The sequence below is a fragment of the Brevundimonas halotolerans genome (genome assembly GCF_003730275.1).
Lineage (GTDB): Bacteria > Pseudomonadota > Alphaproteobacteria > Caulobacterales > Caulobacteraceae > Brevundimonas > Brevundimonas halotolerans.
The window spans coordinates 1-55,580 of sequence record NZ_QTTA01000019.1 but is presented as its reverse complement, the minus strand read 5'-3'; the positions used below and the strand labels follow the sequence as shown (position 1 = coordinate 55,580).

Genomic DNA, 55,580 nt, shown 5'->3' with positions numbered 1-55,580 from the left:
TTTCGAACCGCGCCCGGGCCCGCTCGCGCAGGGCCACAAGATGGTCCTTCAGCCCCACCAGATCGCCCTGCCCGCCCACCTCGGCCAGCCGCGCCTGCAGGCCGGCGGGCTCATCCTCGGGCACAGGTTTTTCATTGAAGGAACAGGCAAATATCTGGGCGATCCCCTGTTGCGTGCGCCAGGCCTCGGCCAGTTCGGGATCATCGGTCAGGGCCTCCAGCGTCGAGACCGTCAGGGCCTCCCCCGCCCCGGCGCGCAGCAGCTGCCGGTACTGGGCCACGAACTCGGCATCGACCAGCCCGCCTGCGACCCGCTTCAGGTCCCAGAAGCCGCCAGACGGCAGATCGCGCATCATCCGGTCGCGCATCGCCCGCACATGATGGGCCAGTGTCTCGGGCGTGCGCCCATGGGCCCGAACTACGTCCTCAAGCACGCCAGCGACCCGCGCGCCAAAGGCCGGATCGCTGGCCCACACCACCCGCGCCCGGGTCAGCACCATGAACTCCCAGGTGTCGGCCTCGCCGGCATAATAGTCGGACAGCCGCGCCAGCTTGACCGACAGCGGCCCCTTGGAGCCCGACGGCCGCAGCCGCATGTCGACCTCATACAGCCCTCCCTGACTGGTATGGGCCGACAGCGCCGCGATCAGTCGCTGGGTAAACCGCCCGTACCAGGTCTCGGGCGGCAGGCCGCGTCCTTCCGACAGGGCGTCGGCGGGGGCCTCATGCACGGTGATCAGGTCGAGGTCCGAGGCACCCGTCATCTCGCGCGAGCCCGCCTTGCCCAGCGCCACGACGGCTACCGATCCGTCGATAAGTCCCGACTGGCGGGTCACCTCGACGAGCGCCGCCTGCGCCAGCGCCTGGATCGAGGCATCGGCCAGCACCGTATAAGCCCTTCCCGCCGCCTCGACATCGGCTCGCCCGGTCAGGGTCTGCAGGCCGATGCGGAACCGCTGGTCCCGGTGCAGACGCCGCACCGCATCCATGGCGGCTTCGAAATCCTCGGCCGCCGCCGCCTCGGCCCGCATCTGGTCGGCGACCCCGGTGTCGGCATCCAACGGGGTCTGGAAACGGGTGTCCAGCATACTGTCCAGCGCCGCCGGATCCCGGCCCAGCGCCCGCGCCAGCCGCGGCGCCCAGGCCATGACCCGCACGACCAGATCGAACAGGGTCGGCTGGTTCAGGAACAGGGCCTGGATCTGTACCCCCGCCGACAGGCCGGAAAAGAACACGGCGAACCGGCGAAAGGCCTGATCCGGTGCCCCGGTCGCGGCCAATGCCTCCAGCAGGCGCGGCGCCAGCCGGGTGAACAGCTCACGCCCGCGCGCGCTGCGGGTCGCGGGGATGCGCCCGTGGTGCCAGCTGCGGATCATGTCCGACACCGGGCCCGGTTCGGCAAAGCCCATCCGCTCCAGCGTCGCCAGCGTCTCGGGATCGTTCTCGACACCGGTGAAGACCAGACTGCCATAGTCTGACGACAGCGACTCCTCGCCCTCGAACAGGTCGCCGTACAGGCGGTTGACCTCGGCCAGCAGGGCCTCGACCGAAGCATCGAACGCCGCCAGATCGGCCTCGCCCGAAAGGGCCGCGACCGCCCGCCGCCGGACGTCATCGACCGGCAGGGCGTGGGTCTGCTCGTCGGCCAGCATCTGCACCCGGTGCTCCAGCCCGCGCAGCCGCACATAGGCCTGGCTGAGCGCCGCACGCGTCGCCTCCGGCACATGGCCCGCGCGGGTCAAGGCCTCCAGCGCCGGCAGGGTCGCCGACAGCCGCAGCGCCGGGTTACGCCCGCCCAGGATCAGCTGCTGGGTCTGGGCATAGAATTCGATCTCGCGGATACCGCCCCGGCCCAGTTTCAGATTGGCCCCGGCCGCCTCCAGCCCCTCACCCGTCTTGTGCACATGGATCTGCCGCTTGATCGACTGCACATCCAGAATGGCCTGATAATCGAGGCTGCGGCGCCAGACGAACGGCACCAGGGCCTCAAGGAATTCGTACCCGGCCTCGCGGTCGCCCAGCATGGCGCGTGCCTTGATAAAGGCCGCCCGCTCCCAGTTCTGGCCGACGCCCTCATAGTAATCCAGCGCCATGGGCACGGCGACGACCGGCGGGGTCGAGGACGGGTCGGGCCGCAGCCGAAGGTCCACCCGGAACACATAGCCGTCGCCCGTCCGCTCGGTCAGCAGGGCGGCAAAGGCCTGGGCCGCCCGGTCGACCGTGCGCTGCATCTCGACGCCCTTAGCCAGCGCCCCGGCCAGCCGCTCCGGATCGCAGAAGAGCGAGATGTCGATATCGCTGGAATAGTTCAGCTCCAGCGCGCCGTGCTTGCCCATGGCCAGACCGAACAGGCCGGGGATCGGATTGTCCGGGTCGGGGTCTGAAACCAGCCGGCCCCGCTCGCGCAGATCATGGGCGACGGCCCGGAGCGCCGCCTGTGACGTCGCATCGGCAAAGCGCGACAGGGCCCCGGTGACCGCGCCCAGGTCCCAGACTCCGCCCAGATCGGCCAGCGCCGTCAGCAGGTGCAGGTCGGCCTTGGCCAGCCGCAGTGGACGCTTCATCTCATCCGTGCCGCCGGTCAGGGCCCCGGTCCGCATCAGGATATCGGCAAGGCTCGCCTCGGGGCTGACCTTCAGCATCTCGCCCAACGCCTCCGGCCGCCGCCGGGCCAGCGAGGCCAGATAGGGCGAGGCGGCAAACACCGGGGCCAGCGCCGGCCAGGCGGTGTCCAGCACAGGCCCGAGACCGGCCTCGACCAGCTGCGCCTTCAGCGTTGCCAGCCCCGGCGCCTCCAGCGTCGGCCCGCATGGGCGGATCCGGTCGGCCAGGGCCTCACCAACGGGTGACGTCATGGCGCGGCGGCCAGCACCAGCGCCACCCTCAGGCCCGGCCCGTGGCCGTTATAGACCCCCGGCCCCTCATCCAGCTGGATGCGGCCGTTGTGGGCCTCCATCACCGCCCCGACCAGCGCCAGCCCGAGGCCCGAGCCCGGCTCGGTACGGCTGTTGTCCAGACGCACAAAGCGCTCGATCACCCGCTCCCGGTCTTCCTCGGGCACACCCGGCCCGGTGTCGGTGACCGAGAACTCGATCTCACCCGAGGACCGCCTCCGCGCGCGCAGCTTCACCGCTCCGCCCTCCGGCGTGTATTTGATGGCATTGTCGATGATGTTGGCCAGCGCCTGGGTCAGGAAGGGTCGGTTGGCCATGATCTCCAGCCCGCGCTCGATCTCGGCCGAAAACTCCAGCCCCTTGTCCTCGCCGGCGGGCTCGTAAAGCTCGGCCAGATCGGCGGCCAGGTCTGCGGCGTCAAAGCGTTTGGCGTCCGGGATCCGGCCCGAACCCGCCGCCGCCTGCAGCCGCGCGATGGCCAGCACGGTGTTGAAGGTCTTCAGCAGATCGTCGGCTTCCGACAGGGCCAGCTCCAGCGCCTCGGGGCCACTGACCTTGCCCGCCTCGGCGTCGATCAGCGCCACCTCCAGCTTGGCGCGCATACGCGTCAGGGGTGAGCGCAGGTCGTGAGCAATCGCGTCCCCCGCATGACGGATCGAGGCCATGGACGCCTCCAGCCGGTCCAGCATGCCGTTCAGCCCCTGACCCAGCTCGTCCAGTTCGTCGCCCGAGCCGCGCACCGCCACCCGGGCCTTCAGGTCGCCGTCCTGCACCGCCAGCACGGTCCGGTTCAGCCGTCCCATGGCCCGCTCCAGATTGCGGCTGACCAGCAAGCCGCCTATCAGGCCCAGCAACACAACGATCCCCATCGCCCCCCACAGGGCCTGGGTCAGCCGCCCCAGATAGGCTTCGGTGTCACCCAGCGACTGGCCGACGAACAGCTGCTCGCCGCCGCGCAGGGTCATCTGCACCCCGCGCGACTGGGGCCTCACCACCCGCCCGTCCGGCAGGGTGTCGGTCATCGGAAAGGTGTGCCAGACCGTGCCGCCCTCATAGTCCTGAATGGGCGAGACATTGAGGCTGCCGGTCACCCGGTTCCCCTCGGCGTCGATGAGCAGATACAGGAAGTTGTCGCGGGTCAGGGTTCGGTCGATGACCGCCATGTTCAGAGCGTCAAAACCCCGCGCATCATAGATGCCGGTCAGGGTGGTGACCTCGGTGCGCACGGCCTCCTCGGCCCTCAGCCGCGCCTCATTGGCCGAGGCCACATAGACCCACGCCAGCACCGCCGCCGCCGCCGTCGCGAACAGCGCCAGAAACAGCAGCGTCAGCCGGAACGGCGTCCGCCGGAAGAGCGAGGGGAGACGCATCCTAGGCTCCTCCCCCGTTCTTCACGGGGGAGGGGGACCACGAAGTGGTGGAGGGGGCGGCTACAGCGTCGGTGCTTGGGGTCGCCCCCTCCACCGCCGTGCCGGCGGTCCCCCTCCCCCGCCTTGCGGGGGAGGAGCTCACGTCACGCCTCCAGCCGGTATCCCGCGCCGCGCACGGTCTGCAGCATGGCCTTGTCGAAGCCCTTGTCGATCTTGGAGCGCAGGCGGCTGATGTGGACGTCGATGACATTGGTCTGGGGGTCGAAATGGTATTCCCAGACCTTCTCCAAAAGCATGGTGCGGGTCACCGACTGGCCGGCGTGGCGCATCATGAACTCCAGCAGCTGGAACTCGCGCGGCTGCAGATCGATCTCCTGGCCGGCGCGGGTCACATCGCGGCTGATCAGGTTCATTTCCAGATCACCGACCTTTAGCACGGTCGCCACCGACCCGGTCTCGCGCCGTCGCGACAGGGCCTCGACCCGCGCGATCAGCTCGGCAAAGGCATAGGGTTTGACCAGATAGTCATCGGCCCCGGCCTGCAGGCCGGTCACCCGATCCTCGACCTCGCCCAGCGCCGACAGGAACAGCACCGGCGTCTGGTCGCCGTTCTTGCGAACCGTCTCGACCATGCCGACCCCATCGAGGCGCGGCATCATCCGGTCAACGACATAGACGTCATAGCCGCCCTTCTGCGCCTCCAGCAGGCCAAAGGCCCCGTCCACGGCATGGACCACATCGTGCCCCGCCTCGGTCAGGCCCCGAACCATCGCCGTCGCCGCTTCGGCGTCGTCCTCGACCACCAGAATGCGCATCGCCCTCTCCCTTCCTTCCCGCCTCTGCGGAATTCGTCCCGAATAATAGCCGATCCCGGCCCTTTTGCCTTACTGCGTTGTCGCCGGGGCCCGGGACCGTGTCGCTGACTGTCGGGGGACATCCAGCAGCACAGGACCGTTTCCGTCCGGCGACCACGCCAGAATGAAGAACTCCTCGCGACCCGCCGCCCGCGCCCGGGCGATCTCGGCCTGAATGTCGGCAATGCTGCGCACCGGGGTCACCCCGGCCTGCAGAATGACGATGCCCGGCACGAAACGGCTCTGCCCGATCCGCGCCTCGGCCACCACGACCACGCCATTGACGCCGGCAGGGATGTCGTATTTCGCGCGCAGTTCGGGGGTCATCGGAGCCACGGTCAGCCCGGCCAGGGCCTGGCCCGGACTGGCTTCGGGCACCGGACGGCGCGACGGTGCCTGCTGCGCATCCAGCTCAGACTGTGGCGGACGCTTCGCCGCCTGTACGCGGGCGACCAGCCGCCGGTCGCCGCGCAGGACGATGACTTCCAGCGTGTCATTGACCGCTGCGGCGCCGACCTTGCGGGTCAGATCGGTCGAATCCACGACCGGCTGCTCGTTCAGCTCCACCACGATGTCGCCCGGCCTCACCCCGCCGCGGGCGGCGGGACCGCCCGGCGTGACGTCGATGATCAGGGCCCCGTTCTGCTGCCGGTCCACGCCCATGGCTTCGCGATAGGGCTCGAGATCACCGATGGTCACCCCAAGGTATCCGCGCTCGATCTGTTCGCCGCGCATCAGCCGGTCGGTGATGGTCTTGGCGGTATTGGCCGGAATGGCAAAGCCGATACCGATCGAGCCGCCGGTCGGCGAGAAGATGGCGGTGTTGACGCCGATGACCCGGCCATAGATGTCAAAGGTCGGCCCGCCGGAATTGCCCCGGTTGATGGCCGCGTCGATCTGGATGTAGTCGACATAGTTGCTGGACACGTCCTGCAGGTCGCGCGACTTGGCCGAGACGATGCCCGCCGTCGCCGTGCCGCCCAGGCCGAACGGATTGCCGACCGCGATCACCCAGTCGCCGACGCGCGGCTCGGCCGACTCCTCGAAGCTGACATAGGGGAAACGCCCGCCATCGACCTTGATGACCGCCAGGTCCGTGCTCTCGTCACGCCCCACCAGACGCGCGGGCAGTTCGCGATTGTCGGCCAGCCGGACGGTGATCTCCTCGGCATTGGCGATCACATGGTTGTTGGTGACTATGTATCCGTCTTCCGAGATGAAGAAGCCCGAGCCCGCACCCAGAGTCGTCTCGCCTTCGGGAGCCTCACCCTCGGGTCCCTCGAACTCGAACGGCAGGCCGGGAATCTGGAAGGTCTGCGCCTCGCCACGCGGCACGCGCGTCCGCACGTCGATCTGCACGACCGCCGGGGCCACCTGGGTAAAGATGTCGGCAAAGCTGACCGGCGCACCGGGCGGTGGACCAAAGGCAGCCCCCGGCGCACCCGCCGACGGCGTGATCGGGCCGCTGACCGACAGCAGGCTGCCGTCCATCCCCGGCCAGCGAATCAGACCGCCTGCCGTGGCGACGACCGCCACCAGCAGCCCTGCGGCCGCGCCTATGATGAACTCCTTGCGCTTCAACATCCGGTTCCTGTTCGATCGACCGCACCGTCCGAAATCGGACCGGCGCTTCCGTGACGATATAGGCCCTTATCCCCGATCACCAATCGCCGCGATACGGCAAGACCGGCGACAGCGGGCATCAGGACGTCCCGTCGCGTGTTTTTGGCGGCAAAGTTGCGTCATCTTCAGGGCCGGTTCTTGCCGCCTTGAGAAGATTGTCGACCCGCGTTCGTTCCGCCGTTGTCAGATCGGCGTCCGGCTCGATCTGCCCCGACCGCCTGCGCGCGAACCAGACCAGCACCCCTGCGCCGCCCAGCACCAGCACCAGCGGCAGGCCCCACAGCAGCAGGGTGCCGAGCCGCACCGGCGGAGTGAACAGCACATAGTCGCCATAGCGTGCCACCAGACCGTCGCGGACCTCGGTATCGGTCTGGCCCTCGGCGATCCGGTCGCGCACCCAGCGCCGCATGTCCGATGCCACCCCCGCCGGCGAATCGGCGATCGACTCATGCTGGCAGACGACGCAGCGGATATCCTCGAACAGGGCCTGGGCCCGCGCTTCCTGTTCCGCATTGGCCAGCGGACGATCGGGCGTGGCCGGCGGCTCCTGCGCCAGCGCCGGGCCGGCCAGTCCCAGCATCATCGCAAGGATCAGCAGCCGCCTCATGCCGGAGACCTTTTACGCCGGGTCGTGTCCACGGTCCGCAGGCGGCGGTCCAGCAGCGACAGCAGACCACCCAGCGCCATCAGCGCCGGCCCCAGAAAGATCAGCCGCGCCCACGGGTTCCAGTTCATCCGCACCGTCCAGGCCCGCTCGCCGCTGTCGCTCAGCCGCCGCTCGCCCAGCACCAGATAGACATCATCCAGCCCGTGAAAGCTCAGGCCCACCTCGGTAGTCGTCTGACCGCCTGCGGGGAAGAAGCGCTTTTCGGCCCGCACGGTCTCGGGCCGCCCGCCCCCCAGAGGCTCGACCTCCAGCGTGGCACTTTCAGCCAGATAGTTGGGCCCCTCGATGATCTCGACCGCGCGCAGCGTCGCCTGATACGGACCGGCGGCGACGGTCTGGCCGATTTCCAGCGGGCGGGCCGTCTCGACCTTCAGCCCCGTCTCGACCACCGCACCCAGCACGAACAGCCCCAACCCCGCATGGGCGGCCGTCATGCCCCAGGCCGCCAGCGGCAGGGCACGCGTGCGCCGTCCCAGCTCGCCCGGCGTGCGCTTGCCGAACAGGCGGATGCGCTCGGTCAGCTCGGCCAGTGCCCCGAGCACCAGCCAGGCGCCCAGCGCCAGACCCGCCCCGGTCAGGGCCTCGCGCGGCCGGAACAGGCCCCAGACGATCAGGGCGAACAGCAGCGACAGCCCCGCCGCCCAGGCCAGCCGCTGCAGGGCCCCGATCAGGTCGCCGCGCTTCCAGCCCAGCAGCGGCCCCATCGGCAGGATGATCAGCGCCATGGCCATCAGCGGCGTAAAGGTCACGGCGAAATAGGGCGGCCCGACCGAGATCGTCGCCCCGCCGGCCGCCTCGAGGACCAGCGGATACAGCGTTCCGACCAGCACCGTCGCCGCCGCCACCGACAGGAACAGATTGTTGACCACCAGCGCGCCCTCGCGGCTGATGGGGGCGAACAGGGTCCTGCCGGTCAGCTGCCCGGCCCGAAGCGCGAACAGGGTGAAGGCCGCCCCCGCCGTCAGCCCCAGTATGCCCAGCAGCATCAGCCCCCGCTCGGGGTCGACGGCAAAGGCGTGGACACTGGTCAGCACGCCCGACCGCACCAGAAACGCCCCCAGCATCGACAGCGAAAACGCCACCAGTGCCAGAAACACCGTCCAGCCGATCAGCGCCCCGCGCCGCTCGGTGACGACTGCGCTGTGCAACAGGGCCGCCGCCGCCAGCCATGGCATGAAGCTGGCGTTCTCGACAGGGTCCCAGAACCACCAGCCGCCCCAGCCCAGTTCGTAATAGGCCCAGAAGCTGCCCAGCGCGATGCCGGCGGTCAGCAGCGCCCAGCTGGCCAGGGCCCAGGGCCGGATCCAACGCCCCCAAGCCGGCCAGAAGCCCGCCCCCGGTCGCCCCTCGATCAGGGCCGCCACCGCCAGCGAGAAACACACCGACAGGCCGACATAGCCGCCGTAGAGCAGGGGCGGGTGCAGGGCCAAGGCCGGGTCCTGCAGCAGCGGGTTCAGCGACGCCCCCTCAACCGGCACCGGGCTCAACCGCACAAACGGGTTCGAGGTGAACAGCACAAAGGCCAGGAACAGCGCGCCCAGTCCGCCCTGCGCCGCCACCGCTACGGCCTTCAGACCGAACGGCAGACCGGCCTCCCCCGTCCGCGCCCGCGCCAGAAGGGCACCAAAGCCGGTCAGGACCAGACACCACAGGACCAGCGACCCCTCGTGGCTGCCCCAGGCCCCGGCCACCTTGTAGAGCATCGGCTTGTCGGTATGGCTGTTCAGCGCCACGTTCGAGACCGAAAAGTCCGAAACAACAAAGGCGTAAATCAGCACGCCAAAGGCCAGTCCCACGGCCAGAAAGGCGGCCAGACCGGCGCCCTCACCAGCTCCGGCCAGCACCGGGCTGGACCGCAGGCGTCCCGCGACCGAGGCCACCACCTGCAACCCGCTCAGCGCCAGGGCCAGACACAGGGCAAAGGCCCCCAGTTCGACGATCACGGCTGAACCTCGTCCACTTCAGGACGCCACTCGCCGCGTTCCTTCAGCCGTTCGGCCACCTCGCGCGGCATATAGGTCTCGTCGTGCTTGGCCAGCACCTGACGCGCGACAAAGGTGCGGTCGGGGCGGAATTCGCCCTCGACCACCACGCCCTGCTCTTCCTTGAACAGGTCGGGCAGGTCGCCCTCATAGATGACCAGCGTCGAGGCCGCATTGTCGGTCACCCGGAACCGCACCTGACCACCCGGGTCGTGTTCGACACTGCCCGCCTCGACCAGACCGCCCAGCCGCATGGCCCGACCGACCGGAGCCGCTTCCTCGGTGGCCTCGGACGGCGAGACGAAAAAGGTCACCGTATCCTGCATGGCCCACAGGCTCAGCCCCACGGCCACGGCCAGCACAGGCGCAGCGGCCATCAGCACCCACACCCGCCTGCGGGCCTTCGGCGATTTCGGCATCCAGCCCATCAGCCCTCACTTCCCGACAGCGACGGCAGGCGCGATTCCAGATCGACGCGCCGGGGATCCGTGGGGGCGAGCGCCGCGATCAGCGGGCTCCACATCTCATGCACCCGGGCCGCCTCGCCGCGCTGAAGCGCCAGTTCACCGAGGAAATAGCGCGCACCCAGCTGGCCGGGGTCCAGCGCCAGCGCCCGCAGGAAAGCCATCTCGGCGTCGGTTCCAACCTCACCCTCCTGGGTCTGCACCAGCGCCTCACCCAGCCGTGCCCAGGTCTGCGCATCGTCGGGCCGCAACATCGCGGCCCGACGCAGGGCCGAGGCGGCGCCAATCGGGTCGCCGGCCTCGAACCGGGCCGCCCCCAGCAGGGCCTGGGCCTCGAAATTCTCAGGCTGGTTCGCGGCTTCCCGCTCCATCACCGCGGCCAGCTTCGGGGCATCCAGCATGCCGGGCGTCTCGGCCCATTCCGCAACCCGCCGGGCATAGGGCTGGTCTGCAACACCCGGACTGCCCACGCCGATGTAGAGGGCCAGCGCCGCCAGCGCCGTCACCCCCGTCCCGGCCAGCACCCAGCGCGCCTGACGCAGGCGGCCTGCCGTGTCGACCACAGGCGCAGCGACGGCCACGTCCGCTTCAAGATGCCGGCGCGCCACCTCGGCCCGGGCGGCCTCCAGCTCGGCCCCGACCAGCACGCCGCGCGCCGCCATCCGGTCCAGTTCCTCAAGGTCTCGGGCCAGCGCCCGGCCCCGCGCCGCCTCGTCCTCTTCCGGACCGGACGCAGCTGCGCCCCCGGCCGCACCGGCGGCGCTCAGGATCAGCAGCCCGGCAAGCGCGCAGGCCAGTCCCGTCAGGGTCCAGAAGATCAGCATGCCCGGCGTTTAGCCGATCAGGCGGCCTCGGGCGAGGCCCCGCGTACCTCGGTGCCGTGAATCGTCGCAGCGGCGCGGCGTCGCACCGTGCGGGCGGCCTCGTGCGCCTCCAGATGGGTCAGCAGGCGCGCCACCGCCTCCATCAGCGCCAGTGCCCGGTCCGGATCCTCGACCTCGCCGCCATGGATCAGGTCGAAGGCCTCGTCGGCATAGCGACTGAGCGTCTCGGTCAGGGCATCGGCCTGTTGCTTGCGGTCCGATTCACAGCCGAACACCGCCGCTGCAGGCCGCAGCGCGCCCAGCAGCCGCAGTTGCACACCGGCCGTCGCCAGCGCCGCAGAGGCCGGATCGCAGTTCAGGTCCGGCACCTTGCGGGTCATCCGCCCGGCCAGCGCTGCACGCGTCATCGGCAGGGCCGCCTCGACAGTCTTGGGCGCGCTCCGAATCGTTTCGGTCAGCCGCCGGGCGACCTTCAGGCGCGCCTCGCGCACGTCCTGGCCCCAGGCGCTGCCGGGCTGCATTTTCAGGGTGACATCCAGTTCACCGAGCGTGGCCGTGCACCAGTGAATGTCCTCCAGCGCCGCTTCGGCCTCGGGACCAGCCTCTGGTCCAGGGCGGAAGGCGGCAACGCGGGCGGCCCTCACCTCGACCCCGGCGATCAGTCGTTCGACGAAGACCGCCATCTCGGACCCGCTCAGAAAGTCATCGCGTCCCGCCGATCCGCTGGTCTGGGTCACCAGCCTCAGCACCAGCGCCGCATCCTTGAGATGGGCGAACAGGATGTCGATCAGACGCGGCGCGCCATCCTCGTGAATGGCCGAGGCATCCCGGATCAACAGGCGCAGTTCCGCAAGACTGTCGCCGTCCGGACGACCCAGCCAGGATTCCAGATGGTTCAGCGCCTTGCGGGCCAGATGGGCCAGGTCCAGACAGCCGGCCAATGCTTCCAGTCCCGCCTCGCGCGTCTCTGACGAAAGGCTTGTCGGCCACACGGCCTCGGGACGATCGCGGACCGCCGCCGCTGCGGCCAGGCACAGCCGGTCGCCGACGAGAGACGCCTCGGGTCCCTCCTTGTCGAGGCGCTCCAGAAGATCGAGCTCGCCCTCGCGGGCCACGGCCCACAGGCGGGGCAGGATCTGCGCCGGAAACGTCAGGGCCTCGATGCCGTCCATCCGCTCCCGGAACATCGGGGTCAGCGGGCCCAGCGCGCGCTCGCGACGGCGGCGCTCGACGTCGACGTCGTTCAGCATACCGCCCAGCTCCCGGGCCTTGTCGCCCGGCCAGCCGCCGACAGCCCGCCGCAGCCCGTCGAGCAATTCAGGGGGACACAGGGTGATCAGATGCGCCAGGGCGGCGCGGTGCGCGACCGTCAGACCGGCCATTCAGAACTCCACGTGAAACCCACGTCCCACGCAGCCTGGGCGGGCAGGGTTAATATTCCGTCCACCGCGTTACAGGGTTACAGGGTTACAGAGCCGCTCAACCCTCGGCGGCGGGAAGATCCAGCACGGCCTTCAACCCGCCCATCTCGCTCTGCGACAGGGCCACGCGGCCGTTGTAGGCCCTGGTCAGGTCGTCAACGATCGACAGGCCCAGACCCGAGCCCGGCGCGTCTTCGTCCATGCGGGTGCCGCGCTTAAGGGCGGCCTCCCACTGATCCTCGGCCAGACCCGGACCATCGTCCTCGACCACCACCACCATCTGGCCCAGACCGGTCGCCCCGGCGCTGACCCGCACGCGGCGCTTCGCCCATTTGCAGGCGTTTTCGATCAGATTGCCCAGAATTTCCTGCAAGTCCTGCCGTTCGCCCCGGAACATCAGGTCGTCGGGCGCGCGCCAGTCGATCTCGACATCCTTGGACGCAAACACGCGCTCCAGCATAACCGCCATTTCGTCCAGCACCTCGGCCACGGGCGTGCGCTCACCCAGCCCTTGCGCGCGGGCGGCGGCGCGGGCCCGGCGCAGATGGTGATCGACCTGGTCCTTCATCACCCCGCTCTGGCGGGTGACCACCTCGGCCAGCGGATCGGCCCGGCCCTCGGCCTCGGCCAGCATCACCGACAGGGGCGTCTTCAGCGCATGGGCCAGATTGCCGACGTGGGTGCGCTGGCGCTCTACCACTTCGGTGTTATGGTCCAGCAGGCGGTTGACCTGTTCGGCCAGCGGCTGGATCTCCAGCGGATAGGTGCGCTCGATCCGGCCCGAGCGGCCCTTTCTCACATCGGCGATCTCATTCCTCAGCAGGAACAGCGGGCGCAGGCCGATCCGCACCTGCATGAACACCGCCGCCACCAGCCCCAGCCCCAGGATCAACAGGGCGATCCAGGTGAAGGTGGCAAAAGCCCGCGTGTCGGCATCAATGTCGGAACGGTCCATCCCGGCCATGAACACCAGCGGTCGCTCGCGCCCCGGCAAGACCTTGACGCTGGCGGCAATCCGCAAGGGCCGATCCACCGGTCCGATAGCCGTGTAGCTGAGCGTCCGTCCCCTCTCCAGACGGCCGGGCATGTCGGTGGGGATCAACAGGTCCTCACCCGCCAGCGACGGCGATCGCTCCAGAATGCGTATCCCGCCGCGACCGTCGAACTCGCCGACCACCCAGTACTTCCCCGACAGGGGTCTGAGCGTGCGCGAATCCTGGATTTCGGCGACCGAGACCCGACCCCCGACCACGGTCGTGGCCAGCACCACCTCGTCTATGGTTTCGGCCAGGGCATAGCCCATGCGGCGCAGGGCGGAGTCCTGATACTGGCTGGTCAGCATCCAGCCCGTCAGCACCAGCGCCACCGCCATCCAGGCCGAGGCCAGCCAGATCAGCCGCCGGGTCAGCGAACGACCGGGGCGCCCCAGGGCTTGCCCGAACGCCTGTCCGGCCCAGGCCTGCCAGGTCACGCGGCCTCGGACTCGCCCGGCAGGGCCGTCAGCCGATAGCCCAGACCCCGCACCGTCTCGATCCGGTCGGCGCCGATCTTCTTCCTCAGCCGCCCGACGAACACCTCGATGGTGTTGGAATCGCGGTCAAAGTCCTGATCGTACAGATGCTCAACCAGTTCGGTGCGGCTGATCACCCGGCCCTGATGCATCATCAGATAGTGCAGCAGACGGTATTCCAGACTGGTCAGGCGCAGCGGTTCGCCGTTCACATTGGCCCGCGCCGCGCGCGGATCCAGCCGCAGCCCCCCGCACGACAGGGTCGCCGAAGCGATCCCCGCCGAACGCCGCAGCAGGGCCCGCAGGCGCGCCAGCAGTTCTTCGGTGTGGAACGGCTTGGTCAGATAGTCGTCGGCGCCCGCGTCGAACCCGGCCACCTTGTCGGACCAGGCCCCGCGCGCCGTCAGGATCAGCACCGGCGTGGTCTTGCCCTCGCGGCGCCAGCGCTCCAGCACCGACACGCCGTCGATCTTGGGCAGACCCAGGTCCAGCACGATCACATCATAGGGTTCGGTATCGCCCAGAAAATGCGCCTCCTCACCGTCGGGCGCGTGGTCAACCGCATAACCGGCATCGCCCAACGCCGCCTTCAGCTGGCGCGACAGATCGGCGTCATCCTCGACAAGCAGTACACGCATGAAAGCCCCTTATCTCTCGGCGTCGACGCCGATATCGATGACCCGGCCGTCGCGTTGTTCGAACCGGAACACATGCTGGCCGCCGCGCATACCCATATAGCCGACATAGCGCGCCCCGCCTGCACGGGCCTGGGCGATGCGCTGGGCCTCGGCTTCGCTGACGCGGCGCGAGGATTGTTCACGCGGATCGTCCCGGCGGTCGCGACCGCGCGGGTCCTGACGGCCTCGCGGATCCTGATCCTGAAGCATCCAGGCCGGATCGTCCGCCGGGGTGGTGACGGGCGCGGCCAAGGCCGAACCGCCGAACGCCATCACCCCCAGCATGAGGCCGGTGGCGGCGCAGGTCGTCAGGTGATGTTTCAGGGTGCGGGTCATGACAGCGGCTTTAGGCGCCTGGCTCTGAACGGAGGCTGAACGATCAGTCTAGACTTATTTCACCGTCGCGACAGCCGCCTCGCGCGAAACCTGTCCCATATCCCCCCGCGCGCGAGACGCGACGGTCATGGAGACGAATTCATGCCGATGAACCGAACCTGAAGCGGCCTGTTCAGTTTAGGCTCAGCCGCGACCTGCTTTTCTGCGGTCAACGTCGCCTCCCCGGACGACGACCGTTGAAAGGATACGACCATGATCAAGAAGCTGCTCATCCCCGCCCTCGCCCTGGCCGCCACCTCGGTCGCCCTGCCGGCCGCGGCCCAGAGCTTCAGCATCAGCATCGGCACCACGCGGGCCCCGGCCTACGCCCCCGGCTACGGCTATGACCGCTATGACCGCTATGACCGCTATGACCGCAACTGGGTGTCGATCAACCAGCGCCAGCGTCAGCTGGACCGCCGCATCGACCAGGGCGTCCGTAACGGCCAGTTGACCCGCCGCGAGGCCCGGGGCCTGCGCTACGAGTTCAACCAGCTGGCCCGGCTTGAGGCGCACTATCGCCGCAACGGCCTCAGCCGCTGGGAACGCCAGGACCTGGATCGTCGTTTCGATATCCTCGAAGCCCGCATCCGCTACGAGCGTCGCGACCGCGACGATCGCCGGGGCCGTGGCTACCGCTAGGCCATAAGGCGGCGCCCCAAAGGCCCGCCTCCGCAGGCCCCCACCCCTCCCCTCGCAGGGGCCTGCCCCCGAGGCGCGATCCGCAAGGATCGCGCCTCTTCTTTTGACGAGATAGGGGGCGCGATCTGAGAAGGTCGCGCCCCTTCTTCTTGGGTAAATGGGCGCGCGACCCGAAGGGCCTCAGTCGGCGCGCTCGACTCGGACGGCGACCTCGTTGCGGCGCAGTCCCGGGAGCGTCCAGGGCGGGTCATAGAACCAGACCACCGGCTCGCCGCGCGGGCTCCAGCCACTGCCGGCCAGAACGGTCAGCAGCTCGGCCTTGCGGGCCTCGACGGCGCTCACGGAACCGACCCCGCTGAACTTCAGAACGGCATAGGTTTCGGCCGGAACGACCACCAGCTCGACGGCGGGGTCGCGGGGAATGGGCAGCTCGTCCATCGTATAGGCCGCCGGCATGAAGAACTGCACCGTCCAGCGGTCCGTGCCCGAGGGCGCCTGGGCCACGGGCGCCGTCATCGCGATGGTCTGCGACTCCCCGCCCCGGGCGTCCGACTGGGCGACGGGCGCGGTCATGGAAATGGACATCCGCTCCGAATTGCCGCCGAAAATATAACCGGCCAGCTTCTGGAACCCCGCATTGCGAGCCTCGCCACTGTCGCCCGAGACAACGGTCTGGGCGGCGATACGGTCGTCATAGCGACGGATTTCCAGATCGCCGACCCGGGCAATCTGCTCAAAGGCGGGCTCTTCTGTTCCGGACCGTATGCCGACGGTGGAGCAGGCGGCCGTCGACAGGGCGGCGGCAAATCCGACAAGGGCTTTCATCATGGCGGGAGTTCCTTTTGATCGCGGACACACCGCGACCGCTTGAAAGCGCACGAAAGCGGCCCACGGGCCACAGAAATATCCGTGGCCCGGGAGTCGACGGACCTATTGCGGCACGGACACCGCGTCGGTGACGTGGATGACGCCGTTCGACTGGATAATGTCGGCCTGGGTCACGGTGGCGACGCCGCCGTTCTCATCGGTCAGGATGACCGAGCCGTCGCGCAGCGATGCGGTCAGGGTGTCGCCCGACAGGGTTTCGATGGCCGCCGAACCGCCGCCGGCCTCGATCAGGCCGATGACATCCGCAGCCGTCACCCGGCCGGCCACCACATGATAGGTCAGAACCTTGGTCAGGACGGCCTTGTTCTCGGGCTGGACCAGAGCCTCGACCACACCGTCGGACAGAGCGGCGAAGGCGGCATCGGTCGGCGCGAACACGGTGAAGGGGCCTTCACCCGACAGGGTCTCGACCAGACCGGCAGCGGTCACGGCCGCGACCAGGATGGTGTGGTCGGGCGAGGCCACGGCGGCCTCGACGATCGTCCCGCTCGGGTCCACGGCGACGGCGATCGCCGGAGACGTCACGCCGGGCTGGTGATCGGCAAGGGCGGCCGGCGCGGCGGCGAGCAGGGCGGCAGCGGAAACGGCGCCGGCAAGAGCGGAGAGCTTCATGAGGAGTATCCTGTTGCAATCGCCTCGATGCGATCGCCATCAGGGACGCCTCCCGGCGAGGGCCGGATGCGAAAAAGGCCTGTCGTGCGGCAACCGGCCGCGCCCGGTCCCTCCTACAGACGCAGCTCGACCCCTGTGGGGATGGTCGCGGTCCAGTGCAGGCCGTCCTCGGCGAATTGGAGGTCGACCTCGCCCCCGGTCGCCCCCTCGAACACCCGCGTCAGCAGCATCGACCCAAAGCCCCCGCCCCGCGCCTTGCCCCCGGTCGGACACGGCTTAACCACCGGCCCACCCTGTTCCTGCCAGGACAGGCGCACGTGATCCGGGTCGGACTGGATCCAGCGGACCGCGACCCGGCCCTCCGGCACACTCAGGCTGCCGTATTTGAGGGCATTGGTGCCCAGCTCGTGCACGGCCAGCGACAGATAGGGGGCAATCTTGCCGGGCAGCAGCACCTCGGGGCCCTCCATCTCCACCCGCTCCAGATGCGACAGCTGCCGCGCCAGCAGGTCGCGCAGCGAGAACCGGTCGTCCGACATGCTCATCAAGGCATCCTGGGCTGCCGAAAGCGCGACCAGCCGGGCCTCCACCGCCGCGACGAAGGCCGCGGGCACGTCCGTCGCGCTTGCGGACTGGCGAACGATGGCCTGTACGACGGCGAACACGTTCTTGACGCGATGGCTCAGTTCCTGCGCCAGCACCTCCAGCTTGGTCTCGTTCAGCTTTCGGGTGGTGACATCGAGCGCACTGGCGACCACACCGCGCCGCCCGTCCGGCAGGGTCGATGGCGACGCCTGTACGTCGTACCAGAGTCTCTGCTCGCCGGTCAGGAACGAGATTTCCTCGCTCTGGGTCTGCCCGGTCTCCAGCGTCCGGCGGAGGATCTTTTCAAGCGGCTCCCCGACCTCGGGCCCGATGAATTCCGCCGGGGTCTGGCCCAGACAGGCCTCCGGCACATTGTGCCCCCAGACGTATTTCAGCGCCTCGTCATGCTCGGACATGGCCAGACCCGAGATATTGGTGGCCAGGGCGAACCGGTCGGCCGTCGATCGCAGCCGCGCCAGACTGTCCCTCAGCTCCCGATTGCGGTTCGACAGCTCGTCATCGGCCGCCCTAAGTTCCGTGATGTCCTCATTGACCCCGATCATGCCGGCAAAGCTGCCATCCGGGGCGTGGTAGGGCCGGGCCCGCGTCTGCAGCACCCGCACCTCGCCGTCCGCCCGCCGATAGCGCCCCTCGCAGACAAAGGCGTGCTGGCCGGACATGCCCTCACTGAACGGTCCAAAGACCGCACCCTGATCCTCGGCCAGCAGGCTGGAGGACCAGTCGAACCGCCCGCAGTCGTCTGGCCCCAGCCCCCAGAACTCCCGCATGGCCCGGCTCAGGAACACACACCGTCCGGTCGTGTCCCCACGCCACAGCATGGCCGGCGATTCCTCGGCCAGCAGCGCCAGACTCGCATCATCGGGCCCGGGCGCGGTCAAGCGGCGACGCCCACATCTGTGATTGCTATTTCCACCCCGGTTCGCTCCACGATGCCCCCACGGTCAAGTTACACGCCGAGGTCAAACGCCGCTCGCCGAAAAAGGGTTTCAGGGTGCTCGTCCCTACACCCTCAACCGGCTCTCCACCGTCGTCACGGCCTGCCCGGTCAGGATCACGCGATCCCCCCGCATCTCGGTGGTGATATCTCCTCCCCGCGTCGGGAAGGCCTGGAAGAAGTCCACGCGTGCGCGGCCCAGCCGGTCGGTCCAGAGGGGGGCCAGGATGCAGTGGGCCGAGCCGGTGGCCGGGTCTTCGGGCACGCCACAGCCGGGGGCGAAGAACCGGTCGACCACGTCGTAAGGGTCGCCGTCATCGGCGGGGGCGCAGACGATCACCTCGCCGGGTTCCCCGGCCGGGCTGACCAGGGTATTCAGCGCCGCAATGTCGGGGGTCAGGTTTCGCACCGTCGCCGCGTCCTTCAGCATCACGACCAGATAGCGGGCGGCCCAGACCTCGATCGGCTCGACCCCCAGCGCCTCGGCCAGACCCGCGACCGGCCCCGCGCGGCGCGGCGGATCGGCGGGAAAGTCCATCTCATAGGCGTCCTTGCCCGGCCCGCGCTTTACGATCAGCGGGCCCGAGGCCGTATCGAACGTCACCGCCTCGACATCCAGCGCCAGCTCGCCCAGCAGCACATGGGCCGAGGCCAGGGTGGCGTGGCCGCACAGATCGACCTCGCGCCCCGGGGTGAACCAGCGCAGACCGAACCGGTCGGGCCGGTCGCTGCGGATCAGGAAGGCCGTCTCCGACAGATTGTTCTCGCGCGCCAGCGCCTGCATCCAGTCGTCGTCGCGCCACGCCAGCTGCGGCTCGACCACGCAGGCGCCGTTGCCCATGAAGGGGCGCGCGGCAAAGGCATCCACCGTCCACTGTCTCATCCGCCCTGCTCCACTTTCAGTTCCGGCCAGCGGGCCACAAGCTTCTCGATCACCCGGTCCCAGTCGGCGGCGATCGGCCGGGTCGGGTTGGGGCGGATGACCATGGCGAACACATCGTCGAGGCCGAAGGGCGCCGCCACCGTCAGCCGGTCGTCGGCCTCCAGCCGCACACCGACGGCAAAGGCCGGGGCGACGAACCGCGTGAGCGCCTCGGCGGTCTCGGCCACCGGTGGCCAATCCTGACCGAACTTCTGCGGAAACCACTCCGAGACGCGGCGCTGGTTCCTCACCTCGACGCGGCTTTTCAGCGGTTCCTCGAACCGGGCGGCGACCCGGCGGATGACCGCATCCTCGGCGTCCCAGCCGTAGTCGTCATCGAAATAGCCGACGTCGAAATCCTTGACCCCATGGCCCGGCGGCCGCCCCGTCAGGTGGTTCCAGACGCTCTGGTAAACGGCGCCGGAAAAGATCAGCCAGTCGTTCACCCCCTCGGCCCGCACCCCCTCCAGCACCGTCATCAGATCGGGGTCGGCCCGGACGATGGCCTCCAGCCGTGCCTCAAGGTCGGTCATCGATCCCGCACCGGCCAGGCGTGGTCCAGCGGGCCGTGCCCCTGCCCCAGCCCGGGCGCCCGGCGGATCGCCTCGGCCACATAGGCCCAGGCGCTGGCCACCGCCGCCTCCATCGTCTGGCCTTGCGCCAGCCCCGCCGCGCAGGCGCTGGCGAGCGTGCAGCCCGTGCCGTGGGTGTGGCGCGTCTCGACCCGCTCGCCCTCCAGCACCGTCTCGCCGTGTCCGGTCAGCAGCAGGTCCAGCACCCGCTCGCCCGGCACATGGCCGCCCTTCATCAACACGGCCCCCGCCCCCATTTTCAGCAGGGCCTCACCCGCCCGGCGCTGGCCGTCCAGATCGGTGACGGGGATGCCGGTCAGGGCCTCGGCCTCGGGCGCATTGGGGGTCAGCAGGGCCGCGCGCGGCACCATCCGGGTGCGCACCGCGTCGATCGCCGCATCGGCCAGCAGGCTCGCCCCGCCCTTGGCCACCATCACCGGATCGACCACGACGGGCACGCCCGCGCCGTCCAGAATGTCAGCGACGGCCTCGACCACCTCGACGCTGCCCAGCATGCCGGTCTTGATCACATCGGTGCCGATGTCGTTCAGCACCGCCCGGGCCTGTTCGCGGATCAGGCTGACCGGCAGGGGATGCACGCCATGAACCCCCAGGGTGTTTTGCACCGTGATGGCCGTCACCGCCGTCGCGGCAAAGCCACCCAGCATGGTCACCGCCTTGATGTCGGCTTGCAGCCCGGCGCCCCCGCCCGAGTCAGACCCGGCGATTATGAGCACCCTGCCGCGGGTCATACGGTGGCTCCCGAAAACAGCTTCAGCCCGACGATGCCCGCCACGATCAGGACGATGCACACCAGCCGGATCGCCGTCGCCGGCTCGCCATAGGCCAGAATGCCGACGGTCGCCGCGCCCACCGCCCCGATGCCGGTCCAGACCCCGTAAGCCGTGCCGATGGGCAGCTTCTGCGTCGCCAGCCACAGGAACCCAAAGCTGGCTAGCATGGCGATCCCAACCAGCAGGCTGATCCCCGGCCGCTGCGGCCCGACGAACTTGAACCCCGAGGCCCAGCCCACCTCCAGCAGGCCGGCAATCGCCAGCGCCAGCCACGGGTTCATCTGGGTCAACAGTCTCAGGGCCTCGGTCATCTCTCCTGAATGGCGATGACCGGGGCCGGGGGCAAGCGTCCTATTTCCCGAAAGCCAGCCGACGCAGCGCCATCAGCAGGCCCGACACCTCGCTCACGAGGATCACAACAAAGACCAGGATCAGCACGGTCTCGCCGCCTTCACCCCTCCGGAACAGCGTCTCGGTGCGCTCGATCAGGGACGCGATGTTGTCCACCCGGAGCAGAGACGCGAAGGGCGAATACAGCCAGATCCAGCCCAGCAGCGTCAGGGACGCGCCCCGGAACACGACATCGCCGAACGCCGTCAGCCGCACGGGCGCCCCCGTCATCGCCCGGAGCAGGTGGAACACCCCCTGCGCCGCCGCCAACACCACCACCGGCCAGTACAGCAGCGTCACCGTCTCCGCGAACAGCAGGCCATAGTCGACCCCGCCGCGCACCAGCTCGCCGCCCAGATCCTCGGGCCGGAAGCCCAGCCCCAACAGGCCCGACCACCACAACAGGAAGATGCCCCAGCCCGTGGCACTGCCCAGCGCCCCCGCCGTCGGCGACATCTTCGGCATCGCCTCATCCAGCGCCCGGTCGGTGTCATCCAGCGTGCCGCCGCCGCTCTTTTCGTGCAGCGAGTCCCACCAGCGGCGGCTGAACACCCCGACCTCGAACATGCCCAGATCCTTGGCCCGCCATTCGGTCAGGAAGGCCGGCTTGTCCTTCTGTCGCTCGATGATGAAGCCCGCCAGCGTCGCCAGCCCGACCACCGTCAGCCCGCTCGAGAACAGGCCGGCAAAGGCCTGGCCGATCGCCTGCCCCACCTCGGCCCCGCCGAACAGGATGCGCGCCACCGCCCCCACCGCCGTGATCAGCACCAGCACCGTCAGCGCCGTCTTCACCCCGAACAGCCACCAGGGGTAGAGCTCGGGCCCCACCACATGCTGCGGTCCGGCGCCATAGCGGGCGGCCACCGTCAGCGGATGCCCCACTTCGCGCAGCACCGCCTCGACCTCGGCCTCGGTCAGCGGCCGGCCCAGCTCGGCCTCCCGCTCCTCGACCCGGCTCATCAGCAGGTCGCGCAACTCCGCCAGAATGTCCTCGCGGCCGGCGGCGGGCAGCTGCGCCCCCACGGCCTTCAGATAGCGTTCGATCAGGTCCATCATCCCCTCCAGATTTACAGAATTCGGTCCAGCGAGGCCGACAGCCTGCGCCATTCGGCCTCAAGCCGGCCCAGCATGGCTTCGCCCTCGGGCGACAGCCGGTAAAAGCGTTTCTTGCGACGCTCTTCCTCGCGCCATTCGCTGGTCAGCAGCCCCTGGCTCTCCAGCCGGCGCAGCAGCGGATAGAGGGTCGATTCCTCCATCTCCAGCCCGTGCTCGCCCAGCGCCACGCGCAGGGAATAGCCGTACTGCTCGGTCTTCAGCCGCGCCAGCACCGCCAGCACCAGCGACCCCCGCCGCAGCTCCAGCCGCATCGCCTCATAAAGATCGGTCTCGCCCAAGGGCCCGCTCCACTCACGTCACATAGTGTGTGACACACAGTGTATGCGACATACTGTATGAGTGAGTCAATACCCGCCTTAGGTCATGGCATGAAGATCAGGAATCGAGGTCGAGGAACCGGCTGCGGTGTCGGGGCTCGACGACCAGACAGGACGGGCTTCGGCCGAACCACTGGTACCGGTGCCGCGCGACGAATCCATAGACCGCATCGCGGACCGGCCTCGGGATAACCCTCAGCACGACAAGCCAGCACCACGGCCGCCGCAGCCTGCGGGCAATCGCAATCCCCGCGTCCGACCGGCTCAGGGCCCGCCCCGCCTCGATGACCAGAAAGGTGTCGTTCAGATCGGCCCGCGTGAACCCGTGCCGCTCCGCCAGCGCCACCCCGGTGGCAGAACCTGCGCCCGCGAACTGCAGCTCCGGCCCCCGCTCATGCGCCAGAACGAACCGGACCATCCCGCTGCACAGCACGCAGTCGGTGTCGAACACGACGATCGGGCGGGTCTCGGGTTGGGTAGGCATCGGCACCTTGTACAAGGAGGGTGAAGCCTGCAAGCGGGCCTTCGACCGGCCTAATCGGCGAAGGCCGACCCGGCGCGTTCCGGAGCCGGTCTCTCATTGACCTCCTCCCGGACGACCGTGACCGACACCGTGTTTCCAGCCGTCCGCCCGACGCGACCCATGACGACCCGCGAACGCGCCGGCCCCTCCGGGCACATCCAGGCCGCCAACAGACCGTCCGGCGTCTGATAGACGCGTCTCAGATAGCAGTGGCTGACCCTGGCGAGAAAGTCCGGACCGCCCCTGTCCATGACCGCTTCCATCGCGGCGAAGTCATTCCCGTCGGCGGCGCGCAGGAAATCGGCGACCGGATCCACCGCGGCGCGCGGCGGCGCCTCGGCCGCCGTGACCGTCAACGCAGCGGAGAATGTCGCAGTCAGCACAAGCATGGGGTCCCCCGAGGCCATAACCTACGTCAGAGGTGCCACCTTGGCCAACTGCCGTCCAGCCGCAGTTTCCCCACCCCCGCCGCTCATCCCCGCGGAAGCGGGGACCCAGTTCTGGTGCAAGGCTCAGCCCTACCCGCTCGCAGACCGAGCTGTGCCATCCCGCCTCCTGCCCTTGGCCAAAGCACTGGGTTCCTGCTTCCGCAGGAATGAGCGGATAAGAAGGGGTTCACGCCCTCAAGCAGCGAGCGACCGCGTCGCGAGCGGTAGGGCAAAAATCATCTGCAAAACGCCCTTCCCCCCGGTTCCAGATGCAGATGGTCCTGATGCGGCGCGTCATAGTCGGGGCTCAGCACGGTGCTGAAGATCCAGCAGCCCTCATCGCGGATGCGCTTCAGGAACCTTGCCTCGGGCCCGTCGCCATACCAGTGCGCCTTGACCATCACCCGCGTACCGTCGCGCAGGATGACTCCGGCAAAGTCCACCGCCGCAGCGCGCGAATGGGCGCTGGGCCGCGCGCCCGGCCGGTTCGACACGGTGCGACAGGCAAAGGTGCCATAGTGGACGATATCGACCACGTCCTGGCCGAAGATCTCGCGCGCCGCTGGCTCGACCACCTGCCGCCGCCACACCGACAGGGCCAGCGCCGTCTGGCAGGTCATCACCGGCCCCGCCGGTGACAGGCGCGCCACCGTGCCCCGGTCGACGTCCAGCGTGCCCGCCCCCGCCAGGCCACAGGTCTCGGAATCCACCCGGTCGGGCACGGGGGTAAAGGTCACCCGCGCGGCCTCCAGCTCGGCCCGACAGACCGCCAGGTCCGCCCCCGCCGCATCCACCCGCTCGCGCATGCCGCGATCCGGCCGCTGATCGATCAGCCCCGACGCCAGCCGCACACTGACGGGCGCATTGACCGGCGGCTGGCTGACCGCGCCCCGATCCCCCCACCCCGGCGGCGGCGGATTGGCCCGCCCGCACGACGCCAGCACCAGCAGCATCAGTCCTGCGATCATCCGGGGGCGTGTCATGCCGGAACAGTAGCGGGATTCGCGACGGGTCAACGGCGCACCTTCCTGCGCAACTGCGCCGCACTTGCATCGCGCCTTCGGCTGGCATAGGAGCACGCAACTGATAGTCATTCTTATTCGCGTTCGGAGCCCCCGTGACCCGCCTGCTGACCACCACCGCCGCCCTTGCCCTGACGCTCGCCGCCGCTCCCGCCCTTGCCCAGACAGCGACACCGGTCGCCTTGGCCCGCGTCGCCGCCGGGGATCCCACGGTGCTGGACCCGATCACCGTGGTCGGCTCGCGCCAGCAGGCCCGCGACCTCGGCGGTGCCGCCACCTTCCTCGATCTCGAGACGCTGCGGACCTTCGATTACACCGACGTGCACCGCGTGCTGCGGCTGGTGCCCGGCGTGGTCATCCAGGACGAGGAGGGCTTTGGCCTGCGTCCCAATATCGGCATCCGGGGCTCGGGCACCGACCGCTCGGCCCGCGTGGCGATGATGGAGGACGGCGTGCTGATCGCCCCGGCCCCCTATTCCGCCCCCGCCGCCTATTATTTCCCGCGCATCGCCCGCATGACCGGGGTCGAGGTGGTCAAGGGCCCCGGCGCCATCAAATACGGCCCCCTGACGGTGGGCGGCGCGATCAACTTCACCTCCACCCCGATCGGGGGCACAGAGGGCGACGACCTGTCCGGCTATCTGTCGCTGTCGGGCGGCAGCTACGGCGGCTTCCGGGGTCACGGCGTGCTGGGCGGCTGGAGCGACCTCGGCGACAGCGGCTGGCAGTTCGGCTCCCAGGCCGAGTGGCTGCGCGAACAGTCCGACGGCTTCAAGGAGCTGGACAACGGTGGCCCCACCGGGTTCGAGATCGACGACCGGGTGTTCAAGCTGGGCCTGCGCACCGCCCCCGGCGCCGCCCGGGCCCAATCGCTGACCTTCAAATACCAGGAGTTGGACGAGCGCTCCGACGAGACCTACCTCGGCCTGTCGCTGGACGACTTCAACGCCACCCCATACCGCCGCTATGCCGGCAGCCAGGTCGACGTCATGAACGTCGACCACCGCACGCTGCAGCTGACGTACAGCCTCGACCTCAGCCCCGGCCTGAACCTGACCACCACCGCCTATCGCAATGAGACGACGCGCGCCTGGTACAAGCTGAACGATGTGCGCAACACGGCCGGCACCGGCTGGGTCGGCATCTCGTCCGTTCTGGACAACCCGACCGCCTTTCCGACCCAGATGGCCATTCTGCGCGGCGACCCCGGCTTTGTCAGCGGACCCCAGGCCCTGCGCGTACGCAACAACAACCGGGCCTATCAGTCCGAGGGCATCCAGTCGGTCCTGAGCGCCCGATTCTCGACCGGGGCCCTGGCCCACCAGCTGGAGGTCTCGGCCCGCTGGCACACCGATTCCGAGGACCGTTTCCAGCGCGATGACGTCTGGCGCATGGAAGACGGCGACATGCTGCTGACCACGCGCGGCGTGGACGGGGCCCAGGCCAACCGCGTGGGCGAGGCCGAGGCCTGGGCCTTCTTCGTGCGCGACGTCATCACCATCGACCGCCTGACCGTAACGCCCGGCCTTCGCTATGAAACCATCGACCTGACGCGCACCGACTATCCCACCAGCCCCCCGTCGCGCACCACCCCCGTCCGGGTGAGGGAGAGCCAGGTCGACGTCTGGCTGCCGGGTCTCGGCCTGACGTACGACCTGACCGACGAAGTGCGGCTGGTGGCCGGTGCCCACCGCGGCTTCGCCAACCCCGGCCCCGGCTCAGACGTCGATCCGGAGACCTCCTGGAACTATGAGGCCGGCGTGCGCTTCGACCGCGGCGCCCTGGCGTTCGAGGCGATCGGCTACCTCAACGCCTATGACAATCTGCTGGGCACCTGCACCGCCTCCACCGGCGGCGGCTGCACCATCGGCGACCAGTTCTCGGGCGGCGAGGTCCGGGTCTCGGGTCTGGAAGTCACCGGCTCCTGGGACGCCGGCAACGCCCTGGGCCTCGACTTCGGCGTGCCGCTGTCGTTGGTCTACACCCTGACCGACGCCGAGTTCGAAACCAGCTTCACCTCGGCCTATGAGCCCTGGGGCACGGTGACCTCGGGCGACGACCTGCCCTATCTGCCGCGCCATCAGCTGACGCTGCGGGGCGGGCTGGACTTCGGCGACTGGCGCGTCAACGCCGCCGTCAACCGTGTCTCGGACGCGCGCGCCGTCGCCGGATCGGGTCCCATCCCGGATGGCGAGCGGATCGAGGCCCGCACCCTCGTGGACCTGGCCGCCGACTGGGACGTGACGCCCTCGGCGACCCTGTTCGCCTCGGTCCAGAACGTCACGGACGAGGTCCACAACGTCGGCTTCTCGCCCGCCGGTGCCCGCCCCGGCGCGCCCCGCATCGCCACCGCCGGCCTGCGCCTGAGGTTCTGACCCCCTAGCCGCACGGGCCCCGGCGCACTACCTTGCTGTTCATGGCCCGTTCTCCCCGCTCGTCGCGTTCTGTCACCGGTGTGTCCGAGGCCCCTGCGGCCTTTTCCGGCACGCCCCCCCTGTTCGCGCCGGTCACCGGGCCGCGCCTGACGCCCGAGGAGGCGCCGGGCGCCCCGGCCGACTGGGTGCCGCACCGCCCCTCGCGCCCGACGGACAAGGTCTCGCGCCCCTTCCGGCTGGAGACGAAATACACCCCCGCCGGGGACCAGCCCGCCGCCATCGCCGAACTGGTCGAACAGGCGGCCACGGGCGAGCGCGATCAGGTGCTGCTGGGCGTGACCGGCTCGGGCAAGACCTTCACCATGGCCAAGGTCATCGAGCAGACCCAGCGCCCGGCCCTGATCCTGGCCCCCAACAAGACCCTCGCCGCCCAGCTGTACAGCGAGTTCAAAAGCTTCTTCCCCGACAATGCGGTCGAATACTTTGTATCGTACTATGACTATTATCAACCCGAAGCTTATGTGCCGCGTACTGATACCTATATTGAAAAAGATTCCAGTATAAATGAGCAGATCGACCGGATGCGGCATGCGGCGACGCGGGCCATTCTGGAGCGGGACGATGTGATCGTGGTGGCCTCGGTCAGCTGTATCTACGGCATCGGCTCGGTCGAGACCTATACGGCCATGACCTTCACCCTGAACGTCGGCGACCAGATCGATGAGGCCAAGCTGCGCGCCGACCTGATCGCCCTGCAGTACAAGCGCAACGACCTGACGTTCGAGCGCGGCATGTTCCGCAAGCGCGGCGACACGATCGAGATCTTCCCCGTCCACCTCGAGGACCGCGCCTGGCGCCTCAGCCTGTTCGGCGACGAGATCGAGGCCATCCACGAGTTCGACCCCCTGACCGGCAAGAAGACCGCCGACCTCGACACCATCACCGTCTATGCCGCCAGCCACTACGTCACCCCGCGCCCGACGCTGAAACAGGCCATCGACGGCATCAAGGCCGAGCTCAAGGAGACGCTCGACTGGATGAACGAGAACGGCAAGCTGCTGGAGGCCCAGCGGCTGGAACAGCGCACCCGCTTCGACCTCGAGATGATGGAGGCCACCGGCGCCTGTGCCGGCATCGAGAACTACAGCCGCTGGCTGACCGGCCGCAGCCCCGGCGAGCCCCCGCCCACCTTCTTCGAATACATCCCCGACAACGCCCTGCTGTTCGTCGACGAAAGCCACGTCACCATCGGCCAGATCAACGGCATGTTCCGCGGCGACTACAAGCGCAAGTCGGTGCTCGCCGAATACGGCTTCCGCCTGCCCTCCTGCATCGACAACCGCCCGCTCAAGTTCGAGGAGTGGGACGCCATGCGCCCGCAAACGGTCCACGTCAGCGCCACCCCCGGCCCGTGGGAAATGGCCCAGACCGGCGGCGTCTTCACCGAACAGGTCATCCGCCCCACCGGCCTGATCGACCCGCCGGTCGAGATCCGCCCCGTCAGCGACCCCACCCGCAACCAGGTCGATGACGTGATTGACGAGGTCAAGGCCACCGCCCGCGCCGGCTACCGCTCGCTCGTCACCGTCCTGACCAAGAAGATGGCCGAGGACCTGACGGAGTACATGCACGAACAGGGCGTCCGCGTCCGCTATATGCACTCCGACGTCGACACCCTCGAGCGGATCGAGATCCTGCGCGACCTCCGCCTCGGCGCCTTTGACGTGCTGATCGGCATCAACCTGCTGCGCGAGGGGCTCGACATCCCCGAATGCGGCCTGGTCGCCATTCTCGATGCGGACAAGGAGGGCTTCCTCCGCTCCGAAACCTCCCTGATCCAGACCATCGGTCGCGCCGCCCGCAACGTCGACGGCCGCGTCATCCTCTATGCCGACAAGACCACCGGCTCGATGGAGCGCGCCATCGCCGAGACCAATCGCCGCCGCGCCAAACAGGTCGAGTACAACACCGCCCACGGCATCACCCCCGAAAGCGTCAAGCGCGACATAAAGGAGATCCTGGCCAGCCCCTATGAGAGCCGCCAGATGGACCGCCTGACCGCCCCCGGCCTCAAGGAAGAGGCCAAGCCCTTCACCGGCTCCAACTTCCAGGCCGCCCTCAAGAACATGGAGGCGAAGATGCGCGAGGCCGCCGCCAACCTCGAGTTCGAGGACGCCGCCCGCCTCAGGGATGAAATCAAACGCATGAAACTCCTCGATCTGGAGTTCGCGCAGGACATGATTTCATCCTGAGGCGACGCGCAGCGGCGCCCCTGCGCGACGACCCGGAGCGAAGCGGAGGGCGGTGGAGCGCGCAGCGCGGAACCAGATCAAGAAGATGAAGGCCCTCGACCTGGAGTTCGCCAATGAAATGCTGACCGGCGTGGGCGAAGAGGTCGACAAGACGGCGCCGAAGAGGTGGCGGGCCGAGGCGGCCGCGGAGAAGGCGGAAGCGTTCCGGAAGGGGCGGCTTTAGGGTTAAATTGCGGGCAACGGTGTAGGTGTTTCGACCTCAAGGAGTTTGCCCCAAAGGTCTTTGGCCTGAGAAATCCTTTCAGGCGTAGCTTTCTGAGGCTTTCTACGTGACGTTTCTTCCCAGTAGCCTTCTTCCATTTCCTTCCGAAGGAAGGCGGCAGTGGCCGCAAGCTCCAAGGCTATAGAGTCGTAGGCGCAGGCGACATCAACGATACTTTGGGTTGCCCCATCCACCTTACAGGCAACATTTGACCGAAAGACGGTAAACGTCCCACCCCAAGAGGCGGGCCGATCTTCCATCTCGATTAATCCATCAACCAAGGCCTCCTTCATTTCAAAGGCCAGGTCCTCACTATACGGGCCGTAATAGTGGTATCGGAAGCTGAGAGATCCAGACAAGCCAGCGGCCTTGAGGATAAATGCAATCTTCTGAAGCCGGGTCTTGCCTACGAGTTCTCCCCCTGCGGCAGACACAATTGCATGGACGGTGTTGCAATCATTTAGCATCAGTTCATTGCCTCCTTGATGACGGCTTGGACGATGTTACGGGCTTCACCATCGTCGGGTCTCGTATACAGCCTGTTAACTTCGAACGGCATTAGAGCCCTTACCACGGCGGATTCGTCGGCTAAATCTACTGGGCGACCCTCCACCAGAATGTGGATGCGCTGAATGGCTCTAGGCGAATCATAAGCTCGTCGCTTGTACGGATTTCGACTAAAATTGTCGCTTAGAATGCGGTTGGCCAGAGATTGATTCGACTTCACCGCCTCCGCGAGTAGACGCGCGAACTTCACGGTTCGAGGGTTAGCTGGCCCGTTGACGTGCCCCCCTGCGAGCGCCCTTCCCACGTCGATGGCCTTCGGAAGATTTCGGTATCGTAGATCATTTGCAACGCGGGCTAACTCCGCGTCTTTCGCTTGAGCGATTAGCGGCAAGGCCCCCCAAACAACAGTGTCGTCGAGCTCCAGATAATTTGAGAGCGTCTGATCTCTGAGATATCGAATGAGGGGATGGTCAGCCGGTAGGCCGGTTTGACCTTCACTTCTTTCATCGACCAATGATTTTATAGACTGCATCATCAGCCCAAAGAGCTGTTCCGCCCCTCGGGTGGTTTTGTGCAGGTAGACGTTAGGATAAAGCTGAAACAGTGAAAGTACATAACTTTCACCCGCCCAGAGCGCCTTGTTGGCCAAAACGAGTGTATCGATTTCCGCATATTTCTGGTCATCAACGCCAACATCGATTTTGCAAACCTCAAGATTGCTAAGAAGCCAAGTAAAATCGATGCCCCCAATCTGGGTACCCGTCATCATTCGATCTCGCCGCATATAATCAAGGCGATCTGCATCGAATTGGCTGGAAACCACTGACGAGTATATATCCGGAGATGACTCGGCCTTGAAAATTTTGGCCACGTCAGAAGACATATTCTGCCTGTAGTCATCCATAATCTTTGAAACATCAGGCGACTGAATAATCTTCTCTGTCCATGCCTCATGTCGGCCGCTCATGTTTAGAGCGGACTCAAACGCGTGGCTAAATGGTCCGTGCCCGAGATCATGAATCAGGGCGGCGCAGATAACGGTTTCTGCGGCCTCCCGATTAAAGTTATTGCCAAGCTTCTCGGCGATAACACCACAGAGCAAGCGGGCCGTGTGAAAGACGCCCACGCTATGTGCAAATCTTGAGTGAGTCGCGCCAGGGAAGACGAGGTCAGAGAAACCCAACTGTCGAATACGCCGCAGTCTTTGAAACTCTGGTGTTTCCAAGAGTTTCCAGATCATGCATTCGAACGCGCTGTCCGAAAACTCGATTAGATCGTGAACCGGGTCCCTGAGCCTTTGATGCATCATGTTCCATCCCCCTCAACCGCTCATTAGCAGGCTGCGGAGCAGCGCCGGGAAACGATGAGGGCCTGAGTCGGAAATTGAGTCCATAAAGTTGCATACTTGGCCCTCCTGCACAAGAACGAAAGAGGAACAAATATCTCTTTCCGCCTTCCCACGGCACCCCCCTTGGTGTCCTCTGTGTCCATCTTTGTGCTCTCTGTGATGAACCCGACTTCACCGCCCCCACACCGGCCCGCCGCCTGCCCGCTCCGATACTCGGGTCAAGCCCGAGTATGACGGGTTGAGGGGTCCAACTATCCGCCCTGCCCCGCATTTCCCCTGCCCTTTCAACGGCCCTCGCGTTTCTCGCACCGTTTTGCTCGCCCTGGCTCGAGCCCATGCAATCATCCCCCTGTCCCGTCGCGGGGGAGGGCGCTCGGCCGGCGTTCGATGCGGCGGCGGGAGCGGATGGAGCGGGGCTTGTTTGCTTGGCCTATCGCTCGCGCCGCGGGCGCTCGCTGCTTGAGGCCGTTTGGTCGCGGGCTACGGGCAAGTCTCGCGGATGCGGGCCGGGTCAGAGCCAGCAAGGCCGACGCCACCACACCTCCGGGTGCGGGTGCCGTCGAAGGGTCGGGGGGGATACCCGGCCGGTCCAGGGAAGGCGCCGCCGGCGCCTCCTGCCCGCCGGGGGCGCTGCGGTAAGGCCCGAACACGGCCACCCGACGCAAGCTCTTGGAAAACCGTCTGCGCGGGGCGTCAGTCTTCGTCGAAACGGTAAACCATAGTCACTCCGGGCGAAGGCCCGGCGTCCCGCCGCCCTCCCCACCGCTGCCGGTAACGGCAGGGGCGTAGAGGCATGCCCTACACTCACCTCCCCATTTCATGGGGAGGGGGACCGCGTAGCGGTGGAGGGGGCGGCGCTGCCGTTTGCCTTCTGTGCCTGTCCGCCCCGGCGTCTCCCGTCGAGGCGCCCCCTCCGTCACGGCGCAGATGCGCCGCGCCACCTCCCCGTCGGGGACGGAGAGGTGAATGCCTTCCTCCTCTCCCCTCTCATCAAAAAAGGACCCCCGCCCATGCCGCATCCCCGTACCGCCCGGCCTGCCGCCGACCCGGAAGACGACTGCTCCCCCGAGGAGCTGGCAGAGCTGCGCGCCGAACTGCAGAGTCGGCTGGACCATCTCCGCCGCATGCGGGCCGAGGGCGCGAGGGAACGTGGTGACTTGACCTGACGCGGCAACGGTTGCACCCCGGGGGTCCCCAATTCGTGAGGTGACCATGCGCCCCTTCTCCGCCCTCCCCGCCGCCCTCGTCTCCGCCCTCCTGCTGGCGGTGCCCGGCGCGGCCCTGGCCCAGGACATGCTGATCCGGGGCGGGCCGATCCATACGGGGGTGGTGACCGCCCCCTCGGCCGAGGTGGTGCTGGTGCGCGACGGCCGCATCGTCTTTGTCGGGGCCGAGGCGGGCCTGCCCGATCATGCGGGGGTCCCGGTCATCGACCTTGAGGGCGCGGTGCTGTTCCCCGGCTTTACCGACGGCCACGCCCATCTGGACGGCATCGGCGCGCGCGAGATGGAGCTGAACCTCGAGGGCTCGGCCTCGGTCGATGAGGCCATGGTGCGGCTGGAGGCCTGGGCGGTGGCCCACCCCGAGGGGCCGATCCTCGGCCGGGGCTGGATCGAGACCCGCTGGCCCGAGGCGCGGTTCCTGACGGCGGCCGATCTGGATGCGGCGGCGCCGGGGCGGCTGGTGTTCCTGTGGCGCGCTGATGGCCATGCGGTGGTGGTGTCGTCGGCCGTGCTGGCGGCGGCGGGCATCGATGCCTCAACCGTCGCACCCTCGGGCGGCGAGATCCTGAAGGGGCCGGACGGCCAGCCCACCGGCCTGCTGGTCGATGCGGCCATGGATCTGCTGGGCGGCGTCTGGCGCCAGCTGGGAGAAAATCCCGTGTCCCCGCGCGAGGTCTACCGCGCCGGCTTTGCCGTCTATGCCCGCTATGGCTGGACCGGCATCCATTTCATGAGCGCGCCGTGGCGGGACATCCCCCTGCTGGAGGCGATGGCCGAGGCGGGCGAGGCGCCGATCCGCGTCTACACCAGCGTCACGCCCGACGGCGCCGAGGCCCTGTTCGCCTCGGGCCCGCGCTCGGTCGCCGACGGCCGGGTCATCACCCGGGCGGTCAAGATGTATGCCGACGGGGCGCTAGGCTCGCGCGGGGCGGCCCTGTTCGAGCCCTACTCTGACCGGCCCGACACCACCGGCCTCATGCAGATGACGGCCGCCGAGGCCGTGCCCGTCTATGAGGCCGCCCTGCGCTCGGGCATCCAGATCGCCACCCACGCCATCGGCGACCGGGGCAATGCCTCCGTCGCCGACTGGTATGCCGAGGCGCTGGCGGCGGTGCCCGCGTCCGAGCGTCCGAACGGCGAGGACGTGCGCTGGCGGATCGAGCACGCGCAGATCCTGCGGCCCGGGGATTACCGCTGGTTCGTGGACCTGCCGATCATCGCCTCCATGCAGCCCAGCCACGCCATCGGCGACCTGCATTTCGCCCCGGCCCGGCTGGGCGATGCCCGCCTTGACGGCGCCTATGCCTGGCACAGCCTGGTGGACCTCGGCGTGATCGTGGTCGGGGGCTCCGACGCTCCCGTGGAGCGCGGCGATCCGGCCATCGAATTCTATGCCGCCGTGGCCCGCCGCGACCTCGAGGGCTTCCAGGGCCCCGACTGGCGCCCGGACGAGGCCGTGGACCGGATGACGGCCCTGCACATGTTCACCCTGTGGCCGGCCTATGCCAGCTTCCGCGAGGACGAGCTGGGCACGATCGAGGAGGGCAAGCGCGCCGACTTCACCGCCTTTGACCTCGACCTGATGACCGCGCCCGAGGCCGAGCTGCCGAACGCCCGGGCCGTGCTGACCATCGTCGACGGCGAGGTGGTCTACCGGGCCGGAGCGGACACCAGCAGGCCCTGAGCCTGCAGCGTCGCATCGGCGTTTTCCGTGACGCTGATGGCGACCGCCTCGATGCCGTGCTGGCTTTCCAGCGCGGCCAGCCAGCTGAACAGGGCCGCCGTCGGGGCCTGTTGGGCGGCAAAGGCCAGACCGCCGTCGTCGCCGGGCGACAGCTCGACCGCCAGCCCCTGGGCCTCGGCCAGCGGCCCGGCTACCTCGGCCAGACGGGCGGGGTCCGATGTGGCACCGGGCCGGATGCGAGCCTCCGCCGCCGCGATCAGCCGGGTGGCCTCGGTCGCCTCGATCCGCCGCTCCGCCGCCGCCTCGCGCCAGCCGTACAGCGGCTGCACCACGCCGTAAAAGACCACCAGCCCCAGCACCACGACCGCCAGCCCGATCAGCATCGCCCGCTCGCGCGGCGTCCGCCCCGCCAGCCAGTCCGTCACCGCCCTCATGCCCCCACTCCCACGATGATGTCGCTGGCGATGCGGTCGCCCTCCTCCAGCGTCGCCTCCTCGACCATGCTCAGCCCGAGCGCCTCAACCCCGCTCCGGATCGCCTCCAGATCCTGAAACGCCGTATAGCTGACGGTGGCCCGGACGCCCGAAACCGGATCTGCGGTCAGGCTGTCCAGCTCCGCCCCCGGCACGCCTTCCAGCGCCTGGAACAGGACAGCGGCCACCACCGCCACCCCGCCCGGCGGTGGTGTCAGGGCCAGACGCCGCTCGGCCTCGGCCAGCGGATCGGCATCTGCGGCCATGTCGGGAAACAGCACCCGCGCCCGGGCCTCGGCATCCTCGCGCAGACGGCTGGCCGCCATGTCGTCGCGGATCGCCGCCGCCGCCGTCAACACCAGCGGCGAGACCAGCATGGCCAGCGCGAGGGCCCCCGCCAGACGCCAGGCCTTCCAGCCCTCGCCCGCCGTCGTCCGCCGTTCGCTGCCGCCCAGATCGACCGGCGGGGTGAGCGCCGTGGCGATCAGCCGGGCCTCGAGCCCCGCATCGCTCTCGATCGGCACCAGACGCCGCTCGCCTGCGATCACGGGCGCCAGATCGGGCTGCACCGAGACCGCCAGCCGCTGACCCCTCAGCGCGACGACGGGGCCGAAGGTGATCGCGTTGAACGTATCGGCATCCTCCGGTTCGGCCGGCACCAGACTGTCGGGGACGAGGGCGTCGGCCTTCAGCCCCAGCCGCGCCAAGGCGTCGGTCCAGGCCATCAGCCGGCCCTCGGAGACCGCCGCAACCAGCCGCGACCCGTCCGCCTCGACCGGGCCCAGCGCCACCCGCATGCCGGCCGCCTCGACCGCCAGATTCTCGCGCAAGGCCCAGAGTGCGGCCGCCCGCTGCTGGACCGGACGCCCGGCCGGCAGGGTCAGCCAGCGGATCAGCACGTCCGCCCCCGGCACGATGGCCACGGTCCTGACCCGCGTCGCCGGGACAGGCGGCGAGTCCGGCGACAGATGCCCGCGTTCCAGCACCCGGCCCTCCGCATCCAGCATCAGGAAGGGGGCGGGGTCGGTCCCTTCGGCGGGGATCAGCACAAGACGGGTTCGGCTCATTGGTCGGCGGTCCAGCGATGGACGACCGTTTCGACACGGCCGTCAGGAAGGGTTCGGAACAGGGCGGTGCGCGTCACCCGCGCCCCGGCGAAATCGACGTCGCTGCGAAAGGCGAAATAGCGCGTCGTCAGGGTCAACTGGTCATAGACGTCCGAGGCGGGCGTCGCCTCGGCCATGGCCGGCTGGCTCCAGAAGGTGCCGATGTCGCGCCAGCCGCCGCGCGGGCGGGCGGCAATGGCGGCCCGGGCGCGGGCCGGGTTGAGCCGCCCTTCGGACAGCATGACCAGCAGGGGCGCGTCATCGACGCTCAGCGTGTTCGGATTGATCGGCGACAGGTCGGGGGTCGGCAGGGCGCAGACGAAGGGCCGCAGCCGGCCATAGACCTCGGCATCCACACCCCGGATCAGGCGCAGTTCGCCGGGCTCCAGCAACAGGGCGCCGGGGGTGCTCAGCGGCGTCTCGCGCCCGGCGTAGGCGGCGGTCTCGGCCCCGCGCGGCAGAGGCGTCTGGTCGCTGTCGATCCAGTCGGTCAGGGCCTCGGCGACGGCGCGCATGCGGCCTTCATCCACGCCCAGGGCGCGGCCCAGCGCCACCAGCTGTTCGGCGCCGCGCGGTCGGGCGACGTAAGCCCCCTCGATGCCCGAGACGACGCTGTTCAGATTGAAACAGGCCTGACCGTCACGGACCACGGCCTGGATCTGCCCGGCCTCGATGGGAAAGGCGAAGGGGCGACCGTTCCAGTCCGGCTCGGTCGGGGTGACCGGCCCCGCCTGCCGGATCAGGCGCTCGATCCGCTTCCGCGCCAGAGCTTCGGCGCCCAGCGCATACCACTGGGCCTGACCGACCGACGCCAGATTGGAGGCCCGACGCGTGGAGAAGCGCACGTCGTCCAGCAGGGCCACGGCGATGGCGGCCATGACGGTCACCATCAGCAGCACGGTCAGCAGCGCCATGCCCTTCCGATCGCGCCGGCCCCGCCTCATCGCCCGCTTCCAATCATCAGCAGCTGGTCCAGCGAACCATAGGTCTCCAGCGTCAGGCGCAGCCGCACGGCATCGGGCATGGTCTGGCGAATGCGCGGCTCGAACACCGGCGTGTCGACCCCCAGCGAGACGAACGACGCCTCGGCCACGGTCACGCCGGTGGCGACGACCTGAACCACGCCGGGTCCCGGCGCATCGGGATGGGGCCGCACCCGGCGCTCCAGCCGATCCTCGACCAGATGATATTCGATGCCGATCAGGCCCGATCCGTCCTCGTCCAGTCCCACGCCAGCCCCCGTCCGGGTCAGGGCCAGCACCAGGGTCGGGTCGGCCCCGACCGTCGCCCGGGTGCGCAGCGGCACAATCCCGTCGCCACCCGCCAGCGGTCGCGCCACGGCCTGACTGACATCGGCCTTCAGCAGAGCCCGCATGCGCTGCACCTCGGCCAGCCGCTCGGACGCGGCCTTGACCGCAAAGCGGCTGTCGATCGACACCCCCATCACGGCCGTGCCCGCCGCCGCGATCAGGGCAAAGATCGTCAGGGCGATCAGCACCTCGGTCAAAGTGAAGCCAGCCCGTCTGCGCATCACGACACCGACCGGAACAGCACGGCCTCAGCCGAGGTCCAGACCCCGTCGTCGGACACGCGCACCTCGATGCGCAGCAGGGCCGGATCGCCCGTGCCGCTGACGATCCGGCGCCACATCCAGCGCCGTCCGCCCAGATCGGTCTCGCCCGCTGTCTCGCCGGGCGCGGGCGGATCGACCGCCACCAGCGTCTCGACCGCCAGATTGTCGGCGACGATGCCGGCCAGGGTCCGCGTCTCCAGCTCGCCCGCCGTGCGGGTATTCTCGGTCGTCATGCGCAGCAGGGCCAAGGCCGCCAGGCTGAAGACCGCCAGCGCCACCATCATCTCGATCAGGGTGAACCCCGACCTGCGGCGACGTCGCAAAAAATGGCTTCCGCTCATTCCCGCGGAAGCGGGAACCCAGTTCTGGGCAGCATCCGCGCAGCGCAGGGCCCTTGCACCCAAAGCTCTGGCTCCCCGCTTCCGCGGGGATGAGCGGAGGTGAGGGAAGAGTCTAGCTCCCAAGACGCACCTCTCCGGCCAGATCGACCGTGACCGTCGCCCGTACGCGATCCCGGGTGAGCGACAGCCGCGCCGGCTCGGCCAGACCCACCGGGTCGAACATCACGGCCTCGACCCCGCCGGCGGATTCAACCCGGGTGCCCTCTTCCCACGCGACGCGCTTGAACGGGCCCTCGGTCAGGGGCGTCCAGCCGTCCTCGGCCCGCACGCGAAAGCCATAGCCCTCGGCGCCGATGTCGACCGCGACCGGCCGGTTGGTCAGGATGGCCTCTTCACGCGCGCGCACCAGTCGCGCCGCCAGCCGCTCGGCCTCGACCGGCAACCGGGGCGTGGGGTCGGGTGCGGCCAGAACCACGGCGGTCGCCGCCAGCCCGATAACGGCGACCGTCACCATCATCTCGACGAGGGTGAAGCCCGCGCGGCGCGCGCGATCAGCCTTGCCAGTTGCCGATGTCGGCGTCATTGCCCTCGCCTCCCGGCTTGCCGTCGGCACCGTATGAGAAGACGTCGAAGGTCTGACCGTGCTCGCTCTCGCGACGGTACTGATAGGCATTGCCCCACGGGTCTTCCGGCAGACGGCGGATGTAGCCACCTGTGCGATAGCGGTCGGCGCGCGGCGAACCGGACGGCACGGCGGTCAGGGCCGACAGCCCCTCACCCGTCGTCGGGAAGGTCAGCATGTCCAGCCGGTACTGCTCCAGCGCATTTTCCAGCGTGGCCAGATCGGCGCGGGCCTTGCCGACCATGGCCTTGTCCTGACTCGGCAGAACGTTGATGACGACCACCGTCGCCAGCAGGCCGATGATGACGATGGTGACCATCATCTCGACAAGGGTGAAACCCATCCTCCCCCGACGCGCAGCTTCGGGGGAGGGGGACCACGAAGTGGTGGAGGGGGCGGAAGTCGGGCGCCGGCGCTTGAAAGTGGCCCCCTCCACCCCCCTGCGGGCGGTCCCCCTCCCCCGTGAAGGACGGGGGAGGATCTGATGTTCGGGTGTGTGGGTCATGATGTCATCCCATGGCCAGGGTGTTGATCTGAAGGATCGGAAGAAGGATCGACAGGACGATGACGGCCACCACCCCGCCCATGACGATGATGATGCCGGGCTCCAGCAGGCTGAGCATGACGGCCGTGAAGGTGGCGAACTCGCGCTCCAGATAGTCGGCGGCGCGGTCCAGCAGGGGCTCCAGCCGCCCGGCCCCCTCGCCAGATGCGGTCATGTGCACCAGCAGCGGCGGAAACACATCGGCCCGGCGCATGGCGCCCGAAAGCGAGCCGCCCTCGCGCACCACATCGGCCATGACGCGCGTTGCGGCGGCCAACCGGGTGTTCGAGACGGTGCGTGCGGTCAGGTTCAGCCCTTCCAGCACCGGCAGGCCCGAGGAGATCATGGTCGATAGGGTGCGAGCCATGCGTGCGGCATGCAGGTCGCGCGTCAGCCGGCCGGTGATCGGCACGCGCAACAACAGGGTGTCGGCCTTCAGCCTCAGGGCCGGCCGCCGCAGCGCCAGCCCCGTGATCGCGCCCAGACAGACCATCACCAGGGCAAGGATCAGACCCCAGTCGCGCATGGCGTGCGAGACGGCAATCACCCCCTGGGTCAGCAGGGGCAGGTCCTGATTCATGCTGCTGAATTGATCGACCACCTTGGGCACGACAAAGGTCATCAGGGCGGTGATCACCGCCAGGGCCACGACCGCCAGCGCCGCCGGATAGACCAGGGCGGTGATGACCTTGCCGCGTACCTCCTGCTCGCGTTCCAGCCCGTCGGCCAGACGCTCGAGGATCGGCTGCAGTGCGCCCGAGGATTCCCCCGCCGCCACCATGGCGCGGTACAGGGGCGGAAAGGCGCGGCCCTGTTCGGCCATGGCCTCGGACAGGCGACGCCCCTCGACCACCCCCTGATGGACGGCCTCCAGACAGCGGCGCACCTTGGGCTTTTCGGCCTGCAGGGCGAGGGTGCGCACGGCCTCCTCGACCGGCACGACCGAGATCAGGGTCGCAAGCTGCCGCGTGGCCAGCGCCAGCGCACGGGGGTCCAGTTTCGTGCCGCCGGGGGTCTTTGAAGTGTCGGTGCGCGACAGGCCGCGGCCGGGCTGGACCTCCAGCGGCATCAGCTGCTTGCGTCCGACCTGATCGCGGGCGGCCTGCAGATCCGCAGCGTCGAGACTGCCCCGGACCGTGCGCCCCCCGCCGTCCACGGCCACATAGTCGAACCGGGGCATCAGGCCACCGCCTCGATCGGCGGCAGGTCCTCGGACCGGGTGCGGGTGACGCGCAGCGCCTCCTCGACCGAGGTCGTGCCCTCCAGCACCAGCGCCCGCGCCTGACCGGCAAGCGTCCGCCCGTCACCCAAGGCCTCGGCATTCATGGCGGCCTCGTCGGCCCCGGTGGTGATCAGGCGGCGCAGGGTGTCGGTGACCCGGATCGTCTCATACAGGCCCACCCGCCCGACATAGCCGGACTGGTTGCAGTGGTCGCAGCCGGTCGGACGCCAGACCGTCTGGCCCGCCGCAATGCCGACCAGCCGCGCGGTCGCCGCATCGGCTACCTCGGGCGTATGACAATGGGGGCACAGACGCCGCACCAGCCGCTGGGCCATGATCAGCCTGAGCGTCGAGGCCAGCAGGAAGGGCTCGACCCCCATGTCGCGCAGGCGGGTGACGGCGCCCGCCGCATCATTGGTGTGCACCGTCGACAGCACCAGGTGGCCGGTCAGGGCCGCCTGCACCGCGATCGAGGCGGTCTCGACGTCGCGGATCTCGCCGACCATGACCACATCGGGGTCCTGACGCAGGATGGCCCGCAGCCCGGCGGCAAAGGTCATGCCGACCTTGGCATTGACCTGGGTCTGGCCGACGCCCTCGACCGCATATTCGACCGGGTCCTCGACGGTCAGGATGTTGCGGGTGCCGGTATTCAACAGCGACAGGCCGGCATAGAGGGTGGTGGTCTTGCCCGAGCCCGTTGGGCCGGTGACCAGCAGGATGCCGTTCGGCTCGGCCAGGGCGGCGTGATAGGCCTCGAGCGTGGCCTCATCCATGCCCAGATCGCGCAGGCCCAGACCCGCCTGATCCTTGTCGAGAATACGAAGCACCACCCGCTCGCCCGCCCGCGACGGCAGGGTCGAGACCCGCACGTCCAGCGTCTTGCCGCCCAGCGCCAGCGGGATGCGGCCGTCCTGCGGGATGCGCTTTTCGGCGATGTCGAGCCGCGCCATCACCTTGATGCGCGACACCACCACCGGCGCCAGACGCGGGCTGAGGCTGAGGGCTTCCTTGAGCACGCCATCGACACGCATCCGCACGACCAGCGCCTGCTCATAGGGCTCGAGGTGGATGTCGGAGGCCCCCGCGCGCACCGCCTCGGCGATCAGGCCGTTGATCAGCCGGATGACGGGCGCATCGTCGGTGGTGTCCAGCAGGTCGGCGGCGGCCGGGATCTCGTCCACCAGACTGTCGAGACCACCGGGCAGGGCCAGATCGTCGCCGCCGTTCGACCCGGCCACCGGATCGCCGGCATAGGTTTCGGACAGCAGGCGGTCGAAGGCGCTGCGGCTCACCGGCTCGACCTTGAGCGGACACCCCAGCACGCGCCGGGCCTCGACCAGCGCCAGCGGATCGGCCCCCTCGCGCAGGGCCACGACCGCCACGTCGCCGCGCGCCGTCACCACCACGCCGTGGCGCTTGGCAAAGGCATAGCTGAGGGTCGGGTCGGCCAGCATCGTCATGGGATCAGGGCTGAACCGGCGGCTGAACCGGCGGCAGGGTGTCGCCGTCGACCGGAGCGACCGGGGCGGTCTCCAGATACTGCGGCGGCACCGGCGGCTGGGTGCGGATATAGTCGCGGATCAGCTCGTCGAGGCTGGGCTCCTGCCCCGGGGCGACGCGCAGCTGCTCCTGGCGCATATAGCCCCAGCGATCGGCGGTCAGGCGCTGGGCGTCGGCCGGGCTGCGGATGATGGTCGGGCGGATGAAGATCATCAGATTGGTGCGCCCGCGCTGACGGCTTTCCGAGCGGAACAGGCCCCCGATCAACGGCACATCCGACAGATAGGGCACCCGGTCCATCGAGATGCGGTCGTTCTGGTCCAGCAGGCCGCCGGCGACGGCGATGTCGCCGTCCTCGACCACCAGCGTCGTCTCCAGCTCGCGCTTGTCGAGGATCAGGTCCCCGGCATTGCTGCTGAGGATGCCGTTGATGCTCGACACCTCCTGACGAATGAACAGGGTCACCGACCCACCCGCATTGATCTGGGGCCGGACCACCAGCTTGACACCGATGTCCTGCCGCTGGGTCGTGCGGAAGGGGTTGTCATTGCCGTTCAGCAGCGTCTCGCCGGTCGTGATCGGCACTTCCTGACCGACCAGAATGGTGGCCTCCTCATTGTCCAGCGTCATCAGCGACGGGGTCTGCAGCAGGTTCGAGCCCGAGTCGGTCTTGGCCGCATTGATGATGAAGCCGAACAGGGTATCGCCGATCCGCCCGCCGCCGCCGCCGATAAAGCCATTGGCCCCCAGCAGGCCGTTCAGCGCGGCGGTCGCCAGGTCGTCCCGCAGGGGGTCGTCCTCATCCAGATCACGCGCCGCCAGCGCCCCGCCGATAGACAGCAGGGGCGCGGCGCGCTGGGAATAGTTGGTCGCCAGAATGGGATTGCCGTCCTCGCCTGCCAGCAGCCACTGGACGCCCAGTTCGCGCACGGCATTGTCCGACAGCTCAACCACGATGGCCTCGATCAGCACCTGCTGGCGCCGCCGGTCCAGCTGGGCGATCACATCGCCCAGCATGCGCTGGGTCTCGGGCGGGGCCGAGATGACCAGGGCATTGGCGCCGGGATAGCGGGCAATGGTGGCGCGCTGGCCGGGGGCCGCCGACGCGGTCGCCGCCTCGCCGCCTTCGGCCGGTTGCTGACCCGACGCGGACGAGGGCGTCACCGTCTGGCCGACGATCTGCTGCAGCACCGGCAACAGCTGTTCGGCGTCGATATGCTCGAGGAAGATGACCCGCACATCGTCCGAGGTCAGGGCCCGCTGGTCGAGGTCGAAGATCAGCGACTGCACCCGCACCAGCGCCGCAGGCTCGCCCCGCAGCACGATGGAATTGGAGCTCTCGACCGCCGTCACCTTGACCAGTCCCTGTCCGGCCTGACCGCCGACCGGGGCCAGCACCTCGTCCAGCACGGCGGCGATCTCGCGCGCCGAGGAGTTTTCCAGCGTCACGACGACGATGTCGGTGCTGTCGACGTCGATACGCGCGATCAGGGCCCGGACGCGGGCCAGATTGTCGGCAAAGTCGGCCACCACCACAGTGTTGCTGTTGGGATTGGCCAGCACCTGTCCCTGCGGCCCCACCAGCGGGCGGATGGTCTCGGCAGCCGAAGCGGCGTCGATGTGGTGCAGCTGGAAGACCTCGGTCGCAAAGCGTTCCGAGCCCACGGTCGCCGGGCCCTGGGCCGCGCCCTGGGCGGGAGCGATGCGGTAGGCGCCCGACGACGTCGGAATGACCACCAGACCATTGGCCCGCAGGGTCGACAGAAATACCTCATAGGTCTCGGCCGGGGTCAGGGGCCGGTCGCTGGTCACGGTCACCGTGCCGGTCACCGACGGGTCGACGATGAAGGTCCGCCCGGTCGAGCGGGCGATGTCCTGAATGAAGGCACGGATGTCGGCGCCCTGCACATTCAGGATCTGGCGTTCCTGGGCCCGGGCCTCCGTCGCCGGCAGCGCGGCCTGCACGACAAACGCCGCAAGCATCAGGGCGGCCAGACGGCCGAACAGTCTCGATGACGAGCGGATCACGGGCGGGTCCTTACGGTGGTGGTCTGGGGGGCGCCGTCCCGCTCGAAGCGGATGACGGCCTCGGGCGCTTCGGCCAGATCGGTACGCAGGCGGTTGATGGCCGACGGGCCATCCAGGGCGATGCCATTGACGGACAGGATGACATCCCCGGCGCGCAGGCCGGCGGCCTGCAACTGGGCGCTCTGGCCGCGCGCCGTGACCGTAAAGCCATTGACCGACAGGCCTTGCATACGGGGACGCAGACCCGCCTCGGCCATCAGGCGGGCAGGATCGACCACGGCGGCCTCGGACGCCGCCGCAGCCGGAGCCGGGCGCGGCGGGGTCACCACCTGCGGCGTCGTGGGCGGTGGCGGCACGCTGGCGGCCCCCACGGGCACTTCGCCAAAGTCGATGCGGCTGACCGAACTGCCCCGGGCGACCGTCACATGATCCTGGGCGACCGCGCGCAGCACCAGTCCGGGCAGGACCTCTTCGCCGACCCCGACCGACAACTGGGTGCCGTCCGGCAGGCCGAGAATGGCCGAGCCGCCGCCGCCCGCGCCGGCCCGCACGCCAAACAGGCGCAGCTGCTCGCTGCCCGCGTTGGTGAGCTCGGCCAGGCTACTGCGCTCGCCCGTATGGAAAAAGGCATCGAACCTAGACAGAACGCCGGTGTCCGGCGCGGTCACACCCTCAGCCGCCCGGGCCCCGGTATTGGGGGCCATGAACAGCAGCACCAGCCGCACAAGCTGGATCAGGATCAGCGCTGCGATCGCCAGCTCGACACCCCGGCGCAGGCCCGCGCCGCGCGGGCGCACGGCATCCGTCGCCCGACCCGCCCCGAAGGCGGGCCAGGCCGATGGCCAGACCTGAAGGATGGATACGCTGCGGATCACCGACACTCGCCCCGCCGACCCGAAGCGGGTCCCTGAAATCTTCAGATGACGGATGGGTCTCATCCGCTCCGATTGCGGACGCTCTTACCCCGGACCCGCCCCCGCCAGCCCGCGCGTCTTGATGACAATGCCGCGTATGAATCACGAAGATTGCTCCGCGTGCGGAGCCAGTGTCGCGGCTCCGTCACCGTGTGTCGGAAACGACGGACGCTGGAGCGGGTGAAGGGAATCGAACCCTCGTCGTCAGCTTGGGAAGCTGCTGCTCTACCATTGAGCTACACCCGCGGGACCCGTCGGTCGGGCTGACCATAGTCCGCGCGGATCGGGCGCGCTAGACTGGCCGGATGATCCGTATCGGCGAAAATGAGCTTGAGCTCCGGTTCTTTCGCGCCGGGGGACCAGGAGGCCAGAACGTCAACAAGGTGGCGACGGCGGTCGAGCTGCGGTTTGACGCGGCGCGCTCGCCCAGCCTGCCGGACGGCGTCCGGGCGCGGCTTCTGAAGGCAGCCGGACGGCGGCTGACGCTGGACGGCATTCTGGTCATGACGGCGACGCGGTTCCGGACGCAGGAGCGCAATCGTCAGGATGCCATCGACCGGCTGCACGCCCTGATCGATTCGGTGACGACGCCGCCTCGCCCTCGCATCGCGACGCGACCGACGCGGGCGTCAAAGGAACGCCGCCTTCAGGCCAAGACCAGACGGTCGCAGATCAAGAGCGGGCGGGGGCGACCCGACGGAGATTAGCTCCCGGAAGCCGGGGCCGGGGCCGCCTCAGCCGGAGGGGCCTCGCGGAACAGCAGGACCGCGATCCGGTCCTCGGCATCAAAGCCGATCACCCACTGGGTCAGGATGCTCTCGAAACGGACCTCGAACATGTCGGCGCCGTTCTGGTGGCCGACATGGGCAATGGTTTCAAGGGCACCGAAGCTCTGGATAGCTGCGGTCAGATCGCCTTCGACCGGGCGCAGGCGGTTGGTCATGTCCTCGCTGAAGGCCGAGAAGTCGAGTGAGCCGTCCTGAGCGTCCGCAATCACCGCCTCGAGGGTCTCCCGGGCACGGGTGACGTCGGGAGCCTCGGCAGTGGGGGTTTCCTGAACGGCGACCGGCGGGGCGGGGCGGGGTGTCCCGTCAAAGGCGTTGGGCAGGCTGGCCGCCGCCGTCTCAGAGGGCGGCGCGTCGGTGTCCTGGGCCATGGCCATGCCCGATGTCAGGCTGACGGCCAGAGCGAGGCCCAGACCCAGTGTCAGACTCTTTGCAATACGCATGCCTTGCCTCCGGCTGTGGCGGTACAGGTGTCAGCGCTACAATTGACCCGTCAAAGCGACAGAACAAGGGCAGCCGTCGCCATGGCCAGGGCGGCCAGCCCCAAAACCATCGGCCATGGTGAGGCGCGGGGCACGACCACCACCGGTGCTATAGCCGTGTCGTCGGCGTCGCGGCGGATGCGCTGCGACAGGGCGCGCAGGCCGCTGACGACCTCCTCGAGAGCATCACGGACCTGGGCCTGCGGCCCCAGCTCGCGACGGATCCAGCGCTCGACCACCGGACGGGCGGCGGCCCACAGGTCATGGTCGGGGTTGAGCCTGCGGGCCACGCCCTCGACCGAGACCATGGTCTTTTGCAGAAGGATCAGCTCGGGCCTCAGCCGCATGTCGAACAGGGCGGTGATCTCGAACAGCTGGCCCAGCAACCGCCCCATGGACACTTGCGAGGCCTGTTTTCCGATCACCGGCTCGCCCACGGCGCGCAGGGCCTGGGCGAAGGCCTCGACCGAATGGCTGGGCGGGACATAGCCGGCCTCGAAATGGACCCGGGCGATCCGGTCATAGTCGCGGCTGAGGAAGCCCCACAGGATCTCGGCCAGATAGCGCCGCTCTTCCTTGCCCAGCCGGCCGACGATGCCGAAATCGACCGCCACCAGTCGCGCGGGCGCCGAGGCGAACAGATTGCCCTCGTGCAGGTCGGCGTGAAAGGTGCCGTGGTCCAGCGCCTGGATCAGGAAGGCCCGCACCACATTGTCGGCGAGGGCATCGGTGTCGAGCCCCGGCTGTTCGCGACACGCCGGACCGGTCATGGGCATGCCGGTGGCCCATTCCAGCGTCAGCACGCGCTTGCCGACCCCGTCCCAGACCACTTCGGGCGCGGTCATCAGGACGACGCCGTCCGACTCGCTCTTTTGCATAACCTCGGCCATTTCCGAGGCAGCGGCGGCCTCGAGGCGCATGTCCAGCTCCAGCTCCATGGAGCGGGCGATGGTCTCGACGAAAGCGCGCGGCTCAAGCCGGCGGGCGGGCGCCACGAACCGCTCGGCCATGCGGGCGGCAAGGCGAAGCGCGTCCAGCCCCTTGGCCACCCGCCCCTCGACCCCGGGGCGCAGGACCTTGATGGCCACCTTGCGACCGTCGTGCAGATGGGCGGCATGGGCCTGGGCCAGCGAGGCGGCGGCGATGGCGGGCTGCAGGTCGGCAAACAGGCTTTCTACCGGACGGCCGAGGGCACGCTCGATCTCGATACGGGCCTGATCCAGCGGAAAGGGCGGCAGACGGTCCTTGAGCCGCCCGAGGTCGAGCGCGAACTGCGTGCCGAAGATGTCGGCCCGGGTGGCCAGCACCTGACCGAGCTTGATGGCCGCCGGGCCCAGCTTTTCCAGCGCCCGCCCGACTCGCTCGCCGGGACGGCCGGTGCAGGCTTCCTTGCCCGAAAACAGATGCAGCAGGCCTGCCAGCGGCCTCAGCCAGGGCGGCAGAAGGGGCGTGATCTCGCGCGGCATCAGGGCGTCGTGCCGGATCAGGATCCAGCCCCAGCCGATCAGGCGCAGGGCCGCTGCCACGGGATGGCGCACCGGCAGGGTCCGGGGCGGTGCAGGGGGCTGTCGGAAGGCGCGGGTCAGGGTCAGATCGCCCAGGCGTGATGCAGCGCGGCGATCCCGCCGGACAGATTGGTGACGCTGACGTTCGAGAAGCCAGCCTGCTCGATCATGGCCTTGAAGGTCTGCTGGTCGGGGAAGCGGCGGATGCTTTCGACCAGATACTGGTAGCTGTCGCGGTCGCCAGCGACCCAGCCGCCGATGCGCGGGATCATGGTGAAGGACCAGGCGTCGTAGGCCTTCGACAGCGCCTCGCTGGTCGGGTGGGAAAACTCGAGGCACAGGAAGCGGCCGCCCGGTTTGAGCACCCGGCGTGCCTCGGCCAGGGCTTCCTCAACCTTGGCGACGTTGCGAATTCCGAAGCCGATCGAATAGGCATCAACCGAGGCATCCGGCAGCGGCAGCGACAGGGCGTCACCGACCATCCAGGTCAGCTCGGGCGCGGCCTCGCGGGCCCCGGCCTCCCGGGCGCGACCAGCGGCGATCATCTCGGCATTGTAGTCGAGCACCAGCACAGTGGCGGGCTCCCCGCCCCGGCGGGCGGCGGCCTTGCGGGCCAGTTTCGCATAGCGGAGCGCCAGATCGCCCGTGCCGCCGGCCACGTCGAGGATGACCTCGCCCGGTTGCGGGTTCAGGCGGGCCGCAGCTGCGTCCTTCCACAGACGGTGGACGCCGCCGCTCATCAGGTCGTTCATCCGGTCGTAGGACGGCGCGACACTGTCGAACACGCCGCGAACCCGGCGCACCTTTTCGTCGCGCGGCATGTCACGGTAGCCGAACGGCGAGGTGGTCTGATCGGAGGGGTCGGCAGTGCTCATGTCGCGCGGTTTAGCCTGTCGGTGGGGCGGCGTCACCGGTCCGTGTGGTCGCGGTGGCCGGATCAGGCCTCGACCGTCTGGGGCAGGCCCAGATCGGCCATGACGCCGCGCATCAGGGCGTAGCAACCGCACGCGGCCCCCTCCAGCGCCTTGCGGTCCGTGACACAGACCCAGCCACGCCCGCGCCGTATCAGACCCCGGCCTTCCAGCTCGGCGCTGACCTCGCTGACGGTGGCGCGACGCACGCCGAGCATGTCGGCAACATCGGCCTGGGTCAGGTCCAGCCGGTCACTGTCGGTCCGGTCGTGGGTGGTCAGCAGCCAGCGCGCCAGGCGCTGGTCCAGCCGGTGCTGGGCATTGCAGGCCGCCGCCTGCTGGACCTGGGCCATCAGGCCCTCGGTGAAGCGTGACAGGGCCACGCGCATCGGCGCGCTGTGGTACAACAGATCGGCGAACACCGCCGCCGGGCAGCAGGCGGCCACGCCTTCGATCTGGCAGACGGCGCGGGTCGCCGCCCGGCCATTCATCGGACCGCAGGTGACGCCGACCAGACCCTCGCGACCGATGGCGGCGGTCTCAACTGCGCGGCCCTCGCCCAGATCTGTCATCAGGGACACGACGCCGTGCAGGGGGAACCAGATCGCGTCGACCGCCTCACCGATGTCATAGAGCATCAGGCCCGGGTCGAACGGGGTCTCTTTCAGGTGCGGGGCCAGCCACTTCTGGTCGACAGGCCTGAGCGTCGCCAGCCAGAGGTTGTCAGTAAACGCGTCCATGGTCACCTCCGTAAGGGTGGTTTCCGCCAAACGACAAGCTTGGCCATTCGTTCCCGCCTTCCGGACCGCTCGCGGACCGGTCTATAGGGGGGCGTCGCATCAAAGGGAGTCACGCCATGACCGCAAAGATCGAGGCCGAAACGGCCATCCAGAGCCTTGAGGGATGGGCCGTCGATCCGGGCGAGGGCGACGCCATCCAGAAGACCTTTCGCTTTGCCGACTTCAATGCGGCGTTTGGCTTCATGACGCGGGTCGCCCTGATGGCGGACAAGCGCGACCACCACCCCGAATGGTTCAATGTGTACGACCGGGTCGAGGTGCGGTTGACCACCCATGACGCCGACGGGGTAACCGACAAGGACGTCGATCTGGCCCGCTTCATGAATGAGGTCGCCACCGCCATGGGAGCCCGCGCATGACCGATCGCGTCAAGGGGAAATGCGTCCTGATCACCGGGGCCGCCGGCGGCCTGGGTCAGGCGATGGCGCTGCGGCTGCTGGAAGAGGGCGCGACGGTCGCCCTGACCGATCTGGACACCGCTGCGGTCGAGGCCCTGCGCGACCGGCTGCTGGCCGATCATCCCGGCCGGGTGTTCGCCTTTACCCACGATGTGGCGCGCGAGGAGGACTGGGTCCGCGTGGTGGCCGAGGCCACCGAGGACATGGGCGGGCTGTCGGTGCTGATCAACAATGCCGGTATCGGCGGCGAGCTGCGCTATGCCGAGGCCGATACGCTGGACAACTGGCGCAAGGTCCAGGCGGTCAACATCGAGAGCATCATGCTGGGCTGCAAGCATGCCATGCCGCACCTGCGCGCCTCTGCGCCCGCGTCCATTATCAACATCTCGTCGGTGGCGGGACTGGCCGCCGCGCCGGGGATGGGCGCCTATAACGCCACCAAGGCCGCAGTCTGGATGTACACCAAGACCATCGCGCTGGAGGCCGCCAAGCAGGACTGGAATGTGCGCTGCAACTCGGTCCACCCGGTGTTCATCAAGACGCCGATCCTCGACCCCTTCATCGCCATGGCCGGCGGTGACGAGGCCAAGGCCCATGAGCGGCTGACCCGCGGCATTCCGCTGAAGCGCATCGGCGAGCCCGACGATGTGGCCTGGTGCGTGGTCTATCTGGCCTCGGACGAGTCCAAATTCGTGACCGGGTCCGAGTTCAAGATCGACGGCGGCATGCTGGCGCAGTGAGGCGGTCATTGTCCTCCTTCTGACATGCACGAGCGCCTCTCACCCTTGGGGCAGAGGTTGGGGGGCAGGCGGAGCGCCGGGCCTTCGCCCGGAGAAGATAGATATTACCGTTTCGACGAAGACAGACGCTCCGCGCGGGTGGTTTTCCGGAAGCTTGCGTCGGGTGGCCGTATTCGGGCCTTACCGCAGCGCCCCCGGCGGGCGGGGATGTCCTGCGACACCTCCCGGAACGGTCGAGTATCCCCCTCGACCCAATGTTTTTGGGGCCTACCGTTCGCGCCGCGGGCGCTCACTGCTTGAGGCCCGAAGTTTGATCGGCGGTGTCCCAACAACCCCGCTCCATCCGCTCCCGCCGCTCACAAGGTCGCAGGCCTTACGAGCCCTCCGTGCAACGGGACGGGGGAAGAGTGGCACACCGGCGGACCTGGTCGGGCAGAACGGTCCGGGAAGCGGTGGGGGCGTTGAAACGGTTGGGGAATTCGGGGGCGGCTATCATAGCTGAGGGCTTCGACCCACCATCAATTCTTCCTTCTCCCGATGGGAGAAGGTGGCGCGCGAGCGCCGGATGAGGGTCGGCGGCATATGTCGGCGCAAGCCGTGGCAGGACCGGTGCGACGGCTCACGCCGAAGGATGCAGAGAGCCCCTCACCCCCAACCCCCTCTCCCGCCGGGAGAGGGGACTTGAAGCAGGGAGGCCGTCTGCCCAGGTCGAGCCCGAGGATGACGGCTTACAGCAAATCGGTGGGCAGGATCTGGCTGCCCAGCAGGCGTTCCATGGTGGTCCAGTGGTCGGGGCCCTGGGCCTCGACCCAGTCCTGCACCATGTCGCGGCCCAGGCTATAGTTGATGATGTAGCTGCGGTAGGTGTCGATGAAGCGGATGCGGCGCTCGGCCGAACCGCAGCTGTGCATGCCGTATTTGATCAGCCGCTGGATAGTGGTCTCGCGGTCGGCGCGGCCCGACAGATAGTCGTCGGCGATCGTGTATTCGGCGCGCGCCAGCTCGCGGGTGACGTCGAGGATGGCAGACTGGACCTCGACTACGCGGGGGTCGATGCCGGCCAGCGGATAGAGGACCGCACGTTCCCATTCGCCGCGCGTCTCGCCCGGGAAGGCCAGGTCGATACCGTAGTTGGCGCTGCCCTCGGCGATCAGGCTCATCGGGCTGTAGAGCGGATAAACGCTCATCTCGACCCAGCCCTTCTCGCGGACAAAGGTCTTTTCCAGCAGCATGTTGTAGACGTGGTGGCCGGGATAGCCCTCGTGGCAGCCCAGGTCGATGGCGCGCTCGATGGAGATCGGCTGGTCGACATTGATCTGGATCAGGCTTTGCGACTGGCCCTGGTACCAGTTGTAGCCCGACCAGGGCTTGTCGGTGACGAATTCGAGGGTGAAGTTTTCGCCCTCGGGCAGGTCGATATGCGCCTCGGTACGGGCCTTGCACTCGGCGATGGCGGCCGCGATGACCATTTCCTGCCGGTCGCGCGGAATGGCGGTGCCGCCCCGGAAGGCACCCAGCCGGGCGTTCAGCGAGCCCTCGCCCGGCAGAAGGGCGTCCAGGCGCGCCAGCACAGGGTCGAAACTCTCCAGCGGACGCAGCTCGGGGCGGATGCCGAACAGAGCCTCGGCCTCATCGGCAAAGCCCATCTTTTCGCCGGCGATCATGCGCAGCCGGGCGTGGGCGGCCGACACATGGGCGCTGAGATAGGCCTTACGTTGGCGAAGGTCGGGCGAGAGTCCTGCGTCGGGCACGGCCTCGATCTCGACCAGCAGGGCCTCGGCCGCCTGCGTCAGCTCCGGCACGGGACGCAAATTGGCCTTGGCCTCGGCCGGCCAGGCCTCGGGCCCGTAATAGGCATCGACATAGCCCGGCTCATGCTCGCCGATCTCGAGGATCAGATGGACATAGTCCTCGGCGATGACGTTGAGGGCCGCCTCGCCATCCGGGCCGCGCGGCGCAACGCTGGCGCAGGCGGCGACCAGCAGGACGAGGGCGGCAATGATGCCAAGGGCCGGAATACGCATGGCGGGATCACTCCGTGTGGTTCACGCCAAGGCTTAAGCCGGGAGCGCCGGCGCGCCAAGACCAACCCGCAGGGCCGCCCCCGATGCCGCTGCTTTGGGATTGAGGCCCGTCCCGCGATCCTGTAAGCACCCCCTCCTTAGGTCCGCACCCGTAGCTCAGCTGGATAGAGTACTGCCCTCCGAAGGCAGGGGTCACAGGTTCGAATCCTGTCGGGTGCGCCATTTCCCTTTCTCTCTGTATGGACCCTCGGCATGAGCGAGCCCGTGCCTGACCTGCCCACCGGTCGACCCGTCGGTCGGGTGATCGCCATGCCGGCGGATACCAATCCCGAGGGCGACATCTTCGGCGGCTGGCTGCTGGCGCATATGGACCTGTCGGGGGCGACCCCGGCGTTCGAGCGGGCCCAGGGACGCTGTGTGACCATCGCCCTGGATGCCATGGTGTTTCACAAGCCGGTGTCGGTAGGCGACGAGGTGTCGATCTATGCCGAGATCGTCTCGACCGGACGCAGCTCGATCCGGGTCAAGGTCGAGGCGTGGAAACGGCCCCGCAATCAGGCCCATGCCCGGTCGGAACGGGTGACCGAGGGCATATTTACCTATGTGGCGATCGGGGATGATCTGAGGCCCCGGCCGTTGCCGGACGTGCCCGCCTGAGCCCTGCGACCCGGTGAAATCTTGACCTTTCGGGGTATCGCGCCTACCTCGACCTCATGGCCATTCGACGTATCCTGACCATCGACAATGCTGCCGATCTGGCGGTTCTGAAGCGCGTGTCCGAGCCGGTCGAGGGACCGGTGACCGATGAGCTGCGCACCCTGATGGATGACATGCTCGAGACCATGTACGACGCGCCGGGCATTGGACTGGCGGCCGTGCAGATCGGCGAGCTGCGCCGGGTGATCGTCATGGACCTGGCCGACAAGCCGGATGTGGCCGAGGACGCCGAGGATGCGGACCGCAAGAATCCGCGCTGTTTCGTCAATCCGGAGATCCTGTGGACCTCTGAGGAGACCGCCCCCTACGAAGAGGGTTGCCTGTCCATTCCGGAGTATTTCGACGAGGTCCAGCGCCCGGCCCGGGCCCGTATCCGCTATCTCGACTACGACGGAAAGAGTGTCGAGGAAGAGGTGGAGGGTCTCTATGCCGTCTGCATCCAGCACGAGATGGATCACCTGAACGGCGTGCTGTTCATCGACCATCTGTCGCGGCTCAAGCGCGAGCGGGCCGTGGCCAAGGTGAAGAAAGTCGCGAGGATGGCTGCCTGATGACCCGACGCGCCCCGAAACGGACTCCCCTTAAGCGTTCGCGCGACCGGATCGTGGATCCCAGCGGGCGGCGGCGCCTGACCCGGTCCGAGAAGATCGGCATTGGCAGTGTCGCGACCCTGCTGGCCGTGGGGGCGCTGGGCGTGATCGCCGGCGTGATCATCGACCGGCTGCTGGACTTTGACTCGCCGCTAGACACCGGCGGCGAATGGGACGAGGGCGGCGGGGTCTCCACCCGCTGGGAATAGAGACATTCTCCGGCCCTATCGCTCGTAACGCGGTTGCTCGCTGCTTGAGGGCGTGATCTCCGCCCATTGATCAGGATGTGATTTCATGCGTCTGGCCTTCATGGGAACGCCCGCGTTTGCGGTGCCTTCGCTGGCCGAGCTGGTGGCGTCGGGGCATGAGGTCGTTGCCGTTTATTCGCAGCCGCCGAAGCCGCGCGGGCGGGGCATGAAGCTGACCCCCTCCCCCGTCCAGGTATTCGCCGAGACCCTGGGCCTGCCCGTCTTCACGCCTGAAAGCATGAAGGCGGCCGAGGCCATTGAGGCCTTCCGCCGCCTCGATCTGGATGCTGCCTGTGTGGTCGCCTATGGCCAGATCCTGAAGCCCGAGGTGCTGGAGGCACCGCGGCTGGGCTGTCTGAACCTGCACGGGTCACTGCTGCCACGCTGGCGGGGAGCGGCGCCGATCCAACGGGCGATCATGGCCGGCGATGCCGAGACCGGCGTGCAGATCATGCAGATGTCCGCGGGGCTGGACGAGGGTCCGGTGCTGCTGTCGGAACGGCTGGGCATCAGTCCGCGCGATACGGCAGCCAGCCTGTCGGAGCGGATGGCGCACATCGGGGCCGGGCTGTGGCCCCGGGCGCTGGCGGCGCTGGAACGTGGCGGCGGCCAGCCGGTCGAACAGGTCGGCGAACCCACCTATGCGAAGAAGATCACCCCGGCCGAAGCGCGGATCGACTGGACCCGTCCGGCGGCCGAAGTGGATGCCCATATCCGGGGCCTGTCGCCCTTTCCTGGGGCCTGGTTCGAGGTAGAGGGCGAGGTCGGGCCGGTGCGGATCAAGGCGCTGATGTCCGCCGTGGTCGAGGGGTCCGGCGCGCCGGGCAAGGTTCTGGATGAGGCCCTGACGATTGCCTGTGGAACGGACGCGATACGGCTGGAGCGGGTCCAGCGTCCGGGCAAGGCCGCCCAGAGCGCGGAGGATATGTTGCGCGGCTTTGCCATTCCGACGGGCACAACCCTCCCCTCAAGCAGCGAGCCGCCGCGCGGCGAGCGGTAGGGGAGACAACCATGCCCCGCTACCGGTTGACGGTGGAGTATGACGGCTCGGGCTATTGCGGCTTTCAGGCCCAGGCCAGCCTGCCGACGGTGCAGGGCACGCTGGAGCGCGCCATTCTGGCCTTCAGCGGCGAGGCGGTGCGGATTGCGGCGGCCGGGCGCACCGATACGGGCGTGCATGCCACGGCCCAGACGGTCCATGTAGACCTGGCGCGCGACTGGCCCGAGCGGACGGTCATGAATGCCATGAACGCCCATATGATTCATGAGCCGGTCGCGGTGCTGGACTGTCGCACGGTGTCGGACGACTGGCATGCGCGGTTCTCGGCGACGGGGCGCGGCTATCTGTACCGCATCCTGAACCGCCCGGCCCCGCCGGCGTTGGACCGCAAACGGGTCTGGCATGTGAAGCAGCCGCTGGATGCCGAGGCCATGGACCGGGCCGCACAGGCGCTGGTCGGACTGCACGACTTTACGACCTTTCGGGATGTGAACTGCCAGTCAGCCTCACCGCTGAAGACGTTGGACGTGGCCCGGGTCGAGCGCGTCGACGAGGAGGTGCATCTGGTGTTTGCGGCGCGCAGCTTCCTGCATCGGCAGGTGCGGTCGATGACGGGCACACTGGCGCAGGTCGGGCTGGGCCGCTGGTCGGTCGAGGCTGTGGCCGCAGCCCTTGAGGCGCGCGACCGAGCCGCCTGCGGGCCCGTAGCCCCGGCCGAGGGATTGTACCTCGACCGGGTCGACTACGAGGCCAAAGCCTAGGACGAATCGACATTCAGCGCATCCAGAGCATGGAGGCAGCGATGTGGATGAAGGCAAGGTAGTGGCGCGCCAGCCTGTCGAATCGGGTGGCGAAGCGGCGGAAGTGCTTGAGCTTGTTGAAGCAGCGCTCGACGCGATTGCGCAGCTTGTAGATCCGAGGGTCGTGCGGGATCGGTGTCTTGCGCGAGCGGGTTGAGGGGATGACGGCCTCGGCTC

General features: G+C 68.6%; 55 protein-coding genes, 2 tRNA genes and 2 pseudogenes (1 of these 59 running past the window's edge). 15 read left to right on the top strand and 44 right to left on the bottom strand.

Translation table 11 applies throughout. From position 1 onward, the window contains the following. From EG854_RS09155 to EG854_RS09100, 12 genes are all read right to left on the bottom strand, one after another. Positions 1-2,854, bottom strand: partial view of a bifunctional [glutamine synthetase] adenylyltransferase/[glutamine synthetase]-adenylyl-L-tyrosine phosphorylase gene (locus tag EG854_RS09155; protein ID WP_123287816.1) — the 5' portion only. The gene continues 32 nt to the left of window position 1, outside the view; 2,854 of the gene's 2,886 nt are visible here — the first part of the coding sequence; its start codon is at positions 2,852-2,854; its stop codon lies off the left edge, out of view. Then, entirely contained in the window at positions 2,851-4,263 is a 1,413-nt protein-coding gene (locus EG854_RS09150; RefSeq protein ID WP_123287815.1) for a sensor histidine kinase, read from the bottom strand. Before EG854_RS09150 ends, EG854_RS09155 begins: the two co-directional genes overlap by 4 nt. A 143-nt stretch (positions 4,264-4,406) precedes the next feature. Continuing rightward, positions 4,407-5,078 carry a response regulator transcription factor gene (locus EG854_RS09145; protein ID WP_123287814.1) on the bottom strand — a complete coding sequence of 224 codons (672 nt, stop codon included), beginning with the start codon at positions 5,076-5,078 and terminating at the stop codon, positions 4,407-4,409. A gap of 69 nt (positions 5,079-5,147) precedes the next feature. Continuing rightward, a complete protein-coding gene (locus EG854_RS09140) occupies positions 5,148-6,701 on the bottom strand; it encodes a trypsin-like peptidase domain-containing protein (RefSeq protein WP_123287813.1) in 1,554 nt (517 codons plus the stop codon). A gap of 118 nt (positions 6,702-6,819) precedes the next feature. Further along, positions 6,820-7,347, bottom strand: coding sequence for a cytochrome c-type biogenesis protein (locus EG854_RS09135; protein WP_123287812.1), 528 nt, complete (start codon positions 7,345-7,347; stop codon positions 6,820-6,822). Further along, complete coding sequence (locus EG854_RS09130; RefSeq protein WP_123287811.1) at positions 7,344-9,350, bottom strand: heme lyase CcmF/NrfE family subunit; 2,007 nt, start codon at positions 9,348-9,350, stop codon at positions 7,344-7,346. Before EG854_RS09130 ends, EG854_RS09135 begins: the two co-directional genes overlap by 4 nt. Continuing rightward, the gene (ccmE, locus tag EG854_RS09125) at positions 9,347-9,817 is read right to left on the bottom strand and encodes a cytochrome c maturation protein CcmE (RefSeq protein ID WP_123287810.1); all 471 of its coding nucleotides are present in this window, start codon (positions 9,815-9,817) and stop codon (positions 9,347-9,349) included. The genes EG854_RS09130 and ccmE overlap by 4 nt, the downstream gene beginning before the upstream one ends. Further along, positions 9,817-10,677, bottom strand: a complete 861-nt coding sequence (gene ccmI, locus EG854_RS09120; RefSeq protein ID WP_123287809.1) for a c-type cytochrome biogenesis protein CcmI — start codon at positions 10,675-10,677, stop codon at positions 9,817-9,819. Before ccmI ends, ccmE begins: the two co-directional genes overlap by 1 nt. Positions 10,678-10,694: 17 nt before the next feature. Then, the gene (locus EG854_RS09115) at positions 10,695-12,059 is read right to left on the bottom strand and encodes a hypothetical protein (RefSeq protein ID WP_123287808.1); all 1,365 of its coding nucleotides are present in this window, start codon (positions 12,057-12,059) and stop codon (positions 10,695-10,697) included. Between the two features lie 97 nt (positions 12,060-12,156). Then, positions 12,157-13,470, bottom strand: coding sequence for a sensor histidine kinase (locus tag EG854_RS09110; RefSeq protein ID WP_123287940.1), 1,314 nt, complete (start codon positions 13,468-13,470; stop codon positions 12,157-12,159). A 95-nt stretch (positions 13,471-13,565) separates the two neighbouring features. Continuing rightward, positions 13,566-14,246 (bottom strand): response regulator transcription factor, encoded by a 681-nt coding sequence (locus tag EG854_RS09105; RefSeq protein WP_123287807.1) that lies wholly within the window; start codon positions 14,244-14,246, stop codon positions 13,566-13,568. 9 nt (positions 14,247-14,255) lie between these two features. Continuing rightward, positions 14,256-14,621, bottom strand: coding sequence for a PepSY domain-containing protein (locus EG854_RS09100; protein WP_123287806.1), 366 nt, complete (start codon positions 14,619-14,621; stop codon positions 14,256-14,258). A gap of 255 nt (positions 14,622-14,876) precedes the next feature. Here EG854_RS09100 and EG854_RS09095 point away from each other — a divergent pair, with 255 nt between their 5' ends. Beyond that, positions 14,877-15,302, top strand: coding sequence for a hypothetical protein (locus EG854_RS09095; protein WP_123287939.1), 426 nt, complete (start codon positions 14,877-14,879; stop codon positions 15,300-15,302). Between the two features lie 180 nt (positions 15,303-15,482). On the opposite strand, the gene EG854_RS09090 is transcribed toward EG854_RS09095, so the two are convergent. The 12 genes from EG854_RS09090 to EG854_RS09035 form a co-directional block, all read right to left on the bottom strand. Continuing rightward, a complete protein-coding gene (locus tag EG854_RS09090; protein WP_123287805.1) occupies positions 15,483-16,130 on the bottom strand; it encodes an SOUL family heme-binding protein in 648 nt (215 codons plus the stop codon). Positions 16,131-16,232: 102 nt separating this feature from the next. Continuing rightward, complete coding sequence (locus EG854_RS09085) at positions 16,233-16,802, bottom strand: fasciclin domain-containing protein (RefSeq protein ID WP_123287804.1); 570 nt, start codon at positions 16,800-16,802, stop codon at positions 16,233-16,235. 113 nt (positions 16,803-16,915) lie between these two features. Beyond that, entirely contained in the window at positions 16,916-18,286 is a 1,371-nt protein-coding gene (locus EG854_RS09080) for a PAS domain-containing protein (RefSeq protein WP_123287803.1), read from the bottom strand. Between the two features lie 123 nt (positions 18,287-18,409). Further along, the gene (locus tag EG854_RS09075; RefSeq protein ID WP_123287802.1) at positions 18,410-19,225 is read right to left on the bottom strand and encodes a PhzF family phenazine biosynthesis protein; all 816 of its coding nucleotides are present in this window, start codon (positions 19,223-19,225) and stop codon (positions 18,410-18,412) included. Next, positions 19,222-19,797, bottom strand: a complete 576-nt coding sequence (locus EG854_RS09070; RefSeq protein ID WP_123287801.1) for a nucleotidyltransferase family protein — start codon at positions 19,795-19,797, stop codon at positions 19,222-19,224. The genes EG854_RS09075 and EG854_RS09070 overlap by 4 nt, the downstream gene beginning before the upstream one ends. Then, positions 19,794-20,588, bottom strand: coding sequence for a bifunctional hydroxymethylpyrimidine kinase/phosphomethylpyrimidine kinase (thiD, locus tag EG854_RS09065; protein ID WP_123287800.1), 795 nt, complete (start codon positions 20,586-20,588; stop codon positions 19,794-19,796). Before thiD ends, EG854_RS09070 begins: the two co-directional genes overlap by 4 nt. Next, a complete protein-coding gene (locus EG854_RS09060; RefSeq protein ID WP_277424050.1) occupies positions 20,585-20,941 on the bottom strand; it encodes a DMT family transporter in 357 nt (118 codons plus the stop codon). Before EG854_RS09060 ends, thiD begins: the two co-directional genes overlap by 4 nt. A gap of 40 nt (positions 20,942-20,981) precedes the next feature. After that, positions 20,982-22,073, bottom strand: a complete 1,092-nt coding sequence (locus tag EG854_RS09055; protein ID WP_164461980.1) for a hypothetical protein — start codon at positions 22,071-22,073, stop codon at positions 20,982-20,984. A gap of 14 nt (positions 22,074-22,087) precedes the next feature. Beyond that, positions 22,088-22,387 carry a PadR family transcriptional regulator gene (locus EG854_RS09050; protein ID WP_123287937.1) on the bottom strand — a complete coding sequence of 100 codons (300 nt, stop codon included), beginning with the start codon at positions 22,385-22,387 and terminating at the stop codon, positions 22,088-22,090. A gap of 124 nt (positions 22,388-22,511) precedes the next feature. Beyond that, on the bottom strand, positions 22,512-22,937 hold the full coding sequence (locus EG854_RS09045; RefSeq protein WP_123287936.1) for a thiol-disulfide oxidoreductase DCC family protein: 426 nt from the start codon (positions 22,935-22,937) through the stop codon (positions 22,512-22,514). A gap of 50 nt (positions 22,938-22,987) precedes the next feature. Then, positions 22,988-23,365: a hypothetical protein gene (locus tag EG854_RS09040; RefSeq protein ID WP_164461979.1), complete on the bottom strand. Its 378-nt coding sequence runs from the start codon at positions 23,363-23,365 to the stop codon at positions 22,988-22,990. Positions 23,366-23,640: 275 nt separating this feature from the next. Then, complete coding sequence (locus EG854_RS09035) at positions 23,641-24,420, bottom strand: extensin-like domain-containing protein (protein ID WP_241153195.1); 780 nt, start codon at positions 24,418-24,420, stop codon at positions 23,641-23,643. A 101-nt stretch (positions 24,421-24,521) separates the two neighbouring features. On the opposite strand from EG854_RS09035, the gene EG854_RS09030 reads away from it, so the two are divergent. From EG854_RS09030 to EG854_RS13155, 3 genes and pseudogenes are all read left to right on the top strand, one after another. Continuing rightward, positions 24,522-26,801, top strand: a complete 2,280-nt coding sequence (locus EG854_RS09030; RefSeq protein ID WP_123287796.1) for a TonB-dependent receptor family protein — start codon at positions 24,522-24,524, stop codon at positions 26,799-26,801. A gap of 41 nt (positions 26,802-26,842) precedes the next feature. Next, positions 26,843-29,053 (top strand): excinuclease ABC subunit UvrB, encoded by a 2,211-nt coding sequence (gene uvrB, locus EG854_RS09025; RefSeq protein WP_123287935.1) that lies wholly within the window; start codon positions 26,843-26,845, stop codon positions 29,051-29,053. A 67-nt stretch (positions 29,054-29,120) separates the two neighbouring features. Then, positions 29,121-29,276 (top strand): annotated as a pseudogene (locus EG854_RS13155) (hypothetical protein); the annotation flags it as partial. 2 nt (positions 29,277-29,278) lie between these two features. On the opposite strand, the gene EG854_RS09020 reads toward EG854_RS13155, so the two are convergent. Together EG854_RS09020 and EG854_RS09015 are read right to left on the bottom strand one after the other, a co-directional pair. Beyond that, positions 29,279-29,782 (bottom strand): hypothetical protein, encoded by a 504-nt coding sequence (locus tag EG854_RS09020; protein WP_123287795.1) that lies wholly within the window; start codon positions 29,780-29,782, stop codon positions 29,279-29,281. Continuing rightward, positions 29,782-31,062, bottom strand: coding sequence for an HD domain-containing protein (locus EG854_RS09015; RefSeq protein ID WP_164461977.1), 1,281 nt, complete (start codon positions 31,060-31,062; stop codon positions 29,782-29,784). Before EG854_RS09015 ends, EG854_RS09020 begins: the two co-directional genes overlap by 1 nt. Positions 31,063-32,180: 1,118 nt before the next feature. Here EG854_RS09015 and EG854_RS13150 point away from each other — a divergent pair. Both EG854_RS13150 and EG854_RS09005 read left to right on the top strand, forming a co-directional pair. Beyond that, positions 32,181-32,336 carry a hypothetical protein gene (locus EG854_RS13150; protein WP_164461976.1) on the top strand — a complete coding sequence of 52 codons (156 nt, stop codon included), beginning with the start codon at positions 32,181-32,183 and terminating at the stop codon, positions 32,334-32,336. Positions 32,337-32,382: 46 nt separating this feature from the next. Further along, positions 32,383-34,077, top strand: coding sequence for an amidohydrolase (locus EG854_RS09005; RefSeq protein ID WP_123287792.1), 1,695 nt, complete (start codon positions 32,383-32,385; stop codon positions 34,075-34,077). Here EG854_RS09005 and gspM read toward each other — a convergent pair. The 12 genes from gspM to EG854_RS08945 all read right to left on the bottom strand — a co-directional run bounded on the left by gspM (position 34,044) and on the right by EG854_RS08945 (position 44,649). Next, positions 34,044-34,511, bottom strand: coding sequence for a type II secretion system protein GspM (gene gspM, locus EG854_RS09000; RefSeq protein ID WP_123287791.1), 468 nt, complete (start codon positions 34,509-34,511; stop codon positions 34,044-34,046). The two genes, EG854_RS09005 and gspM, sit on opposite strands and share 34 nt — an antisense overlap. Further along, positions 34,508-35,617 carry a type II secretion system protein GspL gene (gene gspL / locus EG854_RS08995; protein WP_123287790.1) on the bottom strand — a complete coding sequence of 370 codons (1,110 nt, stop codon included), beginning with the start codon at positions 35,615-35,617 and terminating at the stop codon, positions 34,508-34,510. Before gspL ends, gspM begins: the two co-directional genes overlap by 4 nt. After that, positions 35,614-36,570 carry a type II secretion system minor pseudopilin GspK gene (gspK, locus tag EG854_RS08990; protein ID WP_241153194.1) on the bottom strand — a complete coding sequence of 319 codons (957 nt, stop codon included), beginning with the start codon at positions 36,568-36,570 and terminating at the stop codon, positions 35,614-35,616. The genes gspL and gspK overlap by 4 nt, the downstream gene beginning before the upstream one ends. A gap of 26 nt (positions 36,571-36,596) precedes the next feature. Then, positions 36,597-37,187 (bottom strand): type II secretion system minor pseudopilin GspJ, encoded by a 591-nt coding sequence (gspJ, locus tag EG854_RS08985; protein ID WP_123287788.1) that lies wholly within the window; start codon positions 37,185-37,187, stop codon positions 36,597-36,599. Continuing rightward, positions 37,187-37,552: a type II secretion system minor pseudopilin GspI gene (gspI, locus tag EG854_RS08980; RefSeq protein WP_241153193.1), complete on the bottom strand. Its 366-nt coding sequence runs from the start codon at positions 37,550-37,552 to the stop codon at positions 37,187-37,189. Before gspI ends, gspJ begins: the two co-directional genes overlap by 1 nt. Positions 37,553-37,682: 130 nt before the next feature. Further along, entirely contained in the window at positions 37,683-38,153 is a 471-nt protein-coding gene (locus tag EG854_RS08975) for a GspH/FimT family pseudopilin (RefSeq protein ID WP_123287786.1), read from the bottom strand. Further along, entirely contained in the window at positions 38,122-38,535 is a 414-nt protein-coding gene (gene gspG, locus EG854_RS08970) for a type II secretion system major pseudopilin GspG (protein WP_123287785.1), read from the bottom strand. The genes EG854_RS08975 and gspG overlap by 32 nt, the downstream gene beginning before the upstream one ends. A 166-nt stretch (positions 38,536-38,701) precedes the next feature. Continuing rightward, entirely contained in the window at positions 38,702-39,916 is a 1,215-nt protein-coding gene (gspF, locus tag EG854_RS08965; RefSeq protein ID WP_123287784.1) for a type II secretion system inner membrane protein GspF, read from the bottom strand. Then, positions 39,916-41,421 (bottom strand): type II secretion system ATPase GspE, encoded by a 1,506-nt coding sequence (gene gspE / locus EG854_RS08960; RefSeq protein ID WP_123287783.1) that lies wholly within the window; start codon positions 41,419-41,421, stop codon positions 39,916-39,918. Before gspE ends, gspF begins: the two co-directional genes overlap by 1 nt. 4 nt (positions 41,422-41,425) lie before the next feature. Beyond that, positions 41,426-43,444 (bottom strand): type II secretion system secretin GspD, encoded by a 2,019-nt coding sequence (gene gspD / locus EG854_RS08955; RefSeq protein ID WP_123287934.1) that lies wholly within the window; start codon positions 43,442-43,444, stop codon positions 41,426-41,428. Between the two features lie 41 nt (positions 43,445-43,485). Further along, complete coding sequence (locus EG854_RS08950; protein ID WP_123287782.1) at positions 43,486-44,427, bottom strand: type II secretion system protein N; 942 nt, start codon at positions 44,425-44,427, stop codon at positions 43,486-43,488. A gap of 148 nt (positions 44,428-44,575) precedes the next feature. Beyond that, positions 44,576-44,649: transfer RNA gene (locus EG854_RS08945), tRNA-Gly, on the bottom strand. A 59-nt stretch (positions 44,650-44,708) separates the two neighbouring features. Between EG854_RS08945 and arfB the strand changes: the two genes are divergently transcribed. Beyond that, positions 44,709-45,110, top strand: coding sequence for an alternative ribosome rescue aminoacyl-tRNA hydrolase ArfB (arfB, locus tag EG854_RS08940; RefSeq protein ID WP_123287781.1), 402 nt, complete (start codon positions 44,709-44,711; stop codon positions 45,108-45,110). On the opposite strand, the gene EG854_RS08935 is transcribed toward arfB, so the two are convergent. From EG854_RS08935 to EG854_RS08920, 4 genes are all read right to left on the bottom strand, one after another. Then, positions 45,107-45,631 carry a hypothetical protein gene (locus EG854_RS08935; RefSeq protein WP_123287780.1) on the bottom strand — a complete coding sequence of 175 codons (525 nt, stop codon included), beginning with the start codon at positions 45,629-45,631 and terminating at the stop codon, positions 45,107-45,109. The genes arfB and EG854_RS08935 overlap by 4 nt on opposite strands. A gap of 50 nt (positions 45,632-45,681) precedes the next feature. Next, positions 45,682-47,214 (bottom strand): 2-polyprenylphenol 6-hydroxylase, encoded by a 1,533-nt coding sequence (gene ubiB / locus EG854_RS08930; protein ID WP_241153200.1) that lies wholly within the window; start codon positions 47,212-47,214, stop codon positions 45,682-45,684. A gap of 44 nt (positions 47,215-47,258) precedes the next feature. Beyond that, positions 47,259-48,050, bottom strand: coding sequence for a bifunctional demethylmenaquinone methyltransferase/2-methoxy-6-polyprenyl-1,4-benzoquinol methylase UbiE (gene ubiE, locus EG854_RS08925; RefSeq protein ID WP_123287932.1), 792 nt, complete (start codon positions 48,048-48,050; stop codon positions 47,259-47,261). A gap of 62 nt (positions 48,051-48,112) precedes the next feature. After that, a complete protein-coding gene (locus EG854_RS08920) occupies positions 48,113-48,826 on the bottom strand; it encodes a Crp/Fnr family transcriptional regulator (protein ID WP_123287931.1) in 714 nt (237 codons plus the stop codon). Positions 48,827-48,942: 116 nt separating this feature from the next. Between EG854_RS08920 and EG854_RS08915 the strand changes: the two genes are divergently transcribed. Beyond that, a complete protein-coding gene (locus tag EG854_RS08915) occupies positions 48,943-49,245 on the top strand; it encodes a 4a-hydroxytetrahydrobiopterin dehydratase (RefSeq protein ID WP_123287779.1) in 303 nt (100 codons plus the stop codon). Then, positions 49,242-50,024, top strand: coding sequence for an SDR family oxidoreductase (locus EG854_RS08910; RefSeq protein WP_123287778.1), 783 nt, complete (start codon positions 49,242-49,244; stop codon positions 50,022-50,024). Before EG854_RS08915 ends, EG854_RS08910 begins: the two co-directional genes overlap by 4 nt. 728 nt (positions 50,025-50,752) lie before the next feature. Here the strand turns inward: EG854_RS08910 and EG854_RS08905 are convergent. Next, the gene (locus EG854_RS08905; protein WP_123287777.1) at positions 50,753-52,048 is read right to left on the bottom strand and encodes a hypothetical protein; all 1,296 of its coding nucleotides are present in this window, start codon (positions 52,046-52,048) and stop codon (positions 50,753-50,755) included. A gap of 145 nt (positions 52,049-52,193) precedes the next feature. On the opposite strand from EG854_RS08905, the gene EG854_RS08900 reads away from it, so the two are divergent. The 6 genes from EG854_RS08900 (at position 52,194) to truA (ending at position 55,364) form a co-directional block, all read left to right on the top strand. After that, positions 52,194-52,270: transfer RNA gene (locus EG854_RS08900), tRNA-Arg, on the top strand. A gap of 30 nt (positions 52,271-52,300) precedes the next feature. Continuing rightward, a complete protein-coding gene (locus tag EG854_RS08895) occupies positions 52,301-52,705 on the top strand; it encodes an acyl-CoA thioesterase (protein ID WP_123287776.1) in 405 nt (134 codons plus the stop codon). Positions 52,706-52,761: 56 nt separating this feature from the next. Further along, complete coding sequence (gene def, locus EG854_RS08890) at positions 52,762-53,316, top strand: peptide deformylase (protein WP_123287775.1); 555 nt, start codon at positions 52,762-52,764, stop codon at positions 53,314-53,316. After that, complete coding sequence (locus tag EG854_RS08885; RefSeq protein WP_123287774.1) at positions 53,316-53,564, top strand: hypothetical protein; 249 nt, start codon at positions 53,316-53,318, stop codon at positions 53,562-53,564. The genes def and EG854_RS08885 overlap by 1 nt, the downstream gene beginning before the upstream one ends. An 85-nt stretch (positions 53,565-53,649) precedes the next feature. Then, a complete protein-coding gene (gene fmt / locus EG854_RS08880) occupies positions 53,650-54,603 on the top strand; it encodes a methionyl-tRNA formyltransferase (protein WP_123287773.1) in 954 nt (317 codons plus the stop codon). An 11-nt stretch (positions 54,604-54,614) separates the two neighbouring features. Further along, positions 54,615-55,364, top strand: a complete 750-nt coding sequence (truA, locus tag EG854_RS08875; protein ID WP_123287772.1) for a tRNA pseudouridine(38-40) synthase TruA — start codon at positions 54,615-54,617, stop codon at positions 55,362-55,364. Between the two features lie 13 nt (positions 55,365-55,377). Here the strand turns inward: truA and EG854_RS08870 are convergent. Next, positions 55,378-55,580: pseudogene (locus EG854_RS08870) on the bottom strand (hypothetical protein); the annotation flags it as partial.

Bases quoted from the DNA above. Each gene is read 5' to 3' on its own strand.
- EG854_RS08910 (WP_123287778.1), top strand. From the start codon at position 49,242: ATGACCGATCGCGTCAAGGGGAAATGCGTCCTGATCACCGGGGCCGCC.
- EG854_RS09070 (WP_123287801.1), bottom strand. From the start codon at position 19,797: ATGACCGACCTTGAGGCACGGCTGGAGGCCATCGTCCGGGCCGACCCC.
- EG854_RS08905 (WP_123287777.1), bottom strand. From the start codon at position 52,048: ATGCGTATTCCGGCCCTTGGCATCATTGCCGCCCTCGTCCTGCTGGTC.
- EG854_RS09055 (WP_164461980.1), bottom strand. From the start codon at position 22,073: ATGGACCTGATCGAACGCTATCTGAAGGCCGTGGGGGCGCAGCTGCCC.
- EG854_RS09060 (WP_277424050.1), bottom strand. From the start codon at position 20,941: ATGACCGAGGCCCTGAGACTGTTGACCCAGATGAACCCGTGGCTGGCG.
- ccmI (WP_123287809.1), bottom strand. From the start codon at position 10,677: ATGCTGATCTTCTGGACCCTGACGGGACTGGCCTGCGCGCTTGCCGGG.
- EG854_RS09085 (WP_123287804.1), bottom strand. From the start codon at position 16,802: ATGAAGCTCTCCGCTCTTGCCGGCGCCGTTTCCGCTGCCGCCCTGCTC.
- EG854_RS09050 (WP_123287937.1), bottom strand. From the start codon at position 22,387: ATGCGGCTGGAGCTGCGGCGGGGGTCGCTGGTGCTGGCGGTGCTGGCG.
- gspL (WP_123287790.1), bottom strand. From the start codon at position 35,617: ATGAGCCGAACCCGTCTTGTGCTGATCCCCGCCGAAGGGACCGACCCC.
- gspE (WP_123287783.1), bottom strand. From the start codon at position 41,421: ATGACGATGCTGGCCGACCCGACCCTCAGCTATGCCTTTGCCAAGCGC.
- ccmE (WP_123287810.1), bottom strand. From the start codon at position 9,817: ATGGGCTGGATGCCGAAATCGCCGAAGGCCCGCAGGCGGGTGTGGGTG.
- EG854_RS09015 (WP_164461977.1), bottom strand. From the start codon at position 31,062: ATGATCTGGAAACTCTTGGAAACACCAGAGTTTCAAAGACTGCGGCGT.
- EG854_RS09140 (WP_123287813.1), bottom strand. From the start codon at position 6,701: ATGTTGAAGCGCAAGGAGTTCATCATAGGCGCGGCCGCAGGGCTGCTG.
- EG854_RS09040 (WP_164461979.1), bottom strand. From the start codon at position 23,365: ATGCTTGTGCTGACTGCGACATTCTCCGCTGCGTTGACGGTCACGGCG.
- def (WP_123287775.1), top strand. From the start codon at position 52,762: ATGGCCATTCGACGTATCCTGACCATCGACAATGCTGCCGATCTGGCG.
- EG854_RS09135 (WP_123287812.1), bottom strand. From the start codon at position 7,347: ATGAGGCGGCTGCTGATCCTTGCGATGATGCTGGGACTGGCCGGCCCG.
- gspK (WP_241153194.1), bottom strand. From the start codon at position 36,570: ATGGCGCTGCTGACCGTGCTGCTGATGGTGACCGTCATGGCCGCCATC.
- EG854_RS09045 (WP_123287936.1), bottom strand. From the start codon at position 22,937: ATGCCTACCCAACCCGAGACCCGCCCGATCGTCGTGTTCGACACCGAC.
- EG854_RS08975 (WP_123287786.1), bottom strand. From the start codon at position 38,153: ATGACGCCGACATCGGCAACTGGCAAGGCTGATCGCGCGCGCCGCGCG.
- fmt (WP_123287773.1), top strand. From the start codon at position 53,650: ATGCGTCTGGCCTTCATGGGAACGCCCGCGTTTGCGGTGCCTTCGCTG.
- gspJ (WP_123287788.1), bottom strand. From the start codon at position 37,187: ATGCGCAGACGGGCTGGCTTCACTTTGACCGAGGTGCTGATCGCCCTG.
- EG854_RS09105 (WP_123287807.1), bottom strand. From the start codon at position 14,246: ATGCGTGTACTGCTTGTCGAGGATGACGCCGATCTGTCGCGCCAGCTG.
- EG854_RS08920 (WP_123287931.1), bottom strand. From the start codon at position 48,826: ATGGACGCGTTTACTGACAACCTCTGGCTGGCGACGCTCAGGCCTGTC.
- EG854_RS09075 (WP_123287802.1), bottom strand. From the start codon at position 19,225: ATGAGACAGTGGACGGTGGATGCCTTTGCCGCGCGCCCCTTCATGGGC.
- EG854_RS13150 (WP_164461976.1), top strand. From the start codon at position 32,181: ATGCCGCATCCCCGTACCGCCCGGCCTGCCGCCGACCCGGAAGACGAC.
- uvrB (WP_123287935.1), top strand. From the start codon at position 26,843: ATGGCCCGTTCTCCCCGCTCGTCGCGTTCTGTCACCGGTGTGTCCGAG.
- gspG (WP_123287785.1), bottom strand. From the start codon at position 38,535: ATGGGTTTCACCCTTGTCGAGATGATGGTCACCATCGTCATCATCGGC.
- EG854_RS09110 (WP_123287940.1), bottom strand. From the start codon at position 13,470: ATGGCGGTGGCGCTGGTGCTGACGGGCTGGATGCTGACCAGCCAGTAT.
- EG854_RS08885 (WP_123287774.1), top strand. From the start codon at position 53,316: ATGACCCGACGCGCCCCGAAACGGACTCCCCTTAAGCGTTCGCGCGAC.
- EG854_RS08935 (WP_123287780.1), bottom strand. From the start codon at position 45,631: ATGCGTATTGCAAAGAGTCTGACACTGGGTCTGGGCCTCGCTCTGGCC.
- EG854_RS09115 (WP_123287808.1), bottom strand. From the start codon at position 12,059: ATGGCCGGTCTGACGGTCGCGCACCGCGCCGCCCTGGCGCATCTGATC.
- EG854_RS08895 (WP_123287776.1), top strand. From the start codon at position 52,301: ATGAGCGAGCCCGTGCCTGACCTGCCCACCGGTCGACCCGTCGGTCGG.
- EG854_RS09090 (WP_123287805.1), bottom strand. From the start codon at position 16,130: ATGATGAAAGCCCTTGTCGGATTTGCCGCCGCCCTGTCGACGGCCGCC.
- EG854_RS08915 (WP_123287779.1), top strand. From the start codon at position 48,943: ATGACCGCAAAGATCGAGGCCGAAACGGCCATCCAGAGCCTTGAGGGA.
- truA (WP_123287772.1), top strand. From the start codon at position 54,615: ATGCCCCGCTACCGGTTGACGGTGGAGTATGACGGCTCGGGCTATTGC.
- thiD (WP_123287800.1), bottom strand. From the start codon at position 20,588: ATGACCCGCGGCAGGGTGCTCATAATCGCCGGGTCTGACTCGGGCGGG.
- gspM (WP_123287791.1), bottom strand. From the start codon at position 34,511: ATGAGGGCGGTGACGGACTGGCTGGCGGGGCGGACGCCGCGCGAGCGG.
- EG854_RS09020 (WP_123287795.1), bottom strand. From the start codon at position 29,782: ATGCTAAATGATTGCAACACCGTCCATGCAATTGTGTCTGCCGCAGGG.
- EG854_RS08950 (WP_123287782.1), bottom strand. From the start codon at position 44,427: ATGAGACCCATCCGTCATCTGAAGATTTCAGGGACCCGCTTCGGGTCG.
- EG854_RS09145 (WP_123287814.1), bottom strand. From the start codon at position 5,078: ATGCGCATTCTGGTGGTCGAGGACGACGCCGAAGCGGCGACGGCGATG.
- EG854_RS09005 (WP_123287792.1), top strand. From the start codon at position 32,383: ATGCGCCCCTTCTCCGCCCTCCCCGCCGCCCTCGTCTCCGCCCTCCTG.
- ubiE (WP_123287932.1), bottom strand. From the start codon at position 48,050: ATGAGCACTGCCGACCCCTCCGATCAGACCACCTCGCCGTTCGGCTAC.
- gspD (WP_123287934.1), bottom strand. From the start codon at position 43,444: ATGCTTGCGGCGTTTGTCGTGCAGGCCGCGCTGCCGGCGACGGAGGCC.
- EG854_RS09150 (WP_123287815.1), bottom strand. From the start codon at position 4,263: ATGCGTCTCCCCTCGCTCTTCCGGCGGACGCCGTTCCGGCTGACGCTG.
- arfB (WP_123287781.1), top strand. From the start codon at position 44,709: ATGATCCGTATCGGCGAAAATGAGCTTGAGCTCCGGTTCTTTCGCGCC.
- EG854_RS09100 (WP_123287806.1), bottom strand. From the start codon at position 14,621: ATGACCCGCACCCTGAAACATCACCTGACGACCTGCGCCGCCACCGGC.
- gspF (WP_123287784.1), bottom strand. From the start codon at position 39,916: ATGCCCCGGTTCGACTATGTGGCCGTGGACGGCGGGGGGCGCACGGTC.